Genomic DNA, 57,671 nt, shown 5'->3' with positions numbered 1-57,671 from the left:
TCTCGCAATAAGCTTTTAGGGGTAGCAGGCGTTGGATGGCTTTTTGATGCAATGGATGTAGGAATATTATCATTCGTTATTGCAGCATTAGCAGTTGAGTGGGGATTAACGCCAAGTCAATCGGGCTGGATAGGTAGCATAAACTCAATTGGGATGGCTGTAGGAGCTCTTATTTTCGGCGTGCTTGCCGATAAAGTGGGCCGTAAGCAAATTTTTATGTGGACGCTTGTATTATTTTCGATTGCAAGTGGCTTGTCTGCATTTACAACTACATTAGCTGCTTTTATGGCACTACGCTTTTTAGTAGGCATGGGACTAGGGGGAGAATTGCCAGTCGCATCGACGCTAGTTTCTGAGAGTGTAGAAGCCAAAGAGCGTGGGCGAGTGGTTGTTTTACTGGAAAGTTTCTGGGCGGTGGGCTGGTTAATCGCAGCATTGATTTCGTATTTTGTTATTCCATCATGGGGATGGCGTATGGCTTTATTGTTAACGGCAATTCCAGCAATATATGCAATTTATCTTCGCTGGCACTTACCGGATTCACCACAATTTGCTGTGAAGGCAGAGTCTAAGAAACGTAGTATTGTGCAAAATATTCGAGAAGTATGGTCAAAAAAATATGTACGCTCAACACTTATGTTATGGGTGTTATGGTTTACGGTTGTTTTCTCGTATTACGGTATGTTTTTATGGCTACCTAGTGTCATGGTTGGTAAAGGCTTTGATATGATTACGAGCTTTAAATATGTTCTCATTATGACGCTTGCGCAGCTACCAGGTTATTTTACAGCTGCATGGTTTATAGAAAAATTCGGACGGAAATTTGTACTTGTTTCTTATTTAATCGGTACAGCTGTAAGTGCTTTCATTTTTGGTAATGCCGAAACAATAGTAGTGCTATTAACTTCGGGGATGTTTTTATCGTTCTTTAACTTAGGGGCTTGGGGTGCACTTTATGCTTATACACCAGAGCAGTATCCAGCTATTATTCGTGGAACGGGTGTAGGGATGGCAGCAGCTGTTGGGCGCATCGGCGGTATTTTTGGACCTCTGTTAGTAGGCTTTTTGTTAACGGCAGGTTATGATATCGGCTACATCTTTGCTATTTTCTGCGGAGCGATTATTATCGGTGTTGTCGGGGTAATATTTTTAGGTCAAGAAACGAAACAAATTGAATTAGAATAACAAAAAGAATCATGTCTTGGATGAACTATAGTCCAAGACATTTTTCTGATTTGTGTACATAAAAATTAGAAATTATTAATTTTTATACAAATATTTTTAAAAATCTGTTAAAATCACAAAATAAGGTTCACTACTGAAAATGGGAATTGATATATTGTTAAAACGTATAGCATGTGGATAAGTTGATTGGGATGCAGGCTAGTGGCTTATTGGGAATCAGCAATAGAGGAACGAAGGCTAAAACCATCACGTCCTGTGTTAACGCCTTCGTGACCAACATCGGTGCTGTTGCTGTCGCTACGCTTTCGCACAAACAAAACCCTCCGCTGCCGCTTCGCTTTCGCGCAAAAAACATCTGTTGGCCCGAGACCCCGAAGCGAGCTTTGTTAGGAATGCGCCCAGTGGCAACCGAAATTAACCTTCAAGAGATAGTGATGATTCATCAATAAACTTTAATAATGAAAATAGAAACGATCTTATGTCTTTTTTTCGAACTATTATATTAGCAAGTTGAAGCGTTGAAGATTTTTCGGAAAAGTCATTGTATTCAGAATCTAATCGTGATACTGTATTTTTAATCGAGTTTAGAGCCAGTAGGAAACAATCTCCATTCGTGATAATTTCATTGATAGAAAGGTTGTTAGAAATGAGCATTAAAGAAGATATAGAAAGAAAATTTGTTAGGCTGTCGAAGGGACAGCGTAAAGTTGCACAATTTGTTATGAATAACCCTACAGTTATAATTGGTAACGGAGCAGCAGAAGTTGGTAGACAGGCGAATGTTAGTGAATCTACAGTTATACGTTTCTGTTATGCGATGGATTTATCGGGCTATGTAGAGCTTCAAGACAAGGTTAGAAGCTATTCAATGACTCAAAAAGATGGTGCGAGTCTTCAACCTACATATTCTTCAAGCAAGAAGGATGTTCCAAGTTTTGGTAAGGTGATGCAACGTGATATTCAAAATATTCAAGATACGATTCATTTGATTAACGATCATATGCTTCAAAAAAGCTCAAAATGGATGCATGAAGCAGAGAACGTTTATATTTTAGGTACTCGTCAAGCTGCATCCATTGCAAATTGGTTATCGTCTACAATGAAAACTTTGCGCCCAAATGTGAAACAGCTTCGCTCAGAATCCGACGATATTGTACAGCAAATTAACAGTATGAGTGAGCACACGACATTAATAGTTTTTTCATGGGAAAAGCATTCAAACGATATTCAAACGATTGTAGAAATTGCCAAGAAGAAAAAGGCTAAAATTATTGCCATTACTGGTTCGTCGTTGTCTTCTATTCGCGAATATGCAAGTGCGTTATTTACACTTGGTCTGAAAAAGCAATCTTCATTGGACGTTATTCCAGTTTTGTTTTCGTTTTTACATGCGCTAATTGAGGAAATGGTCAGTCAGGATAAGGCACAATATGAGAAATATCAGCAATCATATGAACAAGTAGAAAATAATTTGCTATTCTTAGATGCTGCAAGAGAAAAGCAGGTTTTCTAAAAACTTTACAACGTTACACATAAAAAAAGATGTCCAAATAAGTTTTAGACATCCCTGAAAAAGAAGTTTATAAAATTTTACTTAAGCTATATTCGTTAATAAAGGTATCATTTAATTTAATGGCGTTTTGTCGGATACCTTCTTGTTGAAAACCTAATTTTTTAAACAAATTTAAAGCGCCATCATTATGCTCCATAACAGATGCTTCTAAGCGTGAAATATCTCGCTGTATAGACCAGCGTTCAACTGCCTTCATCAGCTCTGAACCGATACCTTGTCGCTGATACTCTTCCTTAATAGCTAGGCGAACTGATGCAACATGCTTAGCTTTAGAATGTTTATATCCATGGACAACGGCATAGCCAGCAAAAATGCCATTTAATATACAAAGTAAAATCGTACGGTTTTTCAATTGTTTCCAATAGCCTAAATCTTTACGAAGCTGTTGAACTGTGAGATCTAATTCGTTTTCCATATTATACATGAAGTCAGTTTTTTTGAAAATTTCTTCTTGCAAATGAATAAATGATCTAGCATCTGATGCTTCAATTGCTCGAATTATGTATGCAGGTGGGTTATCGTCATTTTTAGAAATATTGCTCGTAGTCTTCATTTGTGTACGTGCGAAGGTTACACTGGTACCGAGTTTTACATCAATGACATAGTAGCCTGCATTTGTCCATGACAAATAGTGAGAGAGTGGGGGCTTTGTTTTCTTCCACCAGCTCCTATTCAAGTAAGCTGCATTTGGTAAGGCTTGTCCCATAATATTTTCGAGTTCGCTAAATGATAAAGTAATTTCTTGTTGTAAAGCTACTTCAAAATAATTTGCTAAAGGAATATACTTTTTTTCCATCTTCTTTGTCATCGTGATCCCCATTTCCTGTATATCCTAATAAATATAGACTATCTGATGATAGCATAAAATTACGGTTTCTTAAATATGAAAACACAACTATATATCTATTAATAGTAAATATTTTTTATAAACTATGCATTATTATTATTAAATGTTATAAATAGGATGTTATTAACAGATAAATATATTAAATTTAATAATAACTTAGAAATGGTATGGATAGGTAGTTTCCTGATGATTTCCATTTCGACTGTGCGTTTCTCTGAGGGCGTCGGATGAGTCGCTTGGCCAACAGATGTGTTTTGTGCGAAAGCGAAGCGGATAGTACGATGTTGGTCATGAGCCGTCATTACAGGGCGTGGTGCCTTTAGCCTCTGCGTTTCTCAACTGGCTCGCTCCAGGATTTCATCTGTGATAGTATGATCTCCAAGGAGTCCCCGAGTTTTTACTCCAATCAACTCATATTTTTGGCATACGTTTTAACAAATATCCTCCTCTATTTTGTGATTGACTAATAAGTCCTTAAATTAGCTTCTTTAATGTATAGGAAAGATAAATAATACATGAAGCCGCGATAATCCTAGAATAGAAGATTTTAGTTGTGTATTGGCAATAGATCCTTTATAGATAAACTTTCACTTTATAACATGTTTGTTCATAAGGTATGATAAAATAAAAAATAATAAATGTTATTGCCATTTAGGAGGAATAATTTCAATGAGTAAAGTTTTAGTTTTTGGTCATAAAAATCCAGATACAGATACAATTACATCTGCAATTGTATATGCATATTTAAAACAGCAAATTGGCGTTGATGCTGAAGCGGTACGCCTTGGAGAAGTAAATAACGAAACACAATTTGCTTTAGATAAATTTGCCTTTGAGGCACCTCGATTAATTTCATCAGTAGTTGGAGAAGCAGAGAAAGTAATCCTTGTAGACCACAATGAATTCCAGCAATCTGCTGATGGAATAGAAGAAGTACAAATTGCAGAAGTGATTGATCATCACCGTATTGCTAACTTCCAAACGGCTGATCCACTATACTACCGTGCAGAACCTGTAGGCTGTACTGCAACGATTTTAAACAAAATCTTTAAAGAACATGGCGTAGCAATTCCTGCAAACATTGCTGGATTAATGCTTTCTGCCATCGTTTCTGATACTTTATTATTCAAATCTCCAACTTGCACAGAGCAAGATGTGAAAGCTGGTGAGGAGCTAGCAAAAATTGCAGGTGTTGATGCCGCTGAATACGGTTTAGCAATGCTTAAAGCGGGTGCTGACCTTTCAGATAAATCATTAGAAGATCTTTTATCATTAGATGCAAAAGAATTCCAATTCGGTGAATACAAATCAGTAGTAGCTCAAGTAAATGCTGTCGATATTAACGATGTACTTGGTCGCCAAGAGGAATTAGAAATTTTATTAAATAAAAATGTAGCGGAAAATGGCTTAGATTTATTCTTCTTTGTTGTAACAGATATTTTAAACAATGATTCAACAGCCGTTGCAGCTGGACAAGTAGCAGAGGCTGCAGCAAAAGGATTTGGCGCGGAGCTTGTGAATAATCGCGTTCTTTTACCTGGTGTTGTATCTCGTAAAAAACAAATCGTTCCAGTTTTAACTGATGCATTGAAATAATAAAAAAAGAGGTTGTCCTGAAAAAGGCAACCTCTTTTTTTATTCTAGCTTTAATGGGTGTACAGCAGGACCTTCAAGAACTTCTCCTTTGGCATTAAAGCGAGAGCCATGACAAGGGCAATCCCAAGTTTCGTCGGCTTTATTCCATTTTGTTTTACAGCCTAAATGTGTGCAAGTTGGTGTATTGGCATGTTTCACATAACCTGTCACGAACTCCTTGGCTACGAAGCCTCCTACCTTTAGCATCTGCATAAACTGAGCCCCGAATTTCGTACGTGCTGGCGAGTAAAGAGGAATTGCTCCATCCTCATTCCCTGCTCCTGTTATTAGAGATGATAGTATATCTCCCGCTACAAAAGAATTGGAAATTCCCCATTTTCGATAGCCAGTTGCAATGAAAACATTAGGCAAGGACGGTGTAATCCTGCCAACATACGGGACCATATCTGGTGTTTCAATGTCCTGCGCTGACCAGCGATAGATTGGCTCCTGATCGAAATGCGCCTTCATTTCATTTTGAATGGCCTCATAATAGGGCTCCGTATTAGTTGTTTCACCTGCAATATGATTAGCTCCACCTAATACTAAATAATGCTCGCCGTTAATGGTAGCCGTCCGAATAGAGCGAGTAGGATTATCTACACATAAATATTGACCTTGTAGTGTATCGGTAATTTTGCTAGCAACCATATAGGAGCGACTGTTAGAAAGTTTAAAAAGCTGAAGTCCTCTAAAGGCTTCGATTGGATAATGTGTGCACAAAATAAGTTTGTTGTATTGAACCGACATATCATTTACGGTATGTAAGTTGTTTTGTGGTATGTTTAATTGCTGAACACGGGTATTTGTGTAGATTTTTGCGCCCATTGATAATGCTTCTTTTACAAGGAAATTACAAACTTCTACAGGATGTATTTGAGCCTGTTGGGACAGGCTAAGTGCTTTTGTAACTGGGAAGGGCAACTCTGTTTCAGAAGTGAGTTTCGCCTTAATATTTAATACTTTATAGGCATTCCATTCTTTTAATAATTGGGCATAGCCTTCTTTTGTTTGGCAATAAAGCAAGGAATCTACTTGTTGAATACTTTCTTTAGGGAGTAACTGCAATGCTTTTTCAACTGCTAGTTGATTGAGCTGATAATAGAGTCGTGCCTCATCTACAGAAAGTTTTTCAATAAGGTTCGCATAAACTAAGCTATGCTGTGCAGTTAATTTTCCTGTTGAATTACCAGTCGTACCATGACCGATATGGGAATTTGCCTCAAGCAAGACTACATCTACACCTGATTTTGCTAAGACATAGGCTGTATATAGCCCCGTCAAGCCTCCACCGACTATACATACATCACAAGTTGTTGACGCAGGAAGAGATGGCAGAGAAACGGGATCAATTGTACCGAGCCAAAGAGATTGTGTCATACATAACCCTCACATTGTTTTTACGTTCAGTATGTAGATTGATTTGAAAATTTATGCAATGAAGCATAAAGATTGCCTTACTGTAATTACTATCGCTACAATGTAGCAAAAGGAGCGTGACTACCTATGAAAATTGAAATCTGGTCAGATTATGTATGTCCATTTTGTTATATTGGCAAAAAGCAGTTAGAGCAGGCGATTCAGGATACTGGTTATGCGGGGCGGGTAGAGCTCGTTTACAAAAGCTATCAACTTGACCCAACGACACCTGTGGATACAAATGTGACTACATATGAAGCATTGGCGAAAAAGTATGGAATGTCGCTAGAAAAAGCAAAGGAAATGACGCAAGGTGTTGCTGCTCGCGCAAAAGAAGTTGGTCTAGATTATAACTTTGATCATTTAATGGAGGAAAATACATTAAAAGCGCATCGTCTAGTAAAATGGGCAGAACAACAAGGGGATGTTACAGCGCTTGTTGAAGCACTATTACACAATTATTTTGTTGAAGCAAAGCGTATTGGTCAGGATGATGTATTAATCGATATTGCTGAGCAAGTAGGTCTGAATCGTGAAGAAGTTGCAAAGGTTCTTTCTAACAATGATTTTAAAACAGAAGTAGAGACTGATATACAAGAAGGTTTGCAACTTGGCGTACGAGGGGTACCATTCTTTGTATTAAATCGTAAGTACGGCATTTCTGGGGCACAACCTCAAGAAGTATTTGAGGAAACTTTACGTAAAGTAGCAGAGGAAGAAGGCTTACAACCAGGATTAAAGATGGCGAGCTCTGAAGATGGTGGAGTTTGTACTGATGATAGTTGTAAATTTTAATGCTGATGGAGAAAGGTAAGAAATAATAGAACCTGATCTTGGGCAGGAAGCCGATCTGACTATTACAACATTCGGGTAAGGACCTCGAAAAGGTTGGGTTCCCTTACAGAATACTCTCGAAACACGAAGAAGCACTGGAAAGTTCATTTCACACTCCAAGCAATACCAAAAGGGGATGGACCTTTGTTAAACGCATATCATGTGGCAAAGTCGAAATGGAAATCAACCTTACGTTATGATGTAAATATTTTGAATCGACCACATTTCAGTCAAAAGTCTGAGTCTACTATCGTTGACTTTTTTCGTTAATTTTTTTAATATACTTATATATCTTGAATTCGAGATATTAAACTTTGATTTTAAGGGAGAATTTATATAATGAATGTATTAGTAGTAAAAGCTAACAACCGTCCAGATGGTATTTCAACAAAAATGTATGACACATTTATGGAAAATGTACAAGGTGTAGATGTAACAACTTTTGACGTATTCGCAGAAGATATGCCTTATTTCGGACAAGATCTTTTCAATGCTTTTGGTAAAGTTCAAAACGGTGAAGCGTTAACTGACATTGAATCACGTCTTTTAGCAGCAAAACAAAAAGCAATGGACGCTTTAACTGTAGCTGATGTTGTTGTATTTGCTTTCCCACTTTGGAACTTAACAATCCCAGCGAAATTACAAACTTTCATTGACTATGTATTCCAAGCTGGTTATACATTTAAATATAATGAAAACGGTCAATTAGAAGGCTTAATGACTGACAAAAAAGCAGTTATCTTAAATGCTCGCGGTGGTTACTATTCTTCACCTGAAGCACAACCAATGGAAATGTCAGTTAACTACATCAAAAATGTTGTTGGCATGTTCGGTATGGAAATTATCGAAGAGGTTATCATTGAAGGTCATAACGCGTCACAAGATAAAGCACAAGAAATTATTGCAAATGGCCTAGAAGCGGTTAAAAAAGTAGCTCAATCTTTACAAACTGTAAACGCATAATAAATTATTTTTTAATAAAAGTTCTCTCTAATTTGAGAGAACTTTTTTTTATTTCTTTCATAGAGGTATGGTAGTGATAAGAAGGTCTGAAATATTGGTATTATGCGCTTATTCTCGATTTACATTTAATAACATCATATTATGTGAAATAAATATAAAATGATATTAATCTATCATTTTCTAGTAAAGTGTTTTGCTATTCGTTTAAAAATACATACAATTAGGACTATTTGTTCGGTTAATAAAGCAATTAGTATAATATAATAGAAATCGTAGGAAAATATTAGATTTATAAGGAGGTTGTTTCATGAATAAGAAATTAATAACTAAATTCTTAGCGATGTTACTTGTTCTATTCACGGTGTTACCATTTGGATTATCCGCAAATGCTGCATCAGGCGATGTGACACGTGGGGATTACGTGAAAGAAATAGTAGAAAGCTTAAATGTGGAGCTAGGTGATGGTTCGAAAATTGCCTTCACTGACGTCTCTAAGGATTTAGCCCCGTATGTAGAAAAAGCAGTAGAATTGAAGCTTATTAAAGGTAAAACTGCGACATTGTTTGATCCAAATGATAAATTGACACGTCAACAAGCATTTGTTATTTCTGCTCGTGGATTAGTCAATGAAAACGCTCCGCTTTCTGTATTAAATAAGTTTAAAGATGCAGATCAAATTGCTACAACACATAAGCAAGATTTAGCAAATGCCGTTGCAGCAAACATCTTACAAGGCTTTGAGGATAATACAATTCGTCCTCGTGACTATGTAACTACTGATCAAATGCAAAGTATTATTGAACGTTTTGTAGCTGAATACAAGTTACCTACATCTACAACTAAAGTAGATCTTCAAATTTTAGGAACAACAGATATTCATACAAACCTTGCAAATTATAATTATTACCTAGATACTGAATCAGCTAATATAGGTTTAGCAAACACAGCAACATTAATTGAACAAGCCCGTGCTGAGAATCCAAACACATTATTATTTGATAATGGCGATTTAATTCAAGGAACGCCACTAGGATCTTATAAAGCGTTAGAGAATGTTTTAAAACCAGGTGAAGTTCATCCAGCTATTGCAGCACTAAATGCACTGAAATATGATGGTGGAACTTTAGGGAACCATGAGTTCAACTATGGTTTAGAGTTTTTAGATGAAGTATTTAATGATGCAAAATATCCAGTCGTAAATGCTAACGCATACGATGCTAAAACAAAAAAACATTTGTATACACCGTATGTAATTCTTGATAAAGAGGTTGTAGACAATACAGGTAAAAAGCACACGCTTAAAGTTGGTGTTACTGGTATCGTACCTACAAAAATTGTTGAATGGGATGCTATCCATTTAGCAGGCAAAGTAGAAATGCAAGAACCAGTTGAAGCGGTGAAAGAGGTTGTACCAGAAATGCAAAAAGCCGGTGCAGACGTAATTGTAGTACTTTCACACTCGGGTATTGGTGAGGATACTTACGTAAAAGGTAACGAGAACGTAGGATACCAAATCTCTGAGATTGAAGGGGTAGACGCTTTAATTACAGGTCACTCTCATTTAACATTCCCAGGTGACTATAAAAATCTTAAAAATGTTGATCAAGAAAAAGGGACAATTAACGGAGTACCTACAGTAATGGCTGGAAGCTATGGTAGCTATCTTGGAGTTATTGATTTAAAACTAGAACAACAAGGCTCTAAATGGGTTGTAGTGGATGGAAAAGGTTCTATCCGTTCTATCAAACAAGAAGGCTTACAGCCATCTAAAACAGTTTTAAATGCAATTAAAGAAGCACATGAAGGAACATTGAAGTATATACGTCAGCCTGTTGGTGAGACAACTGCACCAATCCATAGCTACTTCTCGATGGTTCAAGATGATCCTTCTATTCAAATTGTGACACAAGCTCAAAAATGGTTTATTGAAAAAGAATTAAAAGGTACTGCTGATGAAAAAACACCAATACTTTCTGCTGGTGCTCCTTTCAAGGCAGGCTCTCGTAATAACCCTACAGATTACACAAACATTCCTGTAGGTCCGCTTGCTATTAAAAATATGGCAGATATCTATGTTTACGATAATACTGTTGCAACAATTAAAGTAACAGGTGCACAAGCAATCGAATGGTTAGAAATGGCTGCTGGTATTTATACAACAATTGATCCGAATAAAACTGCTGAACAAAATATTATTGACCCAGAAGCACGTTCTTATAATTTTGATGTGTTAGATGGCTTAACTTATCAAATCGATGTAACATCGCCAGCGAAATATGATAGTCAAGGTATTTTAGTAGACAAAAAAGCGAATCGTATTAAAAATGTGCAATACAATGGTAAACCAATCGATCTAAACCAAGAATTTATCATCATTTCAAACAATTATCGCGTGGGTGGTTCTTATGGTGCCACGTTTAAAAATGCAGATGGCTCTAACATAACTAACTATGCTTATGAAAATCGCCAAGCTGTAATTGATTACATTATTGAAAACAAAACAATTAACCCTGCTGCGGATAACAATTGGTCATTTGTACCTTTCCCAGCAAATACAAAAATTATTTACAACTCTGCTAAGGATGCACAAAAAGTCATTCCTGCAGGTAGCAATATCGAATATTTAGGAGACACAGAAGGCGGCTTTGCTAAATATTTAATTAAGTAATAATGAAATGTTAAAAGGAGAGTGCGTTGTTAAACGCTGCTCTCCTTTTTATGTCGCTCAAATGCATGATAACGTGTTCCTTGAAATGTTAATAAGCCAGAATCACCTTCTGCCAGCTGCCCGATAAAAGTTTATTTTGTGAAAGTTTGAGATAATTATAAAAACTATGATTCGCGAAAGAATGGTTCGTCAACATCATAACAGTACATAATCTTCTCTTTTACAAAGAGGATAAATAATGGAAGGAGTCATAATAATCAAATCAGGTGCATCTATTTAGAAGTAGGTTGCCATTTTCATTGTTGCACTATGACTCTCCTCTAATCGGACGGTCATGGTTAATTTCTATGCCATCAACCCCTTAAGTTACATTTAGTAATTAAATAAATAACAGTAAATAGATTACAGTAAGTAAATTAGTTACTTCAAATTTACTTTTTAAAAAATAATCGTTACAATAGAGTACATAAGAGGTGAAAAAAATGAGTGAGACAAATTTATGTCCTCGTTTAGCAAAAGCAATGGATTTAATCGGAAAACGCTGGACAGGGTTAATTTTATATCAATTATTAGATGGACCACAGCGTTTTAATGAGATTGAATCTTCATTACCTGTAAGTGGCCGTTTATTATCGGAACGTTTAAAAGAGCTAGAAAAAGAAGGGCTTGTTAAACGAAAAGTATATTCAGAGGTACCGGTGCGTGTTGAGTATTCTTTGACGGATAAAGGTTGGGCACTAGAAGGAGCAATCCGAAATATCGAATCGTGGGCAACGAGTTGGCTGTAAAAGTATGTCTATCTCGAAATTTTTGATGGATAGATTAACATTGGACATATGTAATACTAATGACCATGAATTCTTTATCATATTCGTCATCTCTGCACAGGAAGTCTTGTTAACCATTAGGACGAGATAAAAAATAACCTTCATTTTACTTGTCAAATTAGGGTTCTAAATCCATACTAGTGTAGAGTAAGAAGGATGTTAGAAAGGAATTAGCTCTTATGACAAAAGAACAATGGGTGGCGGATTTAGCACAGAGCGTTAATCCAGCCAATATTAAGTTAGATGAATCATTACAGCAATATACTATGACAAAATTAGGCGGTAAAGCGGATGTTTTCGTTCTCGTTGAAACAGAGGAAGAGGCAACAACGGTTATTCGCTATGCCCATAAAAATAATATACCTTTATTAATGTTAGGTAATGGATCTAATATGGTCGTTCGTGATGGCGGTCATCGAGGGATCGTTGTTACATTTTCATTTTTAGATGAGATTCGCATTAATGGTGACCATGTTTACGCGCAAAGCGGTGCACTTATTAAGGCTGTATCGAAACTGGCTGCGGCAGCATCTTTGACAGGTTTTGAATTTGCATGCGGTATCCCTGGCTCAGTTGGTGGAGCTATGGCAATGAATGCAGGTGCATATGGCGGTGAAATTAAGGATATTATTATTTCTTCGAAAGTATTAACAAAAGAAGGCGAAATTTTAATATTATCGAAAGATGAGCTTGAACTTAGTTATCGTCAAAGTATCATTACCAAGAAGGGGTATTATGTATTATCATCTGAATTTCAATTAGCAAAAGGTGTACAGGAAGAAATTGATGCAAAAATTGCTGATTTAACGTTTCAGCGAGAATCTAAGCAGCCGTTAGAATACCCATCTGCAGGGAGTGTTTTTAAGCGCCCACCAGGTCACTTTGCTGGCAAGCTTATTCAAGATAGTGGCTTACAAGGAAAAGGCGTAGGTGATGCAGAGGTATCAACGAAGCATGCAGGCTTTATTGTTAATAAAGGTAATGCAACGGCTACTGACTATATTGCAACAATCAAAATGGTACAACGAGTAGTTAAAGAAAAGTTTGACATCGATTTAGAAACAGAAGTAAAAATCGTTGGTGACGACTTATAGGATACTACGCCCTTCACTAATGGTGGAGGGCGTTTTTTTGAGGAGTGAAAAAGAAAATGAAGTTTATATCATGGAATGTTAATGGAATTAGAGCCTGCTTAGGTAAAGGGTTTTTAGATTTCTTCAATCATGTAGATGCAGATTTTTTCTGTATTCAAGAAACAAAGTGCCAGGCTGAACAAGTGGAGATTTCTCTTGAGGGATATGAGCAATATTGGAATTATGCACAGAAGAAAGGTTATTCAGGTACAGCCATTTTTACAAAACATAGCCCACTTGCAGTACGTTATGGCGTTGGTGAGGATGAATCGCAGGAAGAGGGAAGAATTATTACACTAGAGTATGAAGATTTTTACTTAGTGAATGTTTATACCCCAAATTCACAGCGTGATTTAGCGAGATTACCTCTTCGTTTAAAATGGGAGGATCGATTAGCGCTATATTTAAAAGAGCTAGATTCCAAGAAACCTATAGTTTACTGTGGTGATTTAAATGTTGCACATATGGAAATTGATTTAAAAAATGCGAAGTCTAATGCCGGTAATTCAGGTTTTACATTTGAAGAACGTGAAAAAATGACGGAGCTATTGGCAAGTGGTTTTGTAGATTCATTCCGTCACATGCATCCTGATACGACAGATCACTATACATGGTGGTCTTATATGAATAAAGTACGCGAGCGTAATATCGGATGGCGTATCGACTACTTTATTGTTTCTGAAAGACTAAAGAACAAAATTAATGTGGCAAGCATTCATTCACAAATTATGGGCAGTGATCATTGCCCAATCGAATTACAGCTTAATAACTAGTATCTATGAGAATAAAATGATCTGGGAAATCCTTGTGAATGTTTTATCACTTTAAATAATGTGATTTCCGTTCCAGGCTACTCGCTTTCCTGTGGGCGAGCGTCGAGCCGAGGAACGAAGGCTAAAATCATCACGTCCTGTGATAACGCCTTCGTGACCAATATCCTGTTGCCCCGACGCCCCCAGGAAGCTTTGCTCTGTGCGAAAGCGTAGCGACAGCAACAACAAAGCGCCCGGCTGGAACGGAAATCACCCCCTCGTTTTGCCGAAGAGCCATACTTTAATAAAAATGACTCTTTAATTTCATTGACACAATAGTTTTTCAACAACATAAAAAATCGTATTTTCTAAAGGGAAAATACGATTTTTTTTATACTGCAACGCAATAAGCATTAAACTTCGAATCTTTAAAAGGTAAAAGAATATATTGCAAAAAGGGGGTTGAGGTGTGAGAAAGTTTACATGGAAAAAGTGGCTACTGGCTATAGCAGGATTTTTAGCTGTAGTAGCTATTGTCACATTTATCGGATTTACATGGTTTATGAATAAATCAAAACCAGTAATTGATGGAGAGCTTTCGTTGAGCGTGCTAGATGAAGATGTAACCGTCACAAGGGATGACAAGGGGATCCCTCATATTTTTGCAAAGACAGATGCAGATTTGTATCGTGCACAAGGCTATGTTCAAGCACAGGATCGACTGTTTCAAATGGATTTAGCGAGAAGACAAGCTAGTGGTCGTTTGTCGGAAATAATCGGTGAGGCAACTATTGATACTGACAAACATTTCCGAACGTTTAGTTTGCGTGATGCAGCTGAAAAGTCATTATCTACCTATGATGCAGAAAGCAGGCAGGTACTTGAGTGGTTTGCAGATGGCGTCAATGCTTTTATTGCACAGGCTAAGAAAAATAATACTTTAAGCTATGAATTTGCATTACTAGGCTACGAACCGGAGGAATGGTCCGTTGTAGACTCTCTCACTATTGGTAAATATATGGCCTATGACTTAGGGGGTAATTGGAATACGCTTGCGTTCCGTCATTGGGCTTTACAAAACTTTGGTGAAGAAAAAGCTAAAGAATTATTTATAAAGTATCCTGAAAACGCTTCATCTATTATCAAGGCAAATAAAGAAAATCCAGTAGCCGTGGCAGGGCATTTTAAGACTGAACTGTTGCCAAATGAATTTAACGGCAGTAATAACTGGGTTGTATCAGGGAAGAAAACAAAAAACGGTACACCAATTTTAGCGGATGATCCACATTTAGGATTAAGTACACCATCTATTTGGTATCAAATGCATTTACAATCTCCTGAGCAAAATGTTAGTGGCGTAATCTTTGCAGGTGTTCCAGGAATTATTTTAGGCCACACCGATAACATTGCATGGGGAGTAACGAATGTTGGACCTGATGTACAGGATTTATATATTGAAATACCAAATCCGAATAATCCAACGCAGTTCCGCTATGATGGCAAGTGGGAGCAAGCGGAGGTACGTGATGAACCGATTAAGGTAAAGGACGGAGAAACGGTAGATTTTAAAGTCGTTGTCACACGTCATGGCCCAATCATGACAGATTTAGCTTTTAAAGATACTGAGCCTTCAGCACAATTTTCGATGCAGTGGACGGCACTGCAGCCTACGACAGAGCTACGTGCTGTACTAGGCTTTAATAAGGCAAAATCCTGGAATGAATTTGAAAAAGCGTTGGAGGATTTTAAGGCACCCGCTCAAAACTTTGTCTTTGCATCAAAGGATGGCACGATTGCTTATAAAGCGAATGGTCAAATTCCGATTCGAAAAAAAGGAGACGGGCAATTACCAGTACCAGGTGATTCTAGTGACTATGGGTGGGAGGGCTTTATCCCGTGGGGTGAGCTTCCGACTGTAGTAAACCCAGATGAAGGCTTTATTGCAACAGCGAATAATGAAGTCATTGGGGAAGAATATCCTTATCATATAACAGATTTTTGGGCACAGCCTTATCGTTTTGAACGGATTAAAGAAGTTTTAGAGGCGAATGATTCTTTAACAGTGGAAGATATGATGAATTTACAAATGGATCAGCATAACCTATATGCTCGTGAGTTTTTACCATCTTTATTAACGTCGATAAAAGCACAAAATCAGGATGGAAAATATAAAGATGTTATTAAATTATTAGAGAATTGGGATATGGTAGATGCAAAGGATTCAGGAGCACCATTAGTGTTCCATACATTAATGGAAAAGTTACAGGAAGTGTTATTTAAGGATCAGATGCCAGAAGATATGTATGAATTAATGTATGGGAAATTTAATATTACTGACCAGCTTTTACGTACAGCTTATGCAGGTAACAAGAGTATATGGATTGAGGAGCAGGGTGGAGTCGATGCAACAGTTTACAAGGCGTTAGAGCTCACTGTCGCACAACTAGAAGATCAATTCGGAAAAAACGTGTCGAAATGGAAATGGGGTGACTTCCATCAACTTACCTTTGACCATACATTAGGTAAAGCTTCGCCGATTCTTGCGGCATATTTTAATGCTAAAAAGGTTCCTATTGGTGGTTCAAAGGTTACTGTTCAGGCTGCTGACAATGATTTAGCTGGAAATGTTAATCATGGAGCATCATGGCGCTTTGTTGTAGATATTGGTGATTTAAGCTCAGCCTATCATATCGTTGGTCCGGGACAGAGTGGACATGTGAAATCTGCCTGGTATCAAGATCAAGTAATGGATTGGGCGAATGGAGATTATCATCAAACATTTGTGAGGAAAGAAGATATTAAAGGTAAAACGTTACGATTGAAAGCACAATAGGATGAGAGGCTATAAGAATCTATAGGGTTTTATATTAAGACAACATGGTTTCTCAGCAAAACGAGTGGTTGATTTCCGTTCCGGCTGAGCGCTTTCCTGGGGGCGTCCGATGAGCCGCTTGGGCCAACACGATGTTGGTCACGAAGGTGTTATCACAGGATGTGATGGTTTTAGCCTTCGTTCCTCTATCGCTAATCCCCAAGGAGTCGCTCAGTCTCCACTCCAATCAACCTCTTAGCGTGCCTTATTTATCTCCACTTTGTTTAATATGTCACCATAATTTCATTATCAGAACAACATGCAAAGTTATCACATTGAAGTGATAGCTTTTTTACTTTTATATTTATGAGTTAGCAATTTAAATAAAGTATTTTTAAACTTGTGATATAAATCATTTACATTCAAATATTCGTTTGAATATGATGGGATATTATGTTATATTGAAAACAATCAAACGAATATTTGAATGAGGTGAAAAAATGCCAAAAGAAGTATGTGAGATAACACATGTTCATGAAGAAGCTGTCATTAAGGTACAACAGCAAATGCCAGATCTATCAGGAGTAGCAAAATTTTTAAAGGCATTATCTGATGAAACAAGACTGAAAATTACGTATGCCTTAACGATCAAAGATGAATTATGTGTTTGCGATGTTGCCTCCATAATCGGTTCGTCAGTAGCAACAGCATCGCATCATTTACGTTATTTGAAAGATAATAATTTAGCGAAATCCTATCGTAAAGGAAAACAGATGTATTACTCTTTAGCTGATGAGCATGTGTATCAAATTGTAACGATTGCCTATGAACATGTGAAAGAGGGGATTGCAAATGGCAGCGACACCAACTAAACAAGAATACAGGCTACAAAACTTATCCTGCGCCAGCTGTGCAGCGAAATTCGAAAAAAACGTGAAGGCTATCCCCGAGGTCCAGGATGCACAAGTGAATTTTGGCGCTTCTAAAATAATGGTTATTGGTAATATTGACGTTGATCAGCTTGAAGAAGCAGGTGCCTTCGACGGTATAAAAGTATCCCAATCAACAGCAAGAACAATTGAAAAATCAACACCTTTTTATCGAAAAACAGAAAATATATTAGCTGGAATTTCCTTGCTGTTCATAGTGCTTGGATATGTGTTTGGAGCAATGCGTAGTGAAATTGAGCCATTAACTATTGGGATGTTTATTATCGCAATTCTAGTTGGGGGAATTGGCATTTTTAAAACAGGTTTCCGCAATCTAACACGTTTTGAATTTGATATGAAGACACTGATGACCATTGCAGTAATAGGTGCAGCGATTATAGGTGAATGGGAAGAAGCGGCCGTTGTTGTCTTTTTATTCGCAGTAAGTGAAGCACTTGAAGCCTATTCGATGGATAAGGCGCGTCAATCGATTCGTCAGCTAATGGATATAGCTCCACCAACAGCAACGATAAAGCGAGCACATGGCGAGCATTTTCATGAAATGGAGCTGCCGACGGAAGAGATTGAAATTGGCGACATTTTAATCGTAAAACCTGGTCAGAAGATCGCTATGGACGGAATTGTAGTTAGCGGATTGTCGGCAGTGAATCAGGCGGCGATTACAGGTGAATCTATCCCGGTCAATAAAACAGTCGATGACGAAGTATTTGCAGGAACTCTAAATGAAGAAGGTGCCCTAGAGGTTCGTGTAACAAAGCGAGTAGAGGATACAACGATTGCAAAAATTATTCACCTAGTTGAAGAAGCACAGGCAGAAAAAGCACCTTCACAGCAGTTCGTTGATCGCTTTGCGAAATACTACACACCTGCAATTATGATTGTTGCTTTACTTGTAGCGGTTATACCCCCTTTATTTATAGGTGATTGGCAACATTGGATTTACCAAGGATTAGCAGTACTTGTTGTAGGGTGTCCATGTGCTCTGGTTGTTTCTACACCGGTTGCTATTGTTACGGCAATCGGGAATGCTGCTAGACAAGGCGTTCTTATTAAAGGTGGTATCCATTTAGAACAGCTTGGTCATATTGAAGCAATAGCATTTGATAAGACAGGTACACTTACAAAAGGTCAACCTGCTGTAACAGATATTTTTACATCGCAGGAAGTGTCTGAGGATTATGTTTTACAGCTAGTAGCGGCCGTTGAAAAGCAATCACAGCATCCATTAGCTAAAGCAATTTTACAGGCATTGCATGAGAAAAGTTTAACAGAGCTTATACCAACAGACTTTCAATCCGTAACAGGCAAGGGTGCCTATGCAACGGTAGATGGTCAAACAATTTATGTAGGAAGCTTAAAATGGATTGCTACATTAACGACTGTTGATGAAACGATAAAAGAACAGGTTGAAAAACTTCAACAACAGGGTAAAACAGTTGTAGCAGCTGTTAGTAATGATCAGTTTATTGGGATGATTGGTATTGCTGATCAATTACGTCAAGAAAGTAAAGATGTCTTAAATAAATTAAATGGTTTAAAAGTGAAGCATAAAGTTATGCTAACAGGTGATGCAGAACCAACGGCACAGGCAATTGCAACTTCTTTAAATATGACAGATGTAAGAGCAAGTTTATTACCTGCAGAAAAATTAATGGCCATTAAAGATTTACGTGCACAGTTTGGCGCAGTGGCGATGGTAGGAGATGGTGTCAATGATGCTCCTGCACTTGCCTCAGCCAATGTTGGTATTGCAATGGGTGGTGCTGGCACTGATGCGGCACTAGAAACTGCGGATATCGCATTAATGGGTGATGATTTAACGAAGCTTCCTTATACAATTGGTTTAAGTAGAAAAACATTACGCATTATTAAAGAGAACATTATATTTGCCTTAGCCCTAAAATTAGTTGCTCTGTTACTCGTTATCCCAGGATGGCTAACATTATGGATTGCAATCTTTGCAGATATGGGTGCTACATTAATAGTTGTTTTTAATTCATTACGATTAATCAAATCTAAGAAATGGTGAATAAGATATAATCCGGTGGAAATGTGCAGGAAATTAGTCATTCTGAGGGGCTAGTAATATTTATTGATATAGATGCTACTAGTGATTCTTGAAAAAATGCTTTGTTAACGCTATTATGGTTTCAGGAATAATGTAACAATTAAATATAAATGAGGCGAAGGTTTGAATATGTCAGATCCTATTTTAGTAAATGTTACAGAGGAAATTGTGCGTGGTTTAGTAAGTTTTCTACTACGAGGACCGGAATATCAAACATTTTGTAAATGTGAAATCTGTGAACTTGACGCAGTGGCACTTACACTGAATGCATTGCCTAGTAAGTATGTTACATCTATGGAATCCAGAGATGAAGCATTTAGAATGATGAATACTCCTGAAAATATCGAACGCATCAATAAAGAGATTATTCATGCATTACATGTGGTAAATAAGTATCCTCGACATAAGGTGGAGCCAACTTCTATATGAAGTTGGCTCTTCATGTTTTTGAAAAAGTATTGGGTCAATGAAGGTGTGTCTAAATAAAGTATAACCTTTGGCAGAGCGAGGGGGTGATTTCCGTTCCGACTGGGCGCTTTCCTGGGGGCGTCGGGGCAACAGAATGTTGGTCACGAAGGCGTTATCACAGGACGTGATGCTTTTAGCCTTCGTTCCCCTATTTTCCAATCAACCAATTCACTTAGCGTGTATTTTCTGGTACGACACTATAATTTATAATGATAAAGCGAAGCGTCAGCAACAAATATTTTATGTGCGAAAGCGAAGTGGTAGCAACATCAGATACAAATAAGTCTATTTAGTTCGAATATGATGAATAGCCAAAGCGTTCACTTTTGAAATGCATGAAATTATAATAGCACTACGCTATTGTTGATTGGAGTGGAAGGCTACTCGACTCCCGTGGGAAAGTGAGACAGGCGAGACCCTGCACGGAGCACAGCAGAGGAAGCGGCTCGACGCTCGCCCACAGGAAAGCGAGTAGCCTGGAACGGAAATAAACCCCTTGCTTTGCGTAAAGCATCCTTTATTTAAAATGATACCTTAATTTCATTGACACTTATTTTCCATCTACACGGGAGCCAACATATGAAGTTGGTTCTTTTTAGGATGCACATGTATTGTTTTTCTGGCATATGTATTTTCAGTTAACTTTTAAGGCAAGCTTGTAGTAAACTAGAGAGTAAGAAAAGGAAAGAGAGGGAATAGGATATGCCAACACCAAGTATGGAGGATCATATCGAACAAATATACTTATTAATTACAAATAAAGGGTATGCTCGTGTGTCTGACATTGCTGAAGCATTATCTGTTCTTCCTTCTTCTGTTACAAAAATGGTTCAAAAATTAGATAAAGATGGTTATTTAGTTTATGAAAAATACCGTGGCCTTACATTGACGCCTAGAGGAGAAAAGCTAGGAAAACGTCTTGTACAGCGTCATGAGCTTCTAGAGCAATTTTTGCGAATCATTGGTGTAGATGAAGAGCGAATTTACGATGATGTAGAAGGAATTGAACATCATTTAAGTTGGAACTCAATCGATCGAATTGCGGATCTTGTGCAGGTAATGGAAGAAAATCCGGACATCGTTAAAAAACTAGAGGCATCTAGAACACATCATAATTTCTAAAGTTTTTGTGAAAATGATGGTAAGAGGGAAAGGAAGACAATATGAACGAATTAAAATCAGGTGAAGTTGTTACGTTAACTGTATTAGAGCAACAAGCATCGAAATGGATCTTAACAAATGGAGTTAACGAACTGCCCTTAAATGCTTCAGAGGTAACAGAGCCACTTGCAGTAGGTGACCGCCTTGAAGTATTTTTATTTGCGGATCGTCGTGGCGATTTAGCAGCAACAACAGCTATACCGTCTTTCGTACAAGGGGAATATGGCTGGGCTCGTGTTCTAAAAGTAGTCGAGCATGAAGGGGCCTTTGTAGATATCGGAACGTCACGCGAGGTACTAGTAAAAGCTGAAGATTTACCTGCAATAACAGAGCTTTGGCCAGCACCAGGCGACCATTTATTTATGACATTACGCACAGATCGCAATGGTGATTTATTTGGACGTTTAGCAACTGAAGAAAAAATTTCGGAATTGTATGAAGGTGCATTTGAAGAAATGCATAATAAAAACATTAAGGCACGTCCATATCGTTTATTACCAGTTGGCTCATTTTTATTAGGTGTGGAGACTCCGTACCGTATTTTTGTTCATGAGTCAGAGCGTAATGCAGAACCTCGTCTTGGACAAGACGTAGATGTTCGTATTATTGATGTAAAAGATGATGGCTCAATGAATGCTTCACTTTTACCACGTAAGCATGAACGTATTTCAGATGATGCACAAAAAATATTAAATTATTTACAAGATGTTGGGGGCAAAATGCCATTTGGCGATAAATCCTCACCTGATGAAATTCAAGAAATGTTTAATATGAGTAAAGCTGCATTTAAACGTGCGTTAGGTACACTTTTGAAAGCTGGTAAGGTGAAACAACAAAATGGTTGGACAGAGGAAATTTAGTGCAGGAAGACATTCATATATCTAAGGTATGGTGAATGACTGCCAGATGAAGTGAAAGAAAATGACGAGAGCTACTATGAAACCTTCTCGTCTTTTTTTCGTACTAATTATTGCTTAACTTCTTTCGGCGGGTGGCCAAACTGCCGCTGAAATAGAGGAACTCAGTCTAAGAACGCCACGTCCTGTGGCAATTTATCTGTGCGAAAGCGTAGCGACAACAACAACAACAACAACACACGACTGAGTGACCAACATCGTGTTGGGCTAAAGCCTCCGGATGCAATGATGCCGAGGCATCATTGATTGGCAAACATGATACTGGCCAAATGAGTTTTCTAACGAAAGGGGTCACAAAATTTGAAAAAAACGTGGATAAAAATACTAACTGCGACTATGTTAGTATTTGGCGTGATGGCACCAGCAACAGGTTTTGCAGCTGATAATACGCCACCTAAAGCAATTGATGAAAAATTAGGAGTACCAATCGTCGTATATGGTGCAAACTTATCTGAGGCTGAAAAAGAGTCTGTTAAAGAGTCATTAAAAGTGAACGAAGAGCCTGAAGTTGAAGAAATAACAGTTTCAGGTCAAGACTTAGCTAAATATATTAAAGATAGTAATTCAAGCTCTCGTATGTATTCTTCTGCCAAAATTACGCGCAAGAATGCAGGAGAAGGCTTAGTTATTGAAATTGTTACACCATCAAATATTACACAGGTTACTTCTGAAATGTATGCAAATGCCATGCTAACTGCAGGTATTGAAGATGCAACAGTACAGGTGGCTGCACCTAAAGCAGTAACAGGTCATTCAGCGCTTGTGGGAATATACAAAGCATACGAAGTAACAACAGGTGAAAAGCTTGATACTGATCGCACAGATGTTGCAAATGACGAACTATCAGTAGCAACTACTCTTACGCAATCGGCAGGTGTGGACGATGCCAAGGTTGCAGAATTACTAACAGAAATCAAAAAACAAATTGCAGAATCAAAGCCAGCAACTAAAGAAGAGGTTGAAAAGATTGTGCAAGAGCAATTAAAGAAGCTTGAAATTAATTTAAGTGATAAGGACCGTCAATTGCTAGTTGATTTGATGAACAAAATTAGTAAACTAGACATTGATTTTAGTAAATGGTCTAAACAATTAGACGATATTAGCAGTACAATTAAAGATAAATTTGGATCGCTAATGGAAGATACAGGATTCTGGGCAAGTGTGAAAAATTTCTTTGCTAATTTAAAGGATACAATTGCATCATGGTTTAATTAATTTATAGAAAAGAATCTGCAACACTTTCTCTTGATTACTAGAGGAAAGTGGGCAGATTCTTTTATTTTTCAAGGGGTGGGACTTTTTGAAGTGCTACATGTTTAAAGGCTATGTTACTATGATAAAAAGGAGTGGTGAGAAATGGAATTTCAATTACAACAGCTAGCGGAATATAAACTTGCTTTTGTCTATGAGCAAGAAGGGGAAAAATTGGCGGAAATTACATGGCAGCAAAAAGGTCAAGTAATGGTAATGGATCACACATATGTATCAGATAAGCTCCGTGGTCAAGGCGTGGCCAAAAAATTGTTAGATCATGCCGCAGTTTATGCACGTGAGCAAGGTTATAAAATGGAAGCTGTTTGCTCGTATGTAGTTGCAGCATTTGAAAAATCTGATGCTTATAATGATGTAAAACAATAAAGTGAAACTTTAATCAGTGGGGATTTTTTTCATCCCCACTGATTATTAATCTTCACCAATCGGGCGTTTACGGGCAGTTTTAATCACATCTTATTTCTTTAATTTTGCAAAATTTTATGGTGAAGCTTACTCCCGTTAATGCGGGATAAAAAATAAGGCAATCTGCTTGTTTGATGGCGGATTGCCTTTTAACTTCTTGCAGCGGATGTACAATCATCCGCTGCAAGAAGTTAGCCTCCGGCGGATATCATGGAAATCAGAAAGGAATTCTTAAAGGATGTTAGCCTAAAATCATCGCATCCATGCGATAACGGCTAAATGACCTGCATCCCACGTCCTGTGGCATTACCGAAATGGCCAACATCGTGTTGGCCCTCGTGCATGCCCAAGTAGCCGATTCCGGACGCATTGTTTATCTGTAGCGAAAGCAAAGCGTCAGCTACAATTTTGCCGAGGCATAATTGATCTTCTAATGCCAATCATCCATGCTGCTCCTTACAGTAAAATACTATATATAAGTGCTGTTAAGAGGCCTGCTCCACCTACTAATGAAGCCATGTCTATCCAATCATATACTGAGTCTAAATCTTTCATAAAAATCACACTCCAATTATTAGTATTAATTCATTAATTCCCTTTGCTCGTCCTTTATAGTCATAAATAGTTACAAAAATATCGTGATTTAAGAAAATCAACTTATATAAATGGCATATGTTTATCAAATGTCATTCCTAATTTTCGGTGATAAGCAAGAAATAGATACATGCAATAAAATTTAGTAGGAGAATGATTAACTATGTCTTGAAACATACAGACGTACTATGAATTTTGTTTATATGATGAAGGCGAAGGGTTATAGATGATGTCTCTCTTTTTATATATGCTGTAAAGTATATAAAAATTATGTTTAGTCCTTTAAAAATAGGGAAAGATATAAAACAGAGCCAGTTTCTATATTTTTGGGAGGGATATATAATGGCAAAACGTAAAGGTTTTGTGATTGCAGGGTTAGCTTTAGCAGCAACTTATTTAAGTAAAAAAGAAAACCGTGATAAAGCATTAAGTACGCTCAATGGTGCAAAGTCTAAATTAGCCTCTTATTTGAATACAACGAATATGGAGATGCACGAAAACATTTCAGAGCGTATATCTACTGAGGTAGCGACAGAAGCCGGAACTTCTCCAACAAAAATAGCTTCAAATGAAATGGTTGCTGAAGGCGGAGGACATACAAGTATCCATTACTATCATGAAGAAATTCATGAAAAAAAGAATTAATAACAAAAAAACCTTCTCATATCACGTGAGAAGGTCTTTTTTGTGTACATATGATGATAGTTGCAAATACTAATAATACAATTCCGGTAAATATAAAGCCGCTGACAATACCTAGAGAGAGCCATCCGAGCAATGAGGAACCTAGGACAACTCCTAGTGAGAAGAAGGCATAAAAATAACCATAGGCTTTTCCACGAATGTCAGCAGTCGTAGAGTCGATTAAAAGTGAATTGACTGATGGAAATAAGAAGCCAAACCCGATCCCATAGCAGGCCATTGCAATATAAAGGAACGTACTTGAATCCGCCTGGCTAATTAATAATTGACTTATCCCCATTAAACCTATACCAAGTGATAATGTTTTAATTGGAGCAACCTTATCGAAAATACGGTTAGTCGGCAAAATAAATACGAGTACAGCAATAATTCCGAATGTACTCATCAAAGTACCGCTTAAACGTGAATCAAAGCCTAAAGATTGTACTTTAAGAGGAAGGAGATAGGCAATAACCCCTTGAGAAAACATTAAAAAGAATGCACTAAAGAAGGCTTTTAATGTACCTGTATTATTAAAAAGTACATGAATAGGGATGTTTGTAGGTGGCGCAGATTTTTCTTTTTTTACCTGATTTGATTTTAGCAAAAAGAAGGCAAGTACACTCAACAAGAGCATAAAGCTTGCTGTTATATTAAAAACGAATGGTACGCTAGTACGACTCGCTAAAATTCCACTAAAGGCAGGGCCGATTATTGCGGCGATACCAACAAATGCTCCAGAGATAGCACTGCCCTTACCTCTTTTTTCTTGCTCAGTTGCATTTGCTAAAAATGTGAAAGCAGCAGGAACGATAAAGCCCGCAACTAATCCATGTACAAAGCGGACTACTAATAGAACAAAAGGATCTTCTACTAAATTATAAAGTGATAGTGAAAGACCTGTTGTTAAAAGACCTAGGATTAAAATAGCGAATGGTCCCTTACGATCCGTTAAAAAACCAGAGATAATATTACCAAATGTATTGGAAAGAGAATACATACCTACAGCCAGGCCAGTAAAGAAGGCGGATGCCCCTAAGGATTCAGCATATGTACTCATGACAGGAAGCTGGGTAAATAGGTCGAAAAATGAAAAGAATATAATCAAGTAGATAAGTTTCTTCATTGCTCCTCCGATGAAAAGTTATGTATTTAGTAAGATAGTCCAATATAAGTATTACACTGATTATATCATTCCCGACAAAAAAGAACGCCTCATAAGTTTTTCAACTTATGAGGCGTTCCTGAAATATGAAAATTAAGCTTTAGCCACTTCTTTTTTCATTGTTTTGTTTTTAGCAAGATTTACGTGCCAAGAAAGTGCTTCCTCTAAAATATGAGGTGTTTGATGGCCGCCAGTTGCTTCTAGAGCACGGTTATAGTAATCCCAAAGTTGTTCTTTGTAATCTGGGTGTGCACAGTTTTCGATAATTAAAGGTACACGCTCTTGTGGTGCTAGACCACGTAAGTCAGCAATACCTTGCTCAGTTACGATTACATCAACATCATGTTCAGTGTGGTCTACGTGAGAAACCATTGGCACGATTGAAGAGATAGCGCCGCCTTTTGCGTATGATTTAGTAACGAAAATACCTAGACGTGCGTTACGTGCAAAGTCACCTGAACCACCGATACCGTTCATCATACGAGTACCAGATACGTGTGTTGAGTTTACGTTTCCATAGATATCTAATTCAAGAGCAGTGTTGATTGAGATTAGACCCAAACGACGGATAAGCTCTGGGTGGTTAGAAATTTCTTGTGGACGTAAGCAAATTTTATCAGCGTATTTCTCTAGGTTGCCATATACTTTTTTCTGTAATTCTTCAGTCAGTGTAATTGAAGTAGCTGCTGCAAATTTAACTTTACCAGCATCAATTAAGTTGAATACAGCATCTTGAAGTACTTCAGAAGCAACAACTAAATCTTCAAATTCTGAATTTGCGAAGCCGTCAAGTACAGCGTTTGCAACAGAACCTACACCAGATTGTAATGGCATTAATTGTTTTGTTAAGCGACCAGCTTTAATTTCATCGCTGAAGAAGTCTAATAAAATGTTCGCCATTGTTTGTGTTTCTTCATCTGGCGGAACGATTAATGAAGGAGCATCTGGCTCTTCAGAAATAACAATCGCTTTAATTTTAGCTGGATCTACTTTAATACCGATGTCACCAATGCGTTGCATAGCATCAGTCATTGGGATTGCTTCACGTTGACCTTGCTCACCTGGTACATAGATATCGTGGATACCTATTAAAGCTTCTGGATGAGAGATATTTAATTCGACAATAATATTTTCAGCGTAATCAGCGAAGATTGGTGAGTTACCTACAGAGTTTGTTGGGATAATAAATCCATCTTCTGTAATAGCAACGGCTTCAAGAATTAAATATTTAATTGGTCCAATAATTCCTTGACGAACTAATTCAGCGTTATGTGAAAGATGAGCGTCTACATATAGGACATCACCAGAGTTAATTAAATTACGGATCGTTGCATCTCCTTGGAATGGTCCACGTTTGCGGATAACACCAGCATCAGCTAAGTATTTATCTACTTCAGGTCCTAAAGAAGCTCCTGTATATACATCAATTTTGAATTTTTCGTTTTTAGCGCGCTCTACTAAAGCCATAGGAACAACTTTTGCGTCCCCCGCACGAGTGAATCCACTCATACCAACTACATCACCATCAGAGATAAGTGCTGCAGCTTCTTCAGCAGTAACAATTTTACTTTCAAGTTCTTTTAAGCCTAGGCGTTTTTGAACATTTGCATCCATAAAAAAATCCTCCCCTAAAAAGTTTGATGGAAACCGATTACAAAACTAGAAAAACGTGTAAGAATTTTCTGTTTATTTAGTTGTAGTATGACACCAACCATTTGAATAATACTATCACCAAATTGTCACAAATACTTTAGAAATAGCATTAAATTGAGTAAAAACAGGAAAAATGAGCATAAAAACGAATTTTCGACAGAGAAAACGTTTTAATGTAGAGCTACAAAGCAAATTTTCTAAAAATAAAAGATTAAATAACATAATGGGGGGATGTGCGCTTTCCTGGGTGCGTCTGATGAGCTTTAACATGTCATCCTAGACTGTTGGTGATGTGCAGTAAGAAAAAAGTACAGCGAACAATAAAAAATGCTCGCTGTACTTATCAAAATTAGAAACCTAAAGATCGACGGAAGTAACTTGCGTAGCGTTGGCTAACAGGAATACGAGTACCGTCTTTCATGATTAATAAAAACGTTGAATGTGAATCTGGTTGAATTTCATCAATGTAGTCAATGTTAACGATATAAGAGCGGTGACAACGTATAAATGAGTCAGGCGCTAAAAATAGCTCAAGATCACTTAGGTTTAAGCGGTGATATCCTTCACGACTCATTGTTTTAACAAATGTTTTTCGTAGCTGTGTTTCAAGATAAATGACCTGATCATGCTTGATTGGGTACCAGCAATCATCAATTTTGATTGTAATGTAGTTCGTTAAAAATGCTGACGGCTTTTGTGGGAAGATCGCAGTGATAGCACCCTTAGTTTCACCTTCTTCCATTAAAGGAATGCTCATGCCGTAATATGCTACGCCAAATACATCAGGCTCAATGTAAGAGCTAATCTTTTGTCCGTAGTTTAACGCTTTGTGAGCTGCAGACCCTTCTTTAATTGGGTCGCCAGGTTTGATTTTTAAATCAACTTTTTTGCTCGGTTGGTAGTACAAGTATTCGTTTGTATCGGAAATTGCAATGGAAGTATTCTCGGGAAAGAACTCCTTAATAATTTCCATAATTTCTTCTATTTGTCTTGGTTCCACTATTAACACCTCGTCTAAACTTTTAAAAATAGTATTATCATCTATTTTACTACATATTCGTATAAATTATATAGAGAAGATTTCGGAATAAAAAAGAGAAATGTCGATTGATGAAATATAAATGCGCAAAACCCATTACATAATTTGTAACAAATTTTAAATAATTACTAATTGATTTTGGTATGTATATGGTAAAATCTAATTGTAAGTAAATAAGTTACGAGGTTTCTACTATGTATATATGATAAATTGGAACTAGTATGGAAGACAAAATGTGGTTGAAAGGAAATCGCAGAATATGGTAAAATTCACTGTATAGTCTATTTTTTTTTGTAACTGGTGGTTTAGTTGGGTTATTTTTAAGTTATATTCATTATATAATTATGAAATATGACTCAATTCATACAATTAATAAGGGAATACTATTTTCTTATTTTGAAATAAGTAGATTGATGTCAAAAATTGTGAAAGCAATTTGTGCAATCTGAGGAAAGATGGGGAAGATTATGCAACTACATCAACATTCTATGTCAGAAACGATATCCAAAAGATACTTTCAGGAAATCGATAGTATTAACCAATACATCGGTGTAGAAGAATTTTTTAATATTGAGTCGAAATTAATATTTGAAATTTACCATTTAGAATCTGCAAAGGCTAAGAAATCTTTGCACGAATTAATTGATATTCTTTCAATACGTTTTGGCAAACAAGTCATTAAAATTGTTCGAAGTTATTTTTCTGTTTTGTCGTCAATTGTTGCTCGTAAATTGCTAGACAATCAAGTTCCTTCGAAGAAAGCATTTGCTTTTAACATTGCGTGTAATGATATGATTGAAAATCAGATGAAAGACGCAGAATTTTTACAGTTTGCGGATGATTTAATTGATTTCTTTGTCTATTTTATCGCAGATCGTAAGCAACCGACTTTCCGTCACCAGACCGTTAATAAAGTAATTATGTATATAAATGATGAATTGGAAAATGACTTAACAGTAGAAAGTATCGCAAATAACTTCCATATTAGTACAAGTCACTTATCACGTATTTTTAGAGAACATGTTGGTATTACACTAGTTGAATATCTAAATGTACGTCGAGTAGAAGAGTCACAGTACTATCTTAGACACACTAATAAAAGTATTACTTCTATTTCAGATCAATTCCATTTCTGTAACCAAAGCTATTTTACCCGCATCTTTAAAAAATATACAGGGGTAACGCCCAAACATTTCCGAGACGAGCTACATCATGAATTTTATCGTTTTGAAATGACGGAATCAGAGCTTCAAAACGTTTAACTTATTTCAGCGGGTGTCAAACATCCGCTGAAATAGAGGAACTCAGGCTAAGAACTTCCCATCCTGTGAAAACGCCACGTCCTGTGGCATTCCCAAAACGACAGACATCGTGTCGGCCCTCATGTTGTTGCTGACGCTTCGCTTTCGCGTAATAAATATCTGCAGGCGTAAGCACAAAGTAGATTCTGGACGCAATTATGCCGAGGCATAATTGATAGCCAGAAGTATACTTAGTAGTTATTCACAATATGATTAATAAATAGATGCGAACGTATTAGCGATGCTAAAGCTCGCATCTTTTTTTTGATATCAAAAACAGTGGAATTAGTAGCACTTGCTATTTGATAAAAATAGACCCTTTAATGTATACTTCATTTTAGTTGATAAATATATAGTAGGTGGAAAAATGAAAAATTTGAAGCTATTTTCAATGCTTGGACTCGTCGTTTTTGTTCTTAGTGGCTGTCAAGCGGTGCAAAACAAAGAAGGTTTTTTCTATAGTATCTTTGTAAAACCAATGGAATTTTTATTGGAATTTTTCGGTAAAACTATGTTTTCAGGTAGCTATGGTTTAGCAATCATTGCTATTACGGTTCTTATTCGTTTAATTTTAATGCCGATAATGTTAAAAAATTATCGTTCGCAACAAAAGATGAAAATGAAAATGGATGCGTTTAAGCCTGAAATGGAAGCTGTTCAGAAAAAGATGAAGGAAGCAAAGACAAAAGAAGAACAAACGCAGTATCAACAAGAAATGATGGCATTATATCAAAAACATGGTATTAATCCACTCAACATGGGCTGTTTACCAATGTTAATTCAAATGCCAATTATCATGGGTCTTTATTTCTCCATTTTATATTCTACAGATGTGAAAGCACATGAATTTTTATGGTTTAGCTTAGGCTCACCTGATATCATTATGACAATTGTCGCAGGTCTTGTATATTTAGTTCAAGCACGTGTATCATTATGGACAGTACCAGAGCAACAAAAAGCACAAATGAAAATGTTTATTTACATTTCACCAATTATGATTGTCTTTATCTCGATGTCATCTATGGCAGCCCTACCACTTTACTGGTCAGTCAGCGGTGCATTGTTGATTATTCAAACATATGTCGGTCGAAAATTTTATTCGGAGCATCCGGAAAAAATAAACTCATAAAATAATTTATGTCGAGGCGCCTATGTAGCCTCGATTTTTTTAGGAGGACAGCAAGATGAACATAAAGTGGTTATCATCTATTCTAGTCGCGATTTTTAGTATTGCGGCTATCGTATTTATTATCATGGGTAATTTTAATTTTGCGGTATTGGCAATGACGATTATGTTTGCCGTATCGAATGGTTTTAGGGCAAAAAGTTTTAAAGAGCAAGGTTATATAAAAGAGGCAAAATGGATGAAGTACATGGCAATCTTTTTCTCGATTGCTTCTATAGTAGTGTTTATTATTATTCTCACAAACTAATTTTAAAATCATTGGTGAAAATCTACACCCTAAATTGTGAACAGTGCTAAAATGAGACTATACCAATATAGTAAAAACTAGTGTCGGTACTTACTGAAGGACTATTCTCTCGACAAGAGATTTAACTTCTTTCAGCGGGTGTTTGGACAACCGCTGAAATAGAGGAACTCAGTCTAAAAACGCCACGTCCTGTGGCATTACCGAAATGACTGACATCGTGCAGGCCTAAGCACAAAGCCGATTCCGGACGCAATTATACTGAGGCATAATTGATTTCTTTGAAGAGGATACTTACCATGTAGTACTGGATAACTTTAAAAGGGGTAAAAAATAGTGAAAAAGAAACGTTTACCATTCATCCTTGGTGCTGTAATCTCAGTGGCGCTTATAGTCTCTATTTTCGTAGTTTATAACTATAAAAATAAACAGGTAAGTAATGCATCAGATGAAGAAGAACAACAAACAGCAGAACCAACTAAAAAAGATTCACCCGCAAAAGAAGAACCGAAAAAAACAGCAGATAATCCTGTGAAGCCAGAGCAGAAGACAGATGAAAATGGCTATGTACCAAATCAAACATTACCAACTGAGCCGACATATATTAAGGGTATTTTATTAGCGAATAAAATATATCCGCTACCATCTACCTTCGCGCCTGAAGAAAATCCTGAGGCACGTCAAGCACTAAACAAAATGTTTGCTGCAGCAAAACAACAAGGTTTCGATTTAGTAGCCTTTAGTGGCTATCGATCTTTTGACTATCAAACAACATTATATAATAACTATGCTAAACGTGATGGACAAGCTGCGGCTGATCGCTATAGTGCTCGACCAGGTTATTCAGAGCATCAAACAGGTTTGGCCTTTGATATAGGGGAGCGCGGCAAAGATAATTTATGGCTAACTGAAGAATTCGGTGAAACACCAGCAGGACAATGGTTATTTACACATGCTCAAGACTACGGCTTTATTTTACGATTCCCCCAAAATAAAGAAGACATCACAGGTTATATGTATGAGTCATGGCATTACCGTTATGTTGGTGTAGACATAGCAAAAGACATTAAAAAACAAAATAGTACGCTAGAAGAATATTTAGGTGTGAAATAAAAAAGGGAAGAGAGTTGTTCATAATTAATGAACTAGCTCTCTTCCTTTTCTACATTCTACAAGATAGGTGTTAATAAGCGTGAAATGGATTCTTTAAATTTAATCAGTGTAGAACGATTTTTGTACATTTCCCAGGTTAATTCAGTACAATCAAAAATATCCTTTTCAAACAACTCAGCAAGCTGATGTGAAATCGTTGAGTCATAGATGAAGGCATTTACTTCAAAATTTAAACTGAAACTTCGTACGTCGAGGTTTGCTGTTCCGACTGTAGATGCTTCATCGTCAATAATAATTGCTTTAGCATGAATAAAGCCCTTCTCATAAATATAAACTTTTGCTCCTGCACGCAATAATTGTCCTACGTATGAGTATGTAGCCCAATAAACAAACATATGATCAGGCTTATTTGGAATCATGATTCTTACATCAATGCCTGAAAGCGTCGCAATTTTAATAGCATCTAAAAAACTAACATCAGGTATGAAATACGGCGTTTGGATATATATATATTTCTTCGCCATATTAATAAGCTTTAAATAACCGATTTTAATTTGTTCCCATTCAGAGTCAGGTCCGCTAGACACGATTTGTAAGCCTACATCGCCTTTTTTCGGAATAGCAGGGAAGTAACGGTCCGAATAACCCATTTTCTGTTGTGCGCAAGCTTGATTCCAATCAAGTAAAAAACGTGTTTGTAATGGATGTACGGCACTACCTTCAATACGTAAATGTGTATCTCTCCAATAGCCAAACTTCTTTTGTAGACCTAGGTACTCATCTCCGACATTAAAGCCACCGATATAACCAATACGGCCATCAATCACAACGATTTTTCGGTGATTTCTAAAATTTAAACGAGGGTTTATAAGTGGCAAAGTGGATGGGAAAAATACTTCAATTTCACCGCCTGCATTAAGCAATTCCTTGAAATGGCGTTTTTTAACGTTGCGTGAGCCCATTTCATCATATAAGATTCTTACCTTAACCCCTTGCTGTGCTTTTTTTATAAGTTTAGTAACAATGCGTGTACCTAAGTCATCTAGACGGAAAATATAATATTGAATGTGAATATGATCTTTTGCTGCCTCAATATCTTTTAGAAGTTGCTCAAATTTATCTGCCCCATCATCAAAAATATCAAGGTGGTTGTCCTGCGTTAATACTGCATTATTTGTTTTAAGATGCATATAAATCATCTCTTTATAATTTTCCGCATTTTCTATACGAAACTCGAACGTATCATCTCGGATCGCTTCTGTCTGATAACTAATAAGGTTATCGATACCAATATCCTTGCGTCCTTCCCAACGGAATAAATGCTTTCTCCGTAATTGTCGTCCGAATAGCAAGTATAAAATAAACCCACCTAATGGAATGAAAAATAGTACGAGAATCCATGCCCATGTAGAAGTGGCATCTTTACGCTCTAAAAAAATTATGACCATGGCTGCTAAAATATTGACAAACATAATTAAAGATACTAGATATCCAAAGTCTGTAAAAATACTCATTCCTACACCTGCCTTTACTATATTTTCGCAATATATCTAGTATAGCTTACTTTATATGTGGAAAGAAGATAAGAAATTGTTAGTAAGCATGGAAAAGGATTACCTCTGAAACTAGAACGAGGTAATCCAAAATCAATTTCGCCTTGTCGTAATGGTTGTAAGCTGCCGCTTCGCTTTCGCTACAGAATACATTTGCCTGAATAAAGATCAATGATTAGTAATGCTCCCATTGAAATAAAATATCGGAAAAATCCCTTTGAAGAAGCTTTTCTCGGTTAATAAAAAATTTCCCAACGCCGCTATCTGCCCACATAATACCGATTTCATCATTAGAGTCTATTTGGAGTAACAATACATCATATCGTTTAAGGAGCTGCGATTCGTGACGGATATCCTCCTCTAAAAAATAGGCATAACCACCAATTTTAGCTCCAGCCCCTAAGAAGTGTTGTAGATAAATCTCCCGTAAATCAACATCTTCTGATGAAGGAATTAATGTTGGTAAATAGTGTACCGCCCGATAATCTAAAGCAGAAACAGGTTCTTGGATCGGTTGATATTGTAATGCTAACTCCTGATCAATAGGGAACCGATCATCTGCTTTTTGTGCTAAAAACTCTTGTTTAGGGACAGTCGCTTTAAAATCTACAGTAGGATAAAAACGTATTTTATAGAATTGCTGGAAAATATCCTCGTGATAATGATCAGCATTCACGAAAATATTAGATGAAATAAAAAATTGAAGAATACCCTGAGATGGGAAATCCTTTAGTGGTGGCATTTCTGCAAAGTTAATTTGAGCTAATAGCCGCATAGGCTCACCTGTAATATCTTTCGGATACGTTTGGTAATAGGGTAAATAAGGTTCCCCAGCAAATTTACTTTCCGTAAACGTAGTTGAACGTTTATATGGTGTGATAATCATTGCTGAAAGTAGTGTATCTTCAATTTCAAAACGAAACGATTCTAGCTCTTTGGGAAGTAAAAGATTTGTTGTTTTGTTCATGCAGAGCCCTCCGATATTCCGCTTTAAGGAGTCTAATATTCCTTGATGTGTTCTGTATACTTCGAATACCTATTAAGTTACGGCCTTTTATCAACAAATTATTCAAGTCGTAAAGATTTATTTGATGCTTTAAAAATAAATATTAAACTTATTGAAACGACGGCTATTGCTGCTGAAGTATAATAGCCTAAACTAGATTGTAATGTAAATAGCCAAGTGAAGAATAGTGGACCTAGAATGCGTCCTAGGTTATCCATTGAATAGGAAAGACCCGCTGCAGTCCCGTATTGACCACCAGATTCTTTAGATGAAAGAGATACGACACATGTTCTTGCTAGTGCATTTCCTGCTGTGAAAACACAAAGGGCAAAACCTGCCATAAATAAGTTGGTTGTTAAAGTGAATGAAAGCATACCCATAGCAGTGACAATTTGTGCACCTATTAGCCAAGTTGTCTCGCTTCCATTTTTAATACGTCTAACAACACCGCCTTGAATAGCTGCATCTACAAAGCCACTAAACATAAACAAATAACCAATTTGTAATGGTGTAATTTGAATTCGATCAATTTGAAACAGCTGGAACGTGGCTTCTACTCCTGCCAGCATAAAAGTCACTAAAAATGAGAACATAAATAAATAACGCACACGGTACTGCAACATTTTGGTAGCACCCTTTGGTACAATTGCACGTTTATTTGTATCTTTTCGTTTTGTAGGTTCTTTTAAAACGAAACTTGCATAAATAAATAATAGTGCAATTAGTGTTGCTGAAGCGATAAATGGCATTTGCAGGCTATAATGCCCGAGCATACCACCAATTGCTGGACCAAAAATAAAACCGAGCCCGATGGACATGCCCATGAGACCCATATATTTATTGCGATCCTCCTCGCTCGACATATCTCCTACAAAGCCTGTTACAGCTGTATATAGTGCGCCCGAGAATAAACCACCCACAACACGTGAGATGTATAACATTGCTAAATTATCAATAAATAATGAGAAAATAACAAAGCTTAAGCTAAAACCAACTAGGCCCATTAATATAAGTTGCTTACGTCCTACCTTATCGGATAGCATACCCCAAAGTGGTGCAGTGAAAAAACTTGCAAGCGAGTACACTGTAAGTAAGCCACCTACGTGTATATTATCCCAATTTTGCTGAACTACTACCTCGGGTAAGACAGGTATAATAATTCCAAATCCAAGGTAGACGAGGAATTGAACAGACATTAATAATAAAATTGCCTTTTTCATACAGTACCCTGCTTTCTTACAGTATTTTAGTATGTATATTCTACCTCTCTTGTTATTGTTATTACAAGAAAACGGAAGACAAAACAATTTAACTTCTTTCAGCGGGTGTCCAAACATCCGCTGAAATAGAGGAACTCAGTCTAAGAACGCCACGTCCTGAGGCATTACCGAAATGACCGACATCGTGTCGGCCCTCATGTTGTTGCTGCCGCTACGTCAGCACTGCGCTTTCGCAAAAAAAACATCTGCTGCTGCCGCTTCGCTTTCGCGCAAAAAACATCTGCTGCTGCCGCTTCGCTTTCGCGCAAAAAACATCTGCTGCTGCCGCTTCGCTTTCGCGCAAAAAACATCTGCTGGCCAAAGCACAAAGCCGATTCCGGACGCAATTATGCCGATGCGTAATTGATAAGTAGGGGATGACATTTGTTAAAGTGCATGCCATGTATAAAAGTGATCAGAGCGAAGACTGGGCGACTTCATGGGGCCAACTCAATTGAGAAAACAAGGCTAAAACAATGTATAGAAAAACGGCAGACTGTTAACAATGGGATTATATTAATACTTAAAATTAATGAAGATTTTAAAGTAACTAAATGGACTCATTCCATTTTTAATTTTTGTATCGATTGTCGCATAGTGTATTAAATTATCTCTGGGGTATACTACTAGAGGGTATATCGGTATTTTAACTTTTTATGTTTAATTTTTGCTATTTAGTGGTAAATGAGTTTATAAGAATTCCATTTATTAACACGTTATAGTTGATTGGAGTGGAGACTGGGTGACTCCTTGGGGATTAGCGATAGAGGAACGAAGGCTAAAAGCATCACGTCCTGTGATAACGCCTTCGTGACCGACATCCTGTCGCCCCGACGCCCCTAGGAAAGCGCCCAGTCGGAACGGAAATCAACCCCACGCTTTGATGATGAGATGGTAAATAGTGTGTTAAGGAAAAATTTACATTGTAACAAAAATGAAAAATTTTAATGCAGAGTTAAATGGTATGATAGAAAGAGATTAATTCGTCAGACATCATACACTTGCAAAAATGAAACTTTTTTGGAAATAAAACGTTATATAAATTCGAGGAAAGATTGAGGTGGAATGTATGACAAAAGAAGTAGATTTGAAAAAGATCGTTTCGAATTTATCTAAGTTGGGTGTAACAGCCACTGTAACAAAGTCTCGACTTGAACTTTTAAAAGTGCTCACACCACCAACGCAAACTCCGCAAGTTCAAGCTTAACTCGTTTTACAAATGAAAATGGGTAGTCTCTGTAATTGAGACTACCCATTTTTTATATCCATAATTAATCATCATCATCGTGAGTAGTAAACATGTACGTACGATAGTGGAAACGCATACTGAAAACAAGACCGAGGGCTAGCGAGTTCCCCATCAATGAACTTCCCCCGTAACTGATAAACGGTAGGGGAATACCGGTAATAGGTAAAAGCTGAATAGTCATACCGATATTTTCAAGTACGTGGAATGTAATCATTGCAATAATACCAGCACATACATATGTTGAGAATGGATCTTTCAATAATAGTGTAGTTTTTGTTAAATGATAGATTAATAAAAAGAAAATACAAATAACTATACTAGCACCAATAAAACCCCATTCTTCTCCGATAACCGTAAAAATAAAATCGGTATGATTTTCGGCAACGTAAACTTCGCGACCGCGGAAACCTTTACCGAAAATTTCACCTGAACCAATGGCATTTAAGGAAGTAATTAAATGGTATCCATCACTAGAAGAATATGAATATGGATCTAACCAAGAATAGATTCGAGCAAACTGATAGGGTTTAAAGCCGAATGCTTTCTCTAAAAAACCCTGCATAAAGAGTGCCATCCATAAAAGAGAACCACCTGCTATAGCGCCACCTATAAAAGTTGGTAAAATAATTTTCCACGAAATACCTGCTACAATGACAACAGCAGCTGTAATGGCAAAGAATACCAATGCTGAACCAAGGTCAGGCTGCTTCATAATAAGAGCTAAAGGTAGTAGCAGTGTAGCTGCGATTTTACATAGCAATATGAAGTCTGTTTTTACTGACCTAAAAGAATAAACTTCGTTGTGCTTACTAATTAGTCGAGCAAGTGCTAAAATGTAAAAGGTTTTCATAAACTCAGAGGGCTGAATATTTCCTAAAGGTGTCTTATACCAACTTTTTGCACCATTAATACGCTCACCGATTTGTCCTGTTCCTTCTGGCATGAAGATAAGCAGTACTAATAAGAAAATTCCTGCACCGTACATATACCAAGACATTTTTTTATATTGGTCAGGTTCAAAAAACATAACTATTCCAATAATTACTGCGCAAATGACGTACCATTGCAATTGTTTAGGAACATAGTTAATGCCATACTGACCTGATGTTTGCGCCGAGGCAATGGCTAACAAACTTATGACTAGGAAGGTTAAAAGTATAAAAGCGAGCGTCCAGTCAAAACGATTCGCGAAATTTCGTTTATTTTCCATACAAGCCACCTAAATTAATATAGTATCTCTTCATGAGTAAATTTGATTCAAATTAATTCCAATTCAATATGCTACCAAATATATTTAACTTCTTTCAACAAAAGTCCCCCACTTTTTTCGGTGGTGAGATGAATGCGGATTTAAGCTACTTTTCAAACACCCTCGAAAGAAGTTAAAGCCTCCGGACGCAATTATGCCAAGGCATAATTGATAAGGAGTATTCACCTTAGGTCAAGAGGTAAATATTGATGCCGAAATAAGTGTGTTAACGATGAAGCTCGATGCTTGCTTTTGGCTTAGAATCCTCGCAGATATTTGTAAAAAATGAATAGAATTATATTTTTTAAAATTTGTTCATTCAGAGTGGTTAAAAACATACATACAATAGCATCTTTAACATTCATATTATACCGTAAAAAACACTTTTACGCCTGTGAATATTGTTATGACGATTATTAGCATAAAATGTTTCAAAAAATGCATGTTTAGTTTTATAATGTAGTGAAGAATGGGGTGATGGTTGTGGCTAAAAAATTGAAGTCAGCAGAAGATTTTATGTATCATATTTATGTTCATATGAATGATGTCGATAAATTTGTTATTTTTAGCGGGCTTAAATTCTCGCAATTTGTGGCTGCACTTGAACCACTGCATCACTTACTGTTATTGAAACATTCCTATGAAGATGGTTCCTTTAATATGCATACACAGTTTGATTATATACCAGAAGAGGAAGTACCTCAGTTTGTAAAGAAAGCTACTGAATCCAAAGAATTGTGTTGGATAGACTTTATGGATGAGAAGAGGCTAGACCAACTAACACCGATGGAACAAGGAGAATTGCTTTACATAAGTCATAAAAAGGAACCGATTACTTCACCATTTTTTAATAAATTGCAAAATCGATTTGTCTACTATTCTTCAGACTTAGAGAAAATGACTAAAATTTATTTTCGACATTTAAGTGATTCTGATTTACTCATTGCGAATGTTTTGAACAGTTTGATTCGAGAAAAGGAACGTAGCACTGGTTTTTGGCGGCGGAAGGTGAAATCGAGTATTCCTTCTATTTCACCTGAATTTTTGCGTGCCTATCGTTCTTTTACTAAAGACGGAGCACTGTTATCATTGTATCGAATTGAAAAACCTAAAGTAGCCTACGGTATCGAAATTCGCAATCTGTCAGAATACTCCTTCCCTGATGAGGTATGGGATGATTTAAATACAATTTTGAAAAATGAGCACGATGAATTGATTTATATTATTTAACCGTTCATTTGTACGTAGAATGAATATACACTCAAATCTCACCGTCAAAATCACGGTGAGATTTTTATCTTCATTCAGCAGGTGTCCAAACACCTACTGAAATAGAGGAACTCAGGCTAAGAACTTCACGTCCTGTGAAAACGCCTGAGTGACCAACGTCGTGTTGGCCTAAAGCCTCTGGCGGATGTCACGGATTTTGAATTGTGCAGGCACAATTCAAAATCCGGACGCAATTACGCCAAGGCGAAATTGATGTCATTTATCAAGACATTTCATGATAAACTAATAGTACTCAAGAAGTATGTGGAGGGCACAAAAATGAAAAAAAGAATCGGTTTATTATACGGTGGAAAGTCAGCAGAGCATGAGGTGTCATTGTCGACAGCACGTGCAGTCACTGGAGCTTTGAATTTCGAGGAGTATGAAGTATATCCGATTTTCATCACGCTTGAAGGGGAATGGCGCCGTGGTGAGCGTCTAAAAAAACCTGCAAGTACAATTGAAGAATTACAATTTGGTAATGATGCCACAATTTTAGAAAATAATATTACAGATTTTTTAATTGATAAAGATGGAAAATCTGTCCAATTTGATGTAATTTTCCCATTACTTCATGGTACTAATGGTGAAGATGGAACCGTTCAAGGTTTACTTGAGGTTCTAAATTTGCCGTATGTAGGAAATGGTGTGTTAGCATCAGCAACTGGCATGGATAAAGTAATCATGAAGCAATTATTTGAAATTGCCGGCTTACCACAAGTGCCGTATACGTACTTCATTCGTGGCGAGTGGGCTAGTGAGCAGGAGGCAATCCTTGCTCGTTGTGAAGATAAGTTGGATTGGCCGATGTTTGTGAAACCTGCAAACTTGGGATCAAGTGTCGGAATTAGCAAGGCAACAAATCGTGATGAATTAGTGAAGGCTATCGAAATAGCCTTACAGTATGATCGTAAAATTGTCATTGAGCAAGGTATTGTCGCTCGTGAAATTGAACTAGCTGTGCTAGGAAATGACTTCCCGGAAGTTTCTGTACCTGGTGAAATTAAACCAGTAACTGAATTTTATGATTATGACTCTAAATATAAAGATGGCTCAACGGCCCTTATTATTCCAGCAGAGCTTTCTGAAGATACAGTATCAAGCTTACAGGAGCTAGCAAAGCGTGCGTTCAAAGCCATTGATGGAAGCGGTTTAGTTCGTGCGGATTTTTTTGTGACGGCCGATAACAGCATTTATATTAACGAAGTGAATACAATGCCAGGTTTTACACCTGTTAGTATGTATCCTCTTCTTTGGCAGCATACAAACGTAAGCTACCCAGAGCTGATTAATCGTCTGATTACACTAGCAATTGAGCGTTTTGAAGAAAAACAACAGCTTCACTATAAAAAAGACTGAGTGGGATTATTGTGAAAAAAACATTAAAGCAGTTAGCTACATGGTTAAATGAAGATGTGCCAGCTTTTGGTGATACGGTCGTATCAGGAATTTCCATTGATACACGTACAATTCAACAAGGGGACCTGTTTGTACCATTTCGTGGTGAAACGGCCAATGGACATAAATTTGTTCTGCAGGCCTTTGAAAAAGGGGCAGGTGCTTCTCTTTGGCAGAAAGATGAACCAAATCCACCACAAGGTGTACCATTACTCTTTGTAGATAATCCAGAATTAGCGCTTCAGCAAATGGCTCGTGCCTATCGCAGTGAGCATAAAGCAAAATTTATTGGCATTACTGGTTCAAACGGTAAAACATCGACGAAAGATATTTTAGCAGGAACGCTAACACCATTTTTTAAAGTACAAAAGACCATTGGGAATTTTAATAATGAACTAGGTTTACCTATTACGGTTTTACAGCTAGATGAAGATACTGATGTCGCTGTACTTGAAATGGGAATGAGTGGTTTTGGTGAAATAGAATTTTTAACGAAGCTTGCTCGTCCACATATGACCGTGATTACAAACATTGGCGAGGCTCATATGCAAGATTTAGGCTCACGTGCTGGAATTGCTAAAGCCAAGTTTGAAATAATTCAAGGAATGCAACCAGATGGAGTGCTATTTTATGATGGAGATGAACCGCTGCTTCAAGAGCTAGTTGCGAAAGAGCAGCAGTTAAATGCGGTGGCATTTGGCTTAGAGCAGGGCAATCTATTGTATGCAGACAATATTGAAGCAACGGCCGATGGTAGTAGCTTCTCTACACATGGTGTGATTGAAGGAGATTTCTTTATTTCAGTTCTCGGGAAGCATCAGGTGAAAAATACATTAGTCGCCATGTTAATTTCTCAAAAGCTAGGTTTAAACGATGACCAAATTCGTGCATCCTTAAAACAAGTAGCTTTAACGGATATGCGCATGCAACAAGTGAATGGATCAAATGGGGCATTGTTTATTAATGATGCATACAATGCTGCACCGACCTCTATGAAGGCGGCTATTCAATTTGTAGCATCGACAACGATTTGCCCAGAAAAATGGCTTGTGTTAGGTGATATGCTTGAACTTGGCCCGAATGAAAAGCATTTCCATGAAGATTTATCGAAGGATATTCATGCAGAAGAAATCGCTTATGTATGTTTATTTGGCCCACGAATGGCTTATTTAAATGAAGTCTTAAAAGAGCGTTTTGATGAGGAACATTTGCTATATGTAGAGGATGATTACACGCCAATTATCGCAAAACTACAGCAAGCTAACGAGGAGTCTATCGTTTTACTAAAAGGCTCTCGTGGTATGAAATTAGAAACAATCTTACGTGCATTTACATCATAAAATGAAACCAGGAATCGGTGGGACACATTCTCTCACCGATTCTTTCATTCATTGACTTAAATGAGTTGAGGTGAAAATAATGTCAGTAGGTGTGTTATGTATACATGGATTTTCAGGCGGACCTTATGAAGTAGAACCTTTTACTACCTATTTACGTACGCATACAAATTGGCTGATTGAAGAACCTACTTTGTCAGGGCATGGGGAGGAACTACAAATGCGTGGTTTCACCGCTAAGCATTGGTTAATGGATGCCGAGCTCGCTTTTCGTGCTCTTGCTAAAAAAGTAGATGAAGTAATGGTAGTTGGGTTTTCAATGGGTGGCATTATAGCGCTCTATTTAGCTAAGCGTTATAAAGTGAAAAAGCTTGTATTATTAAGCGCTGCTGCCAAGTATGTGAGTCCGAAGCAACTGGTCAAAGATTTTAAAATGCTTGCCACTGAGGCGTATCACCTTAATCTGCCTAATAATGAGCTGTATTTACGATACCGGCATAAGTTTAATAATGTGCCACTATCGTCAACGATAGAATTCATGAAGCTTGTTCGAATGGTTGAGCCATATTATAAAGATATTAAAATTCCGGTATATATTGTACAAGGGAAATTAGACGGAATAGTGCCCTATCACACTGCTCACTTTTTATATGATCAATTAACCGCAAGTGATAAAAATTTGTATTTTTCTGATAATAGCAAGCATCATATATGTTATGGCGAAGATTGCTCTGAGTGGTTTTCTTACGTTTTGTCGTTTTTAAAGAGTTCGTGAAGTAGTCAGATTATTACGACTCATGCGTTATCGTTGCATACGTTTTAATCCCATGTTAGACTAGTGTAAGCAATGGATACATTTTGTGCGAAGACTCTTCATATTTGATTGAAGAGTACTTTTTTTTGAACACAACGGTTTTATTCTAAAGTGAATAATTACGACAGAATCAAACCGCTCGGTAAAGACCGGGCTTTCCTTTTCATATAAGAGAGCTCTATGTGACCATCATATAGAGAAAAATTTTAAGTAACGGAAACGTTCCAAAACACAGGCTCGAATTTGCCGACAACTTCATCTGAAAATGTAACCATTTGTCAACTTAAAAGGAAAAAAAGGAGATTGAGAAGTTTGACAAATTTTTCAGAATTAAATATTAGCGAATCTACATTACGCTCTGTAAAGCGTATGGGATTTGAAGAAGCAACACCAATCCAAGAAGGTACTATTCGTTTTGCTATTGAAGGTCGTGATGTATTAGGTCAAGCGCAAACAGGTACTGGTAAAACTGCCGCTTTCGGGATTCCACTTATCGAAAAAATCGATCCAAAAAATCCAAATATCCAAGCGTTGGTAATTGCGCCAACTCGTGAATTAGCGATTCAAGTTTCAGAAGAGCTATATAAAATTGGTTATGATAAACGTGTAAAATTGTTATCAGTATACGGTGGTCAAGAAATCGGCCGTCAAATCCGTGCACTGAAAAATAAACCTCAAATTATCGTTGGTACACCTGGTCGTATCATTGACCATATTAATCGTCGTACTTTAAAATTAGAAGATGTTCAAACATTAGTACTTGATGAAGCTGATGAAATGTTAAACATGGGCTTTATCGATGATATTAATTCGATCTTAGAAAACGTGCCTGCTGAACGTCAAACATTATTGTTCTCAGCAACAATGCCACCAGCAATCCGTAAAATTGCTGAGACATTTATGCGTGAACCAGAAATTGTAAAAATTAAAGCGAAGGAATTAACAGTTGATAACATCGATCAATACTTTGTGAAGGCTGCTGAGCGTGAAAAATTCGACGTTTTATCTCGTTTATTAAACGTTCACCAACCAGAACTTGCAATCATCTTTGGACGTACAAAACGCCGCGTGGATGAGCTTGCACAAGCGTTATCAATTCGTGGTTACCTTGCTGAAGGGATTCACGGTGATTTAAGCCAAGCGAAACGTATTTCTGTATTACGTCAATTTAAAGAAAATAAAATTGATATTCTTGTGGCAACAGATGTAGCTGCTCGTGGGCTTGATATTTCTGGTGTAACACATGTTTATAACTTCGATATTCCTCAAGATCCTGAGTCTTATGTTCACCGTATTGGTCGTACAGGCCGTGCAGGTAAATCAGGTCTTGCGGTAACGTTTGTAACGCCACGCGAAATGGGTTACTTACGTATTGTAGAAGAAACAACGAAAAAACGTATGACACCACTTCAACCACCGACATCGGACGAAGCTTTAGTGGGTCAACAACGCCTATCTGTGGAGACACTAGAAGGTCTTATTGCGAACAACGATTTAGGTGATTATCGTACACTTGCGACAGAATTACTTGAAAACCATGATGCAATCGATGTTGTAGCTGCTGCACTTCGTTCATTAACAAAAGAGCCAGATGACTCGCCAGTAACAATTACTGAAGAACGACCATTACCAATGCGTCGTGAGCGTTCTAACAGTCGTGGTGGAGATCGTGGACGTGGCGGTAACCGTAGCTTTAACGGACGTCGAGAAGGCGGACGTGGCGGAGATCGTCGTGGAGGAAGCGGAGATCGTCGTGGCGGAAGTGGCGGAAGTGGCGGAAATCGTCGAGATGGCGGACGCCGTGACGGAGGTCGCCGTGAGGGTGGACAAGGTCGTTCACGCGCACCACGTCGTCACGAAGACTAACTTTATCTTCATCAAAATGATTAAACCTTACAGTCTAAGCGGCTGTAAGGTTTTTTTGTATACAAATGAAACAAAAAGATAAATGGTTACGTATACTTAGATAATGAAAGAGAGGGATCGATTTTGAGAACAGAACCAATTCACAAAATTTCCAGAAAAGGGTTAACGGTGTGGCGTTTATATGGTGTATTGCAAACGTTATTCCTTTTGATTGTCGCGACTTTAATATGCTACGGCACTTATTATTATGAATGGCCATCATATATTTATTTCATTGCAGTTGCTGTAGTCACACTTAGTGCTATCCTATCTGTTTATCTATTTCCAAAGGTAAGATGGGAACGCTGGCGCTATGAGGTGCGTGACAATGAGATTGAGGTGCAACATGGTTTATTCGTTGTTAAACGTACACTTATTCCAATGGTGCGCGTGCAGCATGTTGATACGACGCAAGGACCAATATTAAAAAAATATGGTTTAGGTAATATTTCAATATCTACAGCTGCAACTGTACATACAATTCCTGCACTTGTAATGAACGAGGCTGATGGGCTTCGTGCACGTATTTCGGAATTAGCAAGGGTGGCGGAAGATGATGTCTAAGGAAATTAATCGTTTACACCCGATATCAGCTATTATTACAAGTGCAAAAGCATTAAAGAGTATGATTTTCCCGTTAATTATTATTATTGCAACTAATGGATTTCACTTCTCCTTTAATTTCCATAGTGATAATTTTTGGCGGATGATTTTCTTATTCGGTATATGGGGAGTAGGGGCCTTACTTGCACTTGTTAGTGGCATTGTTAAATGGCGTACCTTTGTATATTGGTTTGAAGATGGAGAATTGCGTGTAAAGTACGGCTTGTTCGTTAAAAAGAAACGTTATATCCCATTTGAACGTATTCAAAGCTTAAATTACAATGAGGGTATTTTCCATCGACTATTTGGCTTAGTAAAAGTTCAGGTTGAAACTGCAGGAAGTAAGGATAGAAAGCCTGAGGTAGAGTTAACGGCGATACGTAAGGTAGCGGCAGATGTCATAGAGCTGGAAATGCGTCGTGCAAAAAGCCAAGTAAATGAACAGATGAATGATGAACAGTCACTAATAGAGGAAGTATCAGCTCCAATGATTTATCATATGTCGATACGTGATTTACTTATATTGGCCATAACTTCAGGTGGAATTGGGGTCGTTCTATCCGGGGTAGCAGCAATTATCTCTCAGCTTTCAGATATCATCCCATACGAGGAAATTTTTAATGAGTTAGCAGACTTTGCGAAATTTGGCGCGCTTTTAGTTGCACTAGCAGTGATATTCAGCCTAATTGTGGCATGGTTTGTGTCATTTGTTATTACACTGATCAATTATTATGAATATACAGTCCGAATTGAGGATGAAAAGCTGATTATTACAAAAGGGCTAATTGAGAAAAAACGAATTACTTTACCGTTAAATAGAATTCAGGCGATTCGTATTGTAGAGAATCCAGTGCGTCAATTATTTGGCTTTGCAACAGTTGTTGTTGAGAGTGCTGGAGGAAATGGTGGAGAGGGAAATGATAAAAAAATTACTCTGTTCCCACTTATTCAGAAGCAAGATTGTTTGGAAACGCTAAAGCAACTTTTTCCAGATATAAATTGGCGACCAGAATTTATCTATTCACCAAAACGAGCTCGTCCATCTTTTTACCGAATTGATTTTGTTTGGCTCATACCTATAATTGGTGCATGTAGTTATTTCTTATATCCGTATGGGTTGTTTTCGTTATTATTAATTCCATTAACAATATTAATTGGTATTTGGCAACATAAATCAGCTGGTTATATGATCGATGGAAAGCAACTAACTATGCAATATCGTGTGTTCAGTCGTATTACATTTTTTATGGAGAAAAAACGCATACAATCTATTGGGACTACTCAAACGTATTTCCAAAAAAGAAAAAATGTTATGACTGTAAAAGCGACAGTTATGTCAGGCGTGACTGGTATGACAGGGAATGTACGAAGCTTAGAGCAGCAAGATGCTGAAACAATATTATCTTGGTATGAACATTGAATGCAGAAATCTGGATTTCTTGCAATCGATAGAAAAATTATCCTTTTTATCTATAAATATGAAAAAATTCTGTTTATAATAGAATAAATCAAACAAAAGGGGTGGTAATTTTGTTTAAGTATGATATTAATAAGAACACGTATTTAAAATTGTTGGATTTAAGTGACGTAGATGAATTATTCGCGTTGACGGATCGTTCGAGAGATACGTTGCGAGAGTGGTTACCTTTTGTGGATGATGTGAAAACAGTAGAGGATACAGAGCGATTTGTAAGAGATGCAATGCAACAATACGCGGATAATAATGGCCTACAAGCGGGGATATGTTATGAGGGGAAGCTTGCGGGAGTGATTGGCTATCATCAAGTGAATTGGCAGCATAAATGGACAAGTATCGGATATTGGTTAGGGAACGAATTTGTTGGTAAGGGGTTAGTCACAAATTCTATGAAAGCATTTATTGATTATGCCTTTAGCTATCTAAAGTTAAATCGTATTGAAGTGCGAGTAGCGGTAGGAAATATTCGAAGCCGCACAATCCCAAAAGTGTTAGGTTTTAATGAAGAAGGACGTTTAAGAGATGCGGAGTGGCTTTATGATCATCATGTAGACCAAGTTGTCTATGGCTTGACAGCAGTTGAATGGAAAAAAATAAAGGCAGCGAAAGAGGATACTGTTGCAATTTGAAATAAAATTGGCGAATTGCATATCACTCTAGTATAAAAAAAAGAGGAGCAATCCGCGATGATAGCTCCTCTTTGTACCTATTACTTACCCGCCATCTTTTGTTTACGCCAGCTTAAAATTCTTTTTGGATGTAAGTAGACGAGTCCAAGAAGGAATCCTACTACTAAACCACCTAAGTGAGCATAGACATTAACATTCGGCTGTAGGAAAGTCATAATAACACTGATAACAATAATTGGCAAAATGAGTTTACGAAGCATTGGCATTGTACGACGTGTATAGTAGACAAGTGCTCCAAAAGCTCCGAATATTCCAAAAATAGCCCCACTTGCACCAAGGCTTGTATAGCTACTATCATAAAGTAGATAGGTTGCCATGTTACCTGCAATACCAGACACTAAATAAATTGTCATAAAACGTGCCTTGCCGGCAATTTTTTCAAGCTCTGGACCGAATAAATACAGAGAAAACATATTAAAGAAAACGTGTAAAAAGTTAGCATGTAAAAACATTGCAGAAATAACGCGCCACCATTCACCAGCTTGTATAAGGAAGTTCGCTTGAACTCCGTAATTCAATACATTTTCTCCTACTCCAGGTAAAATAGTTAGTACATAAACAAATAAATTAACCGCTATTAATGTTGAAACAATCGGATAATACTTTGTATATTGCTTAAAATTTTCTGTTCTACTAAACATAACTCCACCTCAATTTACAATTATTATACATGGCTTTTTAGAAATAGGAAAAGGAGAAGTTCAAATGATTAAAGGAATTGGTCTCGATATTGTAGAAATTGACCGTATTGCTAAAGCAATGGGGAGAACAAATAAATTTAAAGACCGCATTTTATCTGAAAGGGAAAGAGTTTTGTTCGATGCACATTCAGAAACTCGTAGAATAGAATTTTTGGCCGGACGATTTGCTGCAAAAGAAGCATTTTCAAAGGCATTAGGAACTGGTATTGGTGAAGAATGTAAGCTTCATGATGTTGAAATTTTAAGAGGGGAAGCTGGTAATCCTGTTTTATATTTCAAAGGGGAGCTTGTAAATGGATTTGTAAGTATAACACATTCTAAGCAATACGCAGCGGCACAAATAATATTATTACAATAATACATTTGTTAAAACGTTAGTCATTTATATAAATGGCTTTCCGTTCCGACTGGACACCCCACAGGAAAGCGCCCAGTCGGAACGGAAAGCAACCATACTTTATGGTGATAGTTAATCAATTATGCCTCGGCATAATTGGGTCTGGAATCGGCTTTGTGCTTAGGCCTGCACGAGGGCCGACACGATGTCGGTCATTTCGGTAATGCCACAGGACGTGGCGTTTTTACCGAGGGCCAACACGATGTTGGTCATTTCGGTAATGCCCACAGGACGTGGCGTTTTTACCGAGGGCCAACACGATGTTGGTCATTTCGGTAATGCCCACAGGACGTGGCGTTTTTACCGATGCAGGTCAGTTAGCCGTTATTGCATGGATGCGATGATTTTAGGCTAACATCCTTTATAGAACTCCTTTCCGATTCCGTGACATCCGCCGGAGGCTTAACTTCTTTCAGCGGTTGTCCAAACACCCGCTGAAAGAAGTTAAAAGCAAATAAATTTCTGAGTGAGGATAAATATATTGCCCTTGTTCAAATGACATAACTGACAAATACGGTTCATATATTGTCGTAGTGGATTTGAAAGAAGGAAAGGGTGAAAGCGTGGGCAACCGTATAGTTAAATGGCTCGTCTTACTTTGTACGATATTACTTCTATCGGCATGTGGTACAGACTCACAGGAAAAAGTGTTGAAGAAAGTTAATGGGAAATGGGCAGAGGCAAATGGTTATGAATTGAATGCTACGATGGAGATTAAATCAGGTGGAGATCCGAAAAAATATGATGTAACAGTTTGGCATACGAAACCTGATTTCTATCGAGTAGAGGTAGTAGAAAGTGGGAAAGATGTTTCACAAATGATAGTGCGAAATGCAGATGGAGTTTTTGTTGTTACACCTACATTAAACAAAATGTATAAATTCCAAAGTGATTGGCCAAAGAAAAATAGTCAAGCTTATTTAATAGGCGCACTAGCAGAAGATTTAGCTCAAGATAAAAATTTAGTCATGAAAGAGGAAGACAAAGCATATATATTTGAAGCGGCTACTAGAAATAGCTATAAAAATAGTATGCCACATCAAGTTATAACAGTTGATAAGAAAACAATGCTTCCAACTTCCGTAGTAATTATGAATGATGTAAAAGAAGAGCAAATTCGTATCACATTTAAAAATATAAAATTAGGTGTTCAACATGCGGCTAAAGAGTATGCGGTTGAGCAATTTACAGAATCAGATGAAACAAAAGGTGAACAAGCTACACCACCAGAAAAAGATAAAAAAGATAACAAAGACGGTAAGGAGAGCAACAATAATTCGAATGGAAACGAAGGGAAAAAAGCAGTAAGTGCAGAAGCCGAAAATAAAGAGTTCCAAACACACTACCCTGTTGTGAAATTGGAAAATACGAAGATGGTGGATGAGAAAGTCATGCGAGAGGGTGGAATGGACCGTGTCATCTTAACATTCGACGGTGATAAGCCATTTACGGTCATGCAACAACCAGTTACGAAAGAGACTGCAATGTTGCCAGTATCGTCACCTGGTGATCCGGTAGATTTAGGCTTTACGATTGGTGCTATTACCGATACATCTATTAGCTGGGAAAAGGATGGCGTCGAATTCTTTGTAGCTTCTAGTAAATTGACTCGTGAAGAAATGGTGGAAGTTGCCACTTCTATGACGATAGGTAGTATGAAATAGTTTTTCTAGCTACAGCTTTCTATATGGAAAGCTGTAGCTTGTTAAGTAAAATAGTGCAGTTTTGATGAAAATTAACACTGTTTTGAAAGTGTTAAGTCATATATGATAAAAGTTATGTATAAAATTAGTCTAAAATAGAACAGCTTATGTAAAAACAGTAAAGAAAAAGCAATTTAATCGATACATATTGTTTTAATAAATAATAAAGAGGGTATTCTAATGAAGACACAGCAATATTTTAGACCGACCAAAGCAATTGTAGACTTACAAGCAATTCAACAAAACCTAAATAATTTGAAAAAGCTACTTCGACCTAATGTTCAAATTATTGCTGTCGTAAAGGCAAATGCATACGGTCATGGAGATGTAGCCGTTGCAAAAGCAGCACTTGAGGCAGGGGCAACAATGCTTGCCGTGGCAACGCCAGATGAAGCATTACATATTCGAGCACATTTTGAAGAGCCAGACATACTAATATTGGGTGCCTCTCCAGTTTCGTTTGTACCATGTGCTGCAAAACAACGCATAATCCTTACGGCATATGCAAGTGAATGGGTACAGCAAGCGGCTCCGTTCATAGCTAATGAAACAAATCCTTTACGACTACATATAAAAGTAGATAGCGGAATGGGCAGAATTGGCGTTCGTTCAGAACAAGAATTATTGGATCTGTATCAAACTATACAGAATACAGTGAATGTGGAGCTTGATGGGATATTTACACATTTTGCGACTGCGGATGAAGAGGATACATCATACTTCGATAGACAGGTACAACTTTTTGAGAGATGTGTAACTGCATTGCCTGAAAAACCTAGACTTGTTCATGCATCAAACACGGCTACATCTTTAGTAAAAGATGCACATTTACAATTTGATGCCGTTAGATATGGTATTTCGATGTATGGATTATCACCATCTTCTTATGTAGAAGGTATTTTACCATTTCCGTTACAGCCAGCGTTTTCGCTTGAGAGTGAGCTTGTTCATGTGAAACAGTTACAAGCAGGTGATTCAGTTGGCTATGGAGCTACTTTTGTGGCCACTTCGGATATGTGGATAGGAACGGTACCAGTAGGCTATGCTGATGGAGTGATTCGCAAATTAGGGGGACAAGAAGTACTTATTGATGGCCAAAGAATGCCGATTGTTGGACGAATTTGTATGGACCAATGTATGGTTGCCTTGCCAAAAGCATATGCTATAGGTGAGAAAGTAACACTCATTGGTCGTCAAGGACAGAATGTTATTTCAATGAATGAATGGGCAACAAAGCTTGAAACCATTAATTATGAAATACCATGCATTATTACAGCGAGAGTTCCTAGACTATACATTTGACATTAGATTCAACCTAGAAGATTTTACTTCAAGAATTTTGTATAGGCTATCTTAAATAGCTGCAACATTTTTGGACAAAATGAATACTATACTAAAGCAACTTGGTGAGATTACCGAGAAGCTGAGTCATTCATAATTTGTGACAGATTACAAGGTGAATGAATCGGCATATTCCTTCGACAACCTACATATTTTTACAACTTGGACTTTAAATTGTCAGATATTTTGTCATTTCGTGTCTTTTCAACGATATCTTTCAATGGTAGAATGGGTAGTAATGAAAAAGTGGATGGTTCCGTTGGAGGTGCTTGCTGTGTACGAGAAAAAGTTAAGAGAAGCTACAATTGCTGTTCAGGATAGACTATTTCTACAAACAAAGGAAGTAATTGAAAGTGAATCTTTTGCGCATATTTTGTCGCGCAAAGTTTTAATGCAGGAGCAACCAAATCAAATACGGGAAGCTATGATGAAAGGATATGTTGAAATGTCTCATATTAATCTGAGTATTGCAAGTGAATGCTTGCACGCAGAGTATGAAGCACAACATACGGTGGAGCGTCTCGTTAGCGGGGGATGACACTTTGAATGTAAAACGTGGTGACGTTTTTTTTGCAGATTTATCGCCGGTAGTTGGGTCCGAGCAAGGGGGCACTAGGCCGGTGCTGATTATTCAAAATGATATTGGAAATCGATTTAGTCCAACTGTCATCATTGCAGCTATTACCGCACAGATTCAAAAAGCAAAATTACCGACGCACGTCGAAATCAATGCTGAAAAGTATGGTTTTGAACGTGACTCGGTTATTCTGCTCGAGCAGGTGCGGACGATTGATAAGTCAAGATTGACAGATCGTATTACGCAACTTGACCATGCGTTGATGGAGAAAGTTGATGGTGCATTGATGATTAGTTTAGGGCTTGTTAAATTTTGATATACATATGTGTATAGGGGCATCGAGATGAATTTTCATCTCGATGCCTTTTTATCTTCATTATTTAATCAAATAGTTTACTCTTCTTTCAGAGTAGACTATTTTTTTGCATTTTTAGTAAAGTGTAATGGTAAAATGAAAAGAAAAAGGTAGTGATGATGTGGAACAAAAGCAAATGTTACAGCTCCTTGCAAAGGATGTAGCTATTAAGCCAGGCCAAGCAGAGGCTGTTATTAAATTATTAGAAGAAGGAAACACCGTGCCATTCATTGCACGTTATCGTAAAGAAGCTACTGGGTCCCTTGATGAGGTACAGATTAAAGCTGTAGAGGATCGTTATCACTACATACAGCAGCTTGAACAACGTAAAGAAGAGGTTATACGATTAATTCAGGAACAAGATAAACTAACACCTGAATTAGAACAAGCTATTCAAGCAGCAACTGTGTTACAGCGTGTAGAGGATTTATATCGACCTTATAAACAAAAACGCCGAACAAAGGCGACAATAGCGAAAGAAAAAGGATTAGAACCTCTTGCGGATCTTCTATTAGAGTATCGTAGTGATGCTTTAGAACAATTAGCAATGGCTTTCATAGACGAAGAGAAAGTTGCTAATGTAGAGGAGGCATTAGCTGGGGCTCGAGATATTTTGGCAGAGCGCTTTGCTGATGACGCGGCAATTCGCGAAAAAATACGTACGTATTCCTGGAAAGATGGTGTTCTTGTAACAAGTGTAAAGAATGCAGAGGCAGACGATAAAAACGTTTTCGAAATGTATTACGAATATGAAGAGCCTGTAAATCGTATAGTCCCACACCGTATTTTAGCTGTAAATCGTGGTGAGAAAGAGGAAATCTTAAAAGTAGCAATTCATGTACCAATAGATCGAGTACTGATGATTATGTGGAAGGAATGGATTCCTGCTACAGGATCCTCTCCAGCAATTGCCGAAGTGAAGTTAGCGATAGAGGACTCGTACAAACGTCTAATTCAGCCTTCTATAGAACGAGAGTTACGAAATGAACTTACAGAAAAGGCAGAGGCACAGGCTATCCACATTTTCTCTGAGAATTTACGTAATCTTTTATTACAGTCTCCGATGAAAGGGAAGTTTGTATTAGGTGTAGATCCGGCGTACCGTACAGGCTGTAAGTTAGCTGTTGTAGATGAAACAGGAAAAATGCTAGAGGTTACAGCCGTTTATCCACATCCTCCGAAACCAGATGTAGCAAAATCAAAAGCAATTGTGAAAAAGATCTTAGCAAAATACCCAATTACTATCATTGCTATTGGTAATGGAACTGCCTCACGCGAAACAGAGCAATTTATTGCAGATGTATTGAATGAGCTTGAAACTGATACAGCCTATGTTATTGTCAATGAAGCAGGGGCATCTGTGTATTCAGCGTCTGAAATTGCCCGTACAGAGTTTCCTGATTTACAGGTAGAACAGCGTAGTGCCATTTCTATAGCGCGTCGTTTGCAAGATCCGTTGTCGGAGTTAGTAAAAATTGAGCCAAAAGCAGTTGGAGTAGGTCAGTATCAGCACGATGTCTCTCAAAAGAAATTGACTGAGTCTTTAACATTTATAGTAGAGACAGCTGTTAACCAAGTTGGTGTTGATGTTAATACAGCCTCATCTTCGCTACTGCAATACGTTTCTGGATTATCTAAAACAGTTGCGGAGAATATTGTGAAGGTGCGTGAGGAAAGTGGACAATTTACTACACGTGCTCAACTAAAGAAAATCCCACGACTTGGTGCCAAAACGTATGAACAAGCAATTGGTTTCTTACGTGTTCCAGGAGCTAAAAATGCATTTGACGCTACGGGCATTCACCCTGAAAGCTATAATGTAGCAGAGCGTATTTTAGAGGTAGTACAAATTGATAAAAAAGAGCTTGGGTCACAGAAGGCAGAGGAAGCCATTGCAAAACTAGATGTAGAAAAATTAAGTGAAGTTTTAGATATTGGAGTTGTCACAATACATGATATTGTGGATACATTAATGAAACCAAGTCGCGATCCACGTGATGCATTCCCTCAGCCTCTGCTGAAAACAGATGTATTAAAAATGGAAGATTTACAAGTTGGGATGGAATTGCAAGGTACAGTGAGAAACGTAGTTGATTTCGGAGCATTTGTAGATATTGGAGTGAAGCAGGACGGGCTTGTGCATATTTCCAAATTACAAAAAAGACGTATTAAACATCCATTAGAGGTTGTTGCTCTCGGTGACATTGTGACGGTTTGGGTAGAACAAATAGATGTCAATAAAGGGCGCATTTCATTAACAATGCTACCTCCTAAAGATCAAACTATCGAAGCGTAAGTGAAACTTTAATCAGTGAGGGTTTTCTTCATCCCCACTGATTTGCGGGATAAATTTATACCACACTGTCTATACTACGCAGTGTGGTATTCTTGTTGTTAGAGGTGATATAGATTATGAACAATGAGGAACTACAAAATCTTGTTAGTCGAATATCATTAGAAAGTTTCCGGAAGCCATTTATGCACCAAGCATATTTTAATTCAAGGTTACGTTCGACAGGTGGGCGTTATCTTTTACAATCACACAATATTGAAGTTAATCCAAAAGCTTATGAATTGTATGGTATTAGCGAAGTTGAAGGGATCATTCGACACGAATTGTGTCATTATCATTTACATTTGGAAGGCAAGGGGTATCAGCATCGAGACAAAGATTTTCGAGAGCTATTAGTAAAAGTGAATGCTCCTCGTTTTTGCTCATTATTACAAACCCCTAAGACATCTCAAAAAAAACGACATCGGCTTTATACATATACATGTGTAAAATGCCAACAATTATATGTAAGAAAAATTAGAATGAATGTGGAGAAATATTGCTGTAGCAAGTGTTTAGGACGTTTGAAACTAGTAGAATAAAAAAAATAATAAAAAAGGTTGACGTTTACTGAAGATGTCCCTATAATAGTAGAAGTCGACAAGATAACGACGACAAAACATATGAATTATTCCGAAGTAGCTCAGTTGGTAGTAGCACCTGACTGTTAATCAGGTTGTCGCAGGTTCGAGTCCTGCCTTCGGAGCCATGGCCCCTTGGTCAAGTGGTTAAGACACCGCCCTTTCACGGCGGTAACACGGGTTCGAATCCCGTAGGGGTCATTTCATTAGTTTAATTCATAAAAATATAGTAACATTGGTCCCGTGGTGTAGCGGTTAACATGCCTGCCTGTCACGCAGGAGATCGCCGGTTCGATCCCGGTCGGGACCGCCACTTATTGGGGTATAGCCAAGCGGTAAGGCAACGGATTTTGATTCCGTCATGCCTAGGTTCGAATCCTAGTACCCCAGCCATTCATTTCTTAATATGAGCCATTAGCTCAGTTGGTAGAGCATCTGACTTTTAATCAGAGGGTCGAAGGTTCGAGTCCTTCATGGCTCATCTTTTTTAAGAAGAAAAGGTTGATTTTCTAGATTATCATAGTATAATAAGAAAGTTCCTAATTGAATGCGGTCGTGGCGGAATGGCAGACGCGCTAGGTTGAGGGCCTAGTGGGGGCAACCCCGTGGAGGTTCAAGTCCTCTCGGCCGCACCAAGTCAATTTATGAATATATACAATATGCGCCCGTAGCTCAATTGGATAGAGCGTCTGACTACGGATCAGAAGGTTATGGGTTCGACTCCTGTCGGGCGCGCCATTTTAAATGAATATTATATGTTTCGCGGGTGTAGTTTAATGGTAAAACCTCAGCCTTCCAAGCTGATGTCGTGAGTTCGATTCTCATCACCCGCTCCAAAAATACTTTTTAAAAAACTTGTTGACATTCAAATTTTTATGTCGTATGATATTAAAAGTTGTCACTACAAGATAACAACATGAACCTTGAAAACTGAACAAGCAAAACGTAATCAATAAAGTTTTTAGTAGCTAACCTTGAGTTGGTGAACGAAACAAAATTTTGGACATCAAA

At 37.5% G+C, this 57,671-nt stretch carries 49 protein-coding genes and 8 tRNA genes (1 of these 57 running past the window's edge); 47 read left to right on the top strand and 10 right to left on the bottom strand.

Features of this window, described 5'->3' with window-relative positions; all coding sequences use genetic code 11:
- Positions 1-1,185, top strand: the 3' portion of a protein-coding gene (locus ACIQLB_RS22330; protein WP_400730807.1) for an MFS transporter. 45 nt of this gene lie to the left of the window's left edge; only the last 1,185 of its 1,230 coding nucleotides appear in the window; its start codon lies off the left edge, out of view; it ends in the stop codon at positions 1,183-1,185.
- A 646-nt stretch (positions 1,186-1,831) separates the two neighbouring features.
- Positions 1,832-2,698, top strand: a complete 867-nt coding sequence (locus ACIQLB_RS22325) for a MurR/RpiR family transcriptional regulator (protein WP_400730805.1) — start codon at positions 1,832-1,834, stop codon at positions 2,696-2,698.
- Between the two features lie 67 nt (positions 2,699-2,765).
- Here the strand turns inward: ACIQLB_RS22325 and ACIQLB_RS22320 are convergent, their stop codons facing one another.
- On the bottom strand, positions 2,766-3,566 hold the full coding sequence (locus ACIQLB_RS22320; protein WP_400730803.1) for a GNAT family N-acetyltransferase: 801 nt from the start codon (positions 3,564-3,566) through the stop codon (positions 2,766-2,768).
- 708 nt (positions 3,567-4,274) lie between these two features.
- Here ACIQLB_RS22320 and ACIQLB_RS22315 point away from each other — a divergent pair.
- On the top strand, positions 4,275-5,201 hold the full coding sequence (locus tag ACIQLB_RS22315) for a manganese-dependent inorganic pyrophosphatase (protein WP_400730801.1): 927 nt from the start codon (positions 4,275-4,277) through the stop codon (positions 5,199-5,201).
- 39 nt (positions 5,202-5,240) lie between these two features.
- On the opposite strand, the gene ACIQLB_RS22310 is transcribed toward ACIQLB_RS22315, so the two are convergent.
- Complete coding sequence (locus ACIQLB_RS22310; protein WP_400730799.1) at positions 5,241-6,620, bottom strand: FAD-dependent oxidoreductase; 1,380 nt, start codon at positions 6,618-6,620, stop codon at positions 5,241-5,243.
- A gap of 126 nt (positions 6,621-6,746) precedes the next feature.
- Between ACIQLB_RS22310 and ACIQLB_RS22305 the strand changes: the two genes are divergently transcribed.
- The 15 genes from ACIQLB_RS22305 (at position 6,747) to ACIQLB_RS22235 (ending at position 25,128) form a co-directional block, all read left to right on the top strand.
- On the top strand, positions 6,747-7,454 hold the full coding sequence (locus ACIQLB_RS22305; protein ID WP_400730797.1) for a DsbA family oxidoreductase: 708 nt from the start codon (positions 6,747-6,749) through the stop codon (positions 7,452-7,454).
- Between the two features lie 378 nt (positions 7,455-7,832).
- Positions 7,833-8,456: an FMN-dependent NADH-azoreductase gene (locus ACIQLB_RS22300; RefSeq protein ID WP_400730795.1), complete on the top strand. Its 624-nt coding sequence runs from the start codon at positions 7,833-7,835 to the stop codon at positions 8,454-8,456.
- A 307-nt stretch (positions 8,457-8,763) separates the two neighbouring features.
- Positions 8,764-11,124, top strand: coding sequence for a bifunctional 2',3'-cyclic-nucleotide 2'-phosphodiesterase/3'-nucleotidase (locus ACIQLB_RS22295; RefSeq protein WP_400730793.1), 2,361 nt, complete (start codon positions 8,764-8,766; stop codon positions 11,122-11,124).
- 482 nt (positions 11,125-11,606) lie between these two features.
- Positions 11,607-11,912, top strand: coding sequence for a winged helix-turn-helix transcriptional regulator (locus tag ACIQLB_RS22290; RefSeq protein ID WP_400730791.1), 306 nt, complete (start codon positions 11,607-11,609; stop codon positions 11,910-11,912).
- A gap of 218 nt (positions 11,913-12,130) precedes the next feature.
- Complete coding sequence (murB, locus tag ACIQLB_RS22285; protein WP_400730789.1) at positions 12,131-13,045, top strand: UDP-N-acetylmuramate dehydrogenase; 915 nt, start codon at positions 12,131-12,133, stop codon at positions 13,043-13,045.
- A gap of 56 nt (positions 13,046-13,101) precedes the next feature.
- Complete coding sequence (locus ACIQLB_RS22280; protein ID WP_400730787.1) at positions 13,102-13,857, top strand: exodeoxyribonuclease III; 756 nt, start codon at positions 13,102-13,104, stop codon at positions 13,855-13,857.
- 448 nt (positions 13,858-14,305) lie between these two features.
- A complete protein-coding gene (locus ACIQLB_RS22275; RefSeq protein ID WP_400730785.1) occupies positions 14,306-16,669 on the top strand; it encodes a penicillin acylase family protein in 2,364 nt (787 codons plus the stop codon).
- A 479-nt stretch (positions 16,670-17,148) separates the two neighbouring features.
- Positions 17,149-17,520: an ArsR/SmtB family transcription factor gene (locus ACIQLB_RS22270; RefSeq protein ID WP_400730783.1), complete on the top strand. Its 372-nt coding sequence runs from the start codon at positions 17,149-17,151 to the stop codon at positions 17,518-17,520.
- On the top strand, positions 17,501-19,627 hold the full coding sequence (locus tag ACIQLB_RS22265) for a heavy metal translocating P-type ATPase (RefSeq protein ID WP_400730781.1): 2,127 nt from the start codon (positions 17,501-17,503) through the stop codon (positions 19,625-19,627). The genes ACIQLB_RS22270 and ACIQLB_RS22265 overlap by 20 nt, the downstream gene beginning before the upstream one ends.
- A gap of 168 nt (positions 19,628-19,795) precedes the next feature.
- Entirely contained in the window at positions 19,796-20,095 is a 300-nt protein-coding gene (locus ACIQLB_RS22260; protein WP_400730779.1) for a late competence development ComFB family protein, read from the top strand.
- A 741-nt stretch (positions 20,096-20,836) separates the two neighbouring features.
- On the top strand, positions 20,837-21,256 hold the full coding sequence (mntR, locus tag ACIQLB_RS22255; RefSeq protein ID WP_053481939.1) for a transcriptional regulator MntR: 420 nt from the start codon (positions 20,837-20,839) through the stop codon (positions 21,254-21,256).
- A gap of 41 nt (positions 21,257-21,297) precedes the next feature.
- Positions 21,298-22,155 carry a CvfB family protein gene (locus tag ACIQLB_RS22250; protein ID WP_400730777.1) on the top strand — a complete coding sequence of 286 codons (858 nt, stop codon included), beginning with the start codon at positions 21,298-21,300 and terminating at the stop codon, positions 22,153-22,155.
- Positions 22,156-22,512: 357 nt separating this feature from the next.
- Positions 22,513-23,427 carry a DUF1002 domain-containing protein gene (locus tag ACIQLB_RS22245; protein ID WP_400730775.1) on the top strand — a complete coding sequence of 305 codons (915 nt, stop codon included), beginning with the start codon at positions 22,513-22,515 and terminating at the stop codon, positions 23,425-23,427.
- 141 nt (positions 23,428-23,568) lie between these two features.
- On the top strand, positions 23,569-23,850 hold the full coding sequence (locus ACIQLB_RS22240; protein WP_400730773.1) for a GNAT family N-acetyltransferase: 282 nt from the start codon (positions 23,569-23,571) through the stop codon (positions 23,848-23,850).
- A gap of 975 nt (positions 23,851-24,825) precedes the next feature.
- Positions 24,826-25,128 carry a hypothetical protein gene (locus ACIQLB_RS22235; RefSeq protein WP_053481943.1) on the top strand — a complete coding sequence of 101 codons (303 nt, stop codon included), beginning with the start codon at positions 24,826-24,828 and terminating at the stop codon, positions 25,126-25,128.
- A gap of 16 nt (positions 25,129-25,144) precedes the next feature.
- Here ACIQLB_RS22235 and ACIQLB_RS22230 read toward each other — a convergent pair whose 3' ends face one another.
- From ACIQLB_RS22230 to ACIQLB_RS22220, 3 genes are all read right to left on the bottom strand, one after another.
- Positions 25,145-26,290 (bottom strand): MFS transporter, encoded by a 1,146-nt coding sequence (locus ACIQLB_RS22230; RefSeq protein ID WP_400730771.1) that lies wholly within the window; start codon positions 26,288-26,290, stop codon positions 25,145-25,147.
- 132 nt (positions 26,291-26,422) lie between these two features.
- Complete coding sequence (gene scpC, locus ACIQLB_RS22225; protein WP_142508513.1) at positions 26,423-27,943, bottom strand: succinyl-CoA:acetate CoA-transferase ScpC; 1,521 nt, start codon at positions 27,941-27,943, stop codon at positions 26,423-26,425.
- A 388-nt stretch (positions 27,944-28,331) separates the two neighbouring features.
- On the bottom strand, positions 28,332-28,982 hold the full coding sequence (locus ACIQLB_RS22220) for a LytTR family DNA-binding domain-containing protein (RefSeq protein ID WP_370043833.1): 651 nt from the start codon (positions 28,980-28,982) through the stop codon (positions 28,332-28,334).
- Positions 28,983-29,488: 506 nt separating this feature from the next.
- Between ACIQLB_RS22220 and ACIQLB_RS22215 the strand changes: the two genes are divergently transcribed.
- From ACIQLB_RS22215 to ACIQLB_RS22200, 4 genes are all read left to right on the top strand, one after another.
- A complete protein-coding gene (locus ACIQLB_RS22215) occupies positions 29,489-30,283 on the top strand; it encodes a helix-turn-helix transcriptional regulator (protein WP_400730768.1) in 795 nt (264 codons plus the stop codon).
- 406 nt (positions 30,284-30,689) lie between these two features.
- Positions 30,690-31,451, top strand: a complete 762-nt coding sequence (gene yidC, locus ACIQLB_RS22210; protein ID WP_400730766.1) for a membrane protein insertase YidC — start codon at positions 30,690-30,692, stop codon at positions 31,449-31,451.
- Positions 31,452-31,506: 55 nt separating this feature from the next.
- Positions 31,507-31,755 carry a hypothetical protein gene (locus tag ACIQLB_RS22205; RefSeq protein WP_400730764.1) on the top strand — a complete coding sequence of 83 codons (249 nt, stop codon included), beginning with the start codon at positions 31,507-31,509 and terminating at the stop codon, positions 31,753-31,755.
- Between the two features lie 333 nt (positions 31,756-32,088).
- Positions 32,089-32,865, top strand: a complete 777-nt coding sequence (locus tag ACIQLB_RS22200; protein ID WP_400730762.1) for a M15 family metallopeptidase — start codon at positions 32,089-32,091, stop codon at positions 32,863-32,865.
- Positions 32,866-32,921: 56 nt separating this feature from the next.
- Here the strand turns inward: ACIQLB_RS22200 and cls are convergent, their stop codons facing one another.
- From cls to ACIQLB_RS22185, 3 genes are all read right to left on the bottom strand, one after another.
- Positions 32,922-34,379, bottom strand: a complete 1,458-nt coding sequence (cls, locus tag ACIQLB_RS22195; protein ID WP_400730760.1) for a cardiolipin synthase — start codon at positions 34,377-34,379, stop codon at positions 32,922-32,924.
- 214 nt (positions 34,380-34,593) lie between these two features.
- Positions 34,594-35,385, bottom strand: a complete 792-nt coding sequence (locus ACIQLB_RS22190; RefSeq protein WP_400730758.1) for a YwqG family protein — start codon at positions 35,383-35,385, stop codon at positions 34,594-34,596.
- A 98-nt stretch (positions 35,386-35,483) separates the two neighbouring features.
- Positions 35,484-36,644, bottom strand: a complete 1,161-nt coding sequence (locus ACIQLB_RS22185) for an MFS transporter (RefSeq protein ID WP_400730756.1) — start codon at positions 36,642-36,644, stop codon at positions 35,484-35,486.
- A 172-nt stretch (positions 36,645-36,816) separates the two neighbouring features.
- On the opposite strand from ACIQLB_RS22185, the gene ACIQLB_RS22180 reads away from it, so the two are divergent.
- Positions 36,817-37,050 carry a hypothetical protein gene (locus ACIQLB_RS22180; RefSeq protein WP_400730754.1) on the top strand — a complete coding sequence of 78 codons (234 nt, stop codon included), beginning with the start codon at positions 36,817-36,819 and terminating at the stop codon, positions 37,048-37,050.
- A gap of 702 nt (positions 37,051-37,752) precedes the next feature.
- On the top strand, positions 37,753-37,890 hold the full coding sequence (locus ACIQLB_RS22175) for an Lmo0850 family protein (protein WP_004232019.1): 138 nt from the start codon (positions 37,753-37,755) through the stop codon (positions 37,888-37,890).
- A 64-nt stretch (positions 37,891-37,954) separates the two neighbouring features.
- On the opposite strand, the gene ACIQLB_RS22170 is transcribed toward ACIQLB_RS22175, so the two are convergent.
- Positions 37,955-39,142: an FtsW/RodA/SpoVE family cell cycle protein gene (locus tag ACIQLB_RS22170; RefSeq protein ID WP_400730751.1), complete on the bottom strand. Its 1,188-nt coding sequence runs from the start codon at positions 39,140-39,142 to the stop codon at positions 37,955-37,957.
- 516 nt (positions 39,143-39,658) lie between these two features.
- On the opposite strand from ACIQLB_RS22170, the gene ACIQLB_RS22165 reads away from it, so the two are divergent.
- The 8 genes from ACIQLB_RS22165 (at position 39,659) to ACIQLB_RS22130 (ending at position 48,613) form a co-directional block, all read left to right on the top strand.
- Complete coding sequence (locus tag ACIQLB_RS22165) at positions 39,659-40,411, top strand: hypothetical protein (protein ID WP_400730749.1); 753 nt, start codon at positions 39,659-39,661, stop codon at positions 40,409-40,411.
- Between the two features lie 318 nt (positions 40,412-40,729).
- Positions 40,730-41,809 (top strand): D-alanine--D-alanine ligase, encoded by a 1,080-nt coding sequence (locus ACIQLB_RS22160; RefSeq protein ID WP_400730747.1) that lies wholly within the window; start codon positions 40,730-40,732, stop codon positions 41,807-41,809.
- 11 nt (positions 41,810-41,820) lie between these two features.
- A complete protein-coding gene (locus ACIQLB_RS22155; RefSeq protein WP_400730745.1) occupies positions 41,821-43,188 on the top strand; it encodes a UDP-N-acetylmuramoyl-tripeptide--D-alanyl-D-alanine ligase in 1,368 nt (455 codons plus the stop codon).
- Positions 43,189-43,267: 79 nt separating this feature from the next.
- A complete protein-coding gene (locus tag ACIQLB_RS22150) occupies positions 43,268-43,960 on the top strand; it encodes an alpha/beta hydrolase (protein ID WP_400730743.1) in 693 nt (230 codons plus the stop codon).
- 351 nt (positions 43,961-44,311) lie between these two features.
- Positions 44,312-45,865: a degradosome RNA helicase CshA gene (gene cshA / locus ACIQLB_RS22145; protein ID WP_400730741.1), complete on the top strand. Its 1,554-nt coding sequence runs from the start codon at positions 44,312-44,314 to the stop codon at positions 45,863-45,865.
- 123 nt (positions 45,866-45,988) lie between these two features.
- Positions 45,989-46,468: a PH domain-containing protein gene (locus tag ACIQLB_RS22140; RefSeq protein WP_400730739.1), complete on the top strand. Its 480-nt coding sequence runs from the start codon at positions 45,989-45,991 to the stop codon at positions 46,466-46,468.
- Positions 46,461-47,927 (top strand): PH domain-containing protein, encoded by a 1,467-nt coding sequence (locus ACIQLB_RS22135; protein ID WP_400730814.1) that lies wholly within the window; start codon positions 46,461-46,463, stop codon positions 47,925-47,927. The genes ACIQLB_RS22140 and ACIQLB_RS22135 overlap by 8 nt, the downstream gene beginning before the upstream one ends.
- 110 nt (positions 47,928-48,037) lie before the next feature.
- Complete coding sequence (locus ACIQLB_RS22130) at positions 48,038-48,613, top strand: GNAT family N-acetyltransferase (RefSeq protein ID WP_400730737.1); 576 nt, start codon at positions 48,038-48,040, stop codon at positions 48,611-48,613.
- An 80-nt stretch (positions 48,614-48,693) separates the two neighbouring features.
- On the opposite strand, the gene ACIQLB_RS22125 is transcribed toward ACIQLB_RS22130, so the two are convergent.
- On the bottom strand, positions 48,694-49,314 hold the full coding sequence (locus ACIQLB_RS22125) for a rhomboid family intramembrane serine protease (protein WP_400730735.1): 621 nt from the start codon (positions 49,312-49,314) through the stop codon (positions 48,694-48,696).
- 64 nt (positions 49,315-49,378) lie between these two features.
- Between ACIQLB_RS22125 and acpS the strand changes: the two genes are divergently transcribed.
- The 15 genes from acpS (at position 49,379) to ACIQLB_RS22050 (ending at position 57,496) form a co-directional block, all read left to right on the top strand.
- A complete protein-coding gene (gene acpS, locus ACIQLB_RS22120; RefSeq protein WP_400730733.1) occupies positions 49,379-49,732 on the top strand; it encodes a holo-ACP synthase in 354 nt (117 codons plus the stop codon).
- A gap of 602 nt (positions 49,733-50,334) precedes the next feature.
- Positions 50,335-51,435: a LolA family protein gene (locus tag ACIQLB_RS22115; RefSeq protein ID WP_400730732.1), complete on the top strand. Its 1,101-nt coding sequence runs from the start codon at positions 50,335-50,337 to the stop codon at positions 51,433-51,435.
- Between the two features lie 219 nt (positions 51,436-51,654).
- Positions 51,655-52,776, top strand: coding sequence for an alanine racemase (alr, locus tag ACIQLB_RS22110; RefSeq protein ID WP_400730730.1), 1,122 nt, complete (start codon positions 51,655-51,657; stop codon positions 52,774-52,776).
- 289 nt (positions 52,777-53,065) lie between these two features.
- Positions 53,066-53,353: a hypothetical protein gene (locus ACIQLB_RS22105; protein ID WP_400730813.1), complete on the top strand. Its 288-nt coding sequence runs from the start codon at positions 53,066-53,068 to the stop codon at positions 53,351-53,353.
- 4 nt (positions 53,354-53,357) lie between these two features.
- Positions 53,358-53,708, top strand: coding sequence for a type II toxin-antitoxin system PemK/MazF family toxin (locus ACIQLB_RS22100; RefSeq protein ID WP_049663446.1), 351 nt, complete (start codon positions 53,358-53,360; stop codon positions 53,706-53,708).
- 160 nt (positions 53,709-53,868) lie between these two features.
- Complete coding sequence (locus tag ACIQLB_RS22095; RefSeq protein ID WP_400730728.1) at positions 53,869-56,043, top strand: Tex family protein; 2,175 nt, start codon at positions 53,869-53,871, stop codon at positions 56,041-56,043.
- A 116-nt stretch (positions 56,044-56,159) separates the two neighbouring features.
- Positions 56,160-56,621, top strand: coding sequence for a SprT family protein (locus ACIQLB_RS22090; RefSeq protein ID WP_400730726.1), 462 nt, complete (start codon positions 56,160-56,162; stop codon positions 56,619-56,621).
- 90 nt (positions 56,622-56,711) lie between these two features.
- Positions 56,712-56,788, top strand: a tRNA-Asn gene (locus tag ACIQLB_RS22085).
- 1 nt (position 56,789) lies between these two features.
- Positions 56,790-56,861 (top strand) — tRNA-Glu (locus ACIQLB_RS22080).
- Positions 56,862-56,897: 36 nt separating this feature from the next.
- Positions 56,898-56,973: transfer RNA gene (locus ACIQLB_RS22075), tRNA-Asp, on the top strand.
- 5 nt (positions 56,974-56,978) lie between these two features.
- Positions 56,979-57,053 (top strand) — tRNA-Gln (locus ACIQLB_RS22070).
- Between the two features lie 15 nt (positions 57,054-57,068).
- A tRNA-Lys gene (locus ACIQLB_RS22065) sits at positions 57,069-57,141 on the top strand.
- A 68-nt stretch (positions 57,142-57,209) separates the two neighbouring features.
- Positions 57,210-57,295: transfer RNA gene (locus tag ACIQLB_RS22060), tRNA-Leu, on the top strand.
- Between the two features lie 26 nt (positions 57,296-57,321).
- A tRNA-Arg gene (locus ACIQLB_RS22055) sits at positions 57,322-57,398 on the top strand.
- A 24-nt stretch (positions 57,399-57,422) separates the two neighbouring features.
- Positions 57,423-57,496: transfer RNA gene (locus ACIQLB_RS22050), tRNA-Gly, on the top strand.
- The last annotated feature ends 175 nt before the right edge of the window (positions 57,497-57,671 follow it).

Origin of the sequence: Lysinibacillus sp. NPDC092081, from assembly GCF_044755845.1 — a bacterium.
GTDB lineage: Bacteria > Bacillota > Bacilli > Bacillales_A > Planococcaceae > Lysinibacillus.
Note: the sequence above shows the minus strand (reverse complement) of the source record. Positions and strands in the feature narration are given on the sequence as shown.

What these genes read in the sequence shown, in the direction of transcription:
- ACIQLB_RS22325 (WP_400730805.1), top strand. Translation starts at nt 1,832, where the DNA reads ATGAGCATTAAAGAAGATATAGAAAGAAAATTTGTTAGGCTGTCGAAG.
- ACIQLB_RS22320 (WP_400730803.1), bottom strand. Translation starts at nt 3,566, where the DNA reads ATGACAAAGAAGATGGAAAAAAAGTATATTCCTTTAGCAAATTATTTT.
- ACIQLB_RS22315 (WP_400730801.1), top strand. Translation starts at nt 4,275, where the DNA reads ATGAGTAAAGTTTTAGTTTTTGGTCATAAAAATCCAGATACAGATACA.
- ACIQLB_RS22310 (WP_400730799.1), bottom strand. Translation starts at nt 6,620, where the DNA reads ATGACACAATCTCTTTGGCTCGGTACAATTGATCCCGTTTCTCTGCCA.
- ACIQLB_RS22305 (WP_400730797.1), top strand. Translation starts at nt 6,747, where the DNA reads ATGAAAATTGAAATCTGGTCAGATTATGTATGTCCATTTTGTTATATT.
- ACIQLB_RS22300 (WP_400730795.1), top strand. Translation starts at nt 7,833, where the DNA reads ATGAATGTATTAGTAGTAAAAGCTAACAACCGTCCAGATGGTATTTCA.
- ACIQLB_RS22295 (WP_400730793.1), top strand. Translation starts at nt 8,764, where the DNA reads ATGAATAAGAAATTAATAACTAAATTCTTAGCGATGTTACTTGTTCTA.
- ACIQLB_RS22290 (WP_400730791.1), top strand. Translation starts at nt 11,607, where the DNA reads ATGAGTGAGACAAATTTATGTCCTCGTTTAGCAAAAGCAATGGATTTA.
- murB (WP_400730789.1), top strand. Translation starts at nt 12,131, where the DNA reads ATGACAAAAGAACAATGGGTGGCGGATTTAGCACAGAGCGTTAATCCA.
- ACIQLB_RS22280 (WP_400730787.1), top strand. Translation starts at nt 13,102, where the DNA reads ATGAAGTTTATATCATGGAATGTTAATGGAATTAGAGCCTGCTTAGGT.
- ACIQLB_RS22270 (WP_400730783.1), top strand. Translation starts at nt 17,149, where the DNA reads ATGCCAAAAGAAGTATGTGAGATAACACATGTTCATGAAGAAGCTGTC.
- ACIQLB_RS22265 (WP_400730781.1), top strand. Translation starts at nt 17,501, where the DNA reads ATGGCAGCGACACCAACTAAACAAGAATACAGGCTACAAAACTTATCC.
- ACIQLB_RS22260 (WP_400730779.1), top strand. Translation starts at nt 19,796, where the DNA reads ATGTCAGATCCTATTTTAGTAAATGTTACAGAGGAAATTGTGCGTGGT.
- mntR (WP_053481939.1), top strand. Translation starts at nt 20,837, where the DNA reads ATGCCAACACCAAGTATGGAGGATCATATCGAACAAATATACTTATTA.
- ACIQLB_RS22250 (WP_400730777.1), top strand. Translation starts at nt 21,298, where the DNA reads ATGAACGAATTAAAATCAGGTGAAGTTGTTACGTTAACTGTATTAGAG.
- ACIQLB_RS22240 (WP_400730773.1), top strand. Translation starts at nt 23,569, where the DNA reads ATGGAATTTCAATTACAACAGCTAGCGGAATATAAACTTGCTTTTGTC.
- ACIQLB_RS22235 (WP_053481943.1), top strand. Translation starts at nt 24,826, where the DNA reads ATGGCAAAACGTAAAGGTTTTGTGATTGCAGGGTTAGCTTTAGCAGCA.
- ACIQLB_RS22230 (WP_400730771.1), bottom strand. Translation starts at nt 26,290, where the DNA reads ATGAAGAAACTTATCTACTTGATTATATTCTTTTCATTTTTCGACCTA.
- scpC (WP_142508513.1), bottom strand. Translation starts at nt 27,943, where the DNA reads ATGGATGCAAATGTTCAAAAACGCCTAGGCTTAAAAGAACTTGAAAGT.
- ACIQLB_RS22215 (WP_400730768.1), top strand. Translation starts at nt 29,489, where the DNA reads ATGCAACTACATCAACATTCTATGTCAGAAACGATATCCAAAAGATAC.
- yidC (WP_400730766.1), top strand. Translation starts at nt 30,690, where the DNA reads ATGAAAAATTTGAAGCTATTTTCAATGCTTGGACTCGTCGTTTTTGTT.
- ACIQLB_RS22205 (WP_400730764.1), top strand. Translation starts at nt 31,507, where the DNA reads ATGAACATAAAGTGGTTATCATCTATTCTAGTCGCGATTTTTAGTATT.
- cls (WP_400730760.1), bottom strand. Translation starts at nt 34,379, where the DNA reads ATGAGTATTTTTACAGACTTTGGATATCTAGTATCTTTAATTATGTTT.
- ACIQLB_RS22190 (WP_400730758.1), bottom strand. Translation starts at nt 35,385, where the DNA reads ATGAACAAAACAACAAATCTTTTACTTCCCAAAGAGCTAGAATCGTTT.
- ACIQLB_RS22185 (WP_400730756.1), bottom strand. Translation starts at nt 36,644, where the DNA reads ATGAAAAAGGCAATTTTATTATTAATGTCTGTTCAATTCCTCGTCTAC.
- ACIQLB_RS22180 (WP_400730754.1), top strand. Translation starts at nt 36,817, where the DNA reads ATGACCGACATCGTGTCGGCCCTCATGTTGTTGCTGCCGCTACGTCAG.
- ACIQLB_RS22175 (WP_004232019.1), top strand. Translation starts at nt 37,753, where the DNA reads ATGACAAAAGAAGTAGATTTGAAAAAGATCGTTTCGAATTTATCTAAG.
- ACIQLB_RS22170 (WP_400730751.1), bottom strand. Translation starts at nt 39,142, where the DNA reads ATGGAAAATAAACGAAATTTCGCGAATCGTTTTGACTGGACGCTCGCT.
- ACIQLB_RS22165 (WP_400730749.1), top strand. Translation starts at nt 39,659, where the DNA reads ATGGTTGTGGCTAAAAAATTGAAGTCAGCAGAAGATTTTATGTATCAT.
- ACIQLB_RS22160 (WP_400730747.1), top strand. Translation starts at nt 40,730, where the DNA reads ATGAAAAAAAGAATCGGTTTATTATACGGTGGAAAGTCAGCAGAGCAT.
- ACIQLB_RS22150 (WP_400730743.1), top strand. Translation starts at nt 43,268, where the DNA reads ATGTCAGTAGGTGTGTTATGTATACATGGATTTTCAGGCGGACCTTAT.
- ACIQLB_RS22135 (WP_400730814.1), top strand. Translation starts at nt 46,461, where the DNA reads ATGTCTAAGGAAATTAATCGTTTACACCCGATATCAGCTATTATTACA.
- ACIQLB_RS22125 (WP_400730735.1), bottom strand. Translation starts at nt 49,314, where the DNA reads ATGTTTAGTAGAACAGAAAATTTTAAGCAATATACAAAGTATTATCCG.
- acpS (WP_400730733.1), top strand. Translation starts at nt 49,379, where the DNA reads ATGATTAAAGGAATTGGTCTCGATATTGTAGAAATTGACCGTATTGCT.
- alr (WP_400730730.1), top strand. Translation starts at nt 51,655, where the DNA reads ATGAAGACACAGCAATATTTTAGACCGACCAAAGCAATTGTAGACTTA.
- ACIQLB_RS22105 (WP_400730813.1), top strand. Translation starts at nt 53,066, where the DNA reads ATGGTTCCGTTGGAGGTGCTTGCTGTGTACGAGAAAAAGTTAAGAGAA.
- ACIQLB_RS22090 (WP_400730726.1), top strand. Translation starts at nt 56,160, where the DNA reads ATGAACAATGAGGAACTACAAAATCTTGTTAGTCGAATATCATTAGAA.